Source organism: Amedibacillus sp. YH-ame6 (assembly GCF_053848845.1).
In genome coordinates, this window is record NZ_JBSPEZ010000001.1 from 57158 (window position 1) to 114828 (window position 57671).

The 57671-nt window shown below is 33.6% G+C and carries 55 protein-coding genes, 2 tRNA genes and 1 riboswitch (2 of these 58 running past the window's edge); of the genes, 16 read left to right on the forward strand and 41 right to left on the reverse strand.

Going from position 1 to position 57671, the window contains the following annotated elements; all coding sequences use genetic code 11:
- Nucleotides 1-400: the 5' portion of a thioredoxin gene (locus ACWG0P_RS00345; protein WP_455799970.1), read on the reverse strand. It extends 38 nt beyond the left edge of the window; only the first 400 of its 438 coding nucleotides appear in the window; the start codon lies at nucleotides 398-400; the stop codon falls past the left edge of the window.
- A 126-nt stretch (nucleotides 401-526) separates the two neighbouring features.
- Between ACWG0P_RS00345 and ACWG0P_RS00350 the strand changes: the two genes are divergently transcribed.
- On the forward strand, nucleotides 527-1102 hold the full coding sequence (locus ACWG0P_RS00350; protein ID WP_455799971.1) for an NUDIX domain-containing protein: 576 nt from the start codon (nucleotides 527-529) through the stop codon (nucleotides 1100-1102).
- Between the two features lies 1 nt (nucleotide 1103).
- On the opposite strand, the gene ACWG0P_RS00355 is transcribed toward ACWG0P_RS00350, so the two are convergent.
- The 7 genes from ACWG0P_RS00355 to ACWG0P_RS00385 form a co-directional block, all read right to left on the reverse strand.
- Nucleotides 1104-2045, reverse strand: a complete 942-nt coding sequence (locus ACWG0P_RS00355; RefSeq protein ID WP_455799972.1) for a D-alanyl-D-alanine carboxypeptidase family protein — start codon at nucleotides 2043-2045, stop codon at nucleotides 1104-1106.
- Nucleotides 2046-2170: 125 nt separating this feature from the next.
- Nucleotides 2171-3280, reverse strand: a complete 1110-nt coding sequence (locus ACWG0P_RS00360; RefSeq protein WP_455799973.1) for a sensor histidine kinase — start codon at nucleotides 3278-3280, stop codon at nucleotides 2171-2173.
- A gap of 3 nt (nucleotides 3281-3283) precedes the next feature.
- Nucleotides 3284-3973 carry a response regulator transcription factor gene (locus tag ACWG0P_RS00365; RefSeq protein ID WP_455800197.1) on the reverse strand — a complete coding sequence of 230 codons (690 nt, stop codon included), beginning with the start codon at nucleotides 3971-3973 and terminating at the stop codon, nucleotides 3284-3286.
- A gap of 104 nt (nucleotides 3974-4077) precedes the next feature.
- Nucleotides 4078-4596, reverse strand: a complete 519-nt coding sequence (locus ACWG0P_RS00370; protein ID WP_455799974.1) for a GNAT family N-acetyltransferase — start codon at nucleotides 4594-4596, stop codon at nucleotides 4078-4080.
- 88 nt (nucleotides 4597-4684) lie between these two features.
- A complete protein-coding gene (locus ACWG0P_RS00375) occupies nucleotides 4685-5407 on the reverse strand; it encodes a PD-(D/E)XK nuclease family transposase (RefSeq protein WP_455799975.1) in 723 nt (240 codons plus the stop codon).
- An 18-nt stretch (nucleotides 5408-5425) separates the two neighbouring features.
- Nucleotides 5426-5653: a hypothetical protein gene (locus ACWG0P_RS00380; protein ID WP_455799976.1), complete on the reverse strand. Its 228-nt coding sequence runs from the start codon at nucleotides 5651-5653 to the stop codon at nucleotides 5426-5428.
- Nucleotides 5654-5807: 154 nt separating this feature from the next.
- The gene (locus ACWG0P_RS00385) at nucleotides 5808-6365 is read right to left on the reverse strand and encodes a DUF308 domain-containing protein (protein ID WP_455792427.1); all 558 of its coding nucleotides are present in this window, start codon (nucleotides 6363-6365) and stop codon (nucleotides 5808-5810) included.
- Nucleotides 6366-6570: 205 nt separating this feature from the next.
- Here ACWG0P_RS00385 and ACWG0P_RS00390 point away from each other — a divergent pair.
- From ACWG0P_RS00390 to ACWG0P_RS00410, 5 genes are all read left to right on the forward strand, one after another.
- A tRNA-Arg gene (locus tag ACWG0P_RS00390) sits at nucleotides 6571-6645 on the forward strand.
- Nucleotides 6646-6935: 290 nt separating this feature from the next.
- Entirely contained in the window at nucleotides 6936-7631 is a 696-nt protein-coding gene (locus ACWG0P_RS00395) for a DUF969 domain-containing protein (protein WP_455799977.1), read from the forward strand.
- Complete coding sequence (locus ACWG0P_RS00400; protein ID WP_455799978.1) at nucleotides 7615-8544, forward strand: DUF979 domain-containing protein; 930 nt, start codon at nucleotides 7615-7617, stop codon at nucleotides 8542-8544. Before ACWG0P_RS00395 ends, ACWG0P_RS00400 begins: the two co-directional genes overlap by 17 nt.
- 17 nt (nucleotides 8545-8561) lie before the next feature.
- Entirely contained in the window at nucleotides 8562-9203 is a 642-nt protein-coding gene (pcp, locus tag ACWG0P_RS00405) for a pyroglutamyl-peptidase I (RefSeq protein WP_455800198.1), read from the forward strand.
- A complete protein-coding gene (locus tag ACWG0P_RS00410; protein ID WP_455800199.1) occupies nucleotides 9203-9604 on the forward strand; it encodes a gamma-glutamylcyclotransferase family protein in 402 nt (133 codons plus the stop codon). The genes pcp and ACWG0P_RS00410 overlap by 1 nt, the downstream gene beginning before the upstream one ends.
- Nucleotides 9605-9656: 52 nt before the next feature.
- On the opposite strand, the gene thiD is transcribed toward ACWG0P_RS00410, so the two are convergent.
- The 6 genes from thiD to ACWG0P_RS00440 all read right to left on the reverse strand — a co-directional run bounded on the left by thiD (nucleotide 9657) and on the right by ACWG0P_RS00440 (nucleotide 14337).
- Nucleotides 9657-10436 (reverse strand): bifunctional hydroxymethylpyrimidine kinase/phosphomethylpyrimidine kinase, encoded by a 780-nt coding sequence (thiD, locus tag ACWG0P_RS00415; protein ID WP_455799979.1) that lies wholly within the window; start codon nucleotides 10434-10436, stop codon nucleotides 9657-9659.
- Complete coding sequence (locus ACWG0P_RS00420) at nucleotides 10433-11077, reverse strand: HAD family hydrolase (protein ID WP_455799980.1); 645 nt, start codon at nucleotides 11075-11077, stop codon at nucleotides 10433-10435. Before ACWG0P_RS00420 ends, thiD begins: the two co-directional genes overlap by 4 nt.
- Complete coding sequence (thiE, locus tag ACWG0P_RS00425; RefSeq protein ID WP_455799981.1) at nucleotides 11071-11724, reverse strand: thiamine phosphate synthase; 654 nt, start codon at nucleotides 11722-11724, stop codon at nucleotides 11071-11073. The genes ACWG0P_RS00420 and thiE overlap by 7 nt, the downstream gene beginning before the upstream one ends.
- The gene (gene thiM / locus ACWG0P_RS00430; RefSeq protein WP_455799982.1) at nucleotides 11711-12535 is read right to left on the reverse strand and encodes a hydroxyethylthiazole kinase; all 825 of its coding nucleotides are present in this window, start codon (nucleotides 12533-12535) and stop codon (nucleotides 11711-11713) included. The genes thiE and thiM overlap by 14 nt, the downstream gene beginning before the upstream one ends.
- A gap of 8 nt (nucleotides 12536-12543) precedes the next feature.
- Nucleotides 12544-13206: a thiaminase II/PqqC family protein gene (locus ACWG0P_RS00435; protein WP_455799983.1), complete on the reverse strand. Its 663-nt coding sequence runs from the start codon at nucleotides 13204-13206 to the stop codon at nucleotides 12544-12546.
- 48 nt (nucleotides 13207-13254) lie between these two features.
- A riboswitch (TPP riboswitch) is annotated at nucleotides 13255-13358 on the reverse strand.
- Nucleotides 13359-13413: 55 nt separating this feature from the next.
- Nucleotides 13414-14337 carry a tetratricopeptide repeat protein gene (locus ACWG0P_RS00440; protein WP_455799984.1) on the reverse strand — a complete coding sequence of 308 codons (924 nt, stop codon included), beginning with the start codon at nucleotides 14335-14337 and terminating at the stop codon, nucleotides 13414-13416.
- Nucleotides 14338-14471: 134 nt separating this feature from the next.
- On the opposite strand from ACWG0P_RS00440, the gene ACWG0P_RS00445 reads away from it, so the two are divergent.
- Nucleotides 14472-15968 carry a carboxypeptidase M32 gene (locus ACWG0P_RS00445; protein WP_455799985.1) on the forward strand — a complete coding sequence of 499 codons (1497 nt, stop codon included), beginning with the start codon at nucleotides 14472-14474 and terminating at the stop codon, nucleotides 15966-15968.
- Between the two features lie 88 nt (nucleotides 15969-16056).
- Here ACWG0P_RS00445 and ACWG0P_RS00450 read toward each other — a convergent pair whose 3' ends face one another.
- The 13 genes from ACWG0P_RS00450 to ACWG0P_RS00510 all read right to left on the reverse strand — a co-directional run bounded on the left by ACWG0P_RS00450 (nucleotide 16057) and on the right by ACWG0P_RS00510 (nucleotide 35913).
- Nucleotides 16057-22296: an alpha-N-acetylglucosaminidase TIM-barrel domain-containing protein gene (locus ACWG0P_RS00450; protein ID WP_455799986.1), complete on the reverse strand. Its 6240-nt coding sequence runs from the start codon at nucleotides 22294-22296 to the stop codon at nucleotides 16057-16059.
- 116 nt (nucleotides 22297-22412) lie between these two features.
- Nucleotides 22413-23903, reverse strand: coding sequence for a response regulator transcription factor (locus tag ACWG0P_RS00455; protein WP_455799987.1), 1491 nt, complete (start codon nucleotides 23901-23903; stop codon nucleotides 22413-22415).
- Between the two features lie 17 nt (nucleotides 23904-23920).
- On the reverse strand, nucleotides 23921-25330 hold the full coding sequence (locus ACWG0P_RS00460) for a sensor histidine kinase (protein ID WP_455799988.1): 1410 nt from the start codon (nucleotides 25328-25330) through the stop codon (nucleotides 23921-23923).
- A gap of 55 nt (nucleotides 25331-25385) precedes the next feature.
- On the reverse strand, nucleotides 25386-26312 hold the full coding sequence (locus ACWG0P_RS00465; protein ID WP_455799989.1) for a sugar ABC transporter substrate-binding protein: 927 nt from the start codon (nucleotides 26310-26312) through the stop codon (nucleotides 25386-25388).
- A gap of 63 nt (nucleotides 26313-26375) precedes the next feature.
- Nucleotides 26376-26717, reverse strand: a complete 342-nt coding sequence (locus ACWG0P_RS00470; RefSeq protein ID WP_455799990.1) for a hypothetical protein — start codon at nucleotides 26715-26717, stop codon at nucleotides 26376-26378.
- 403 nt (nucleotides 26718-27120) lie between these two features.
- Nucleotides 27121-27942 carry a CHAP domain-containing protein gene (locus tag ACWG0P_RS00475; protein ID WP_455799991.1) on the reverse strand — a complete coding sequence of 274 codons (822 nt, stop codon included), beginning with the start codon at nucleotides 27940-27942 and terminating at the stop codon, nucleotides 27121-27123.
- Between the two features lie 176 nt (nucleotides 27943-28118).
- Nucleotides 28119-28195 (reverse strand) — tRNA-Arg (locus tag ACWG0P_RS00480).
- Nucleotides 28196-28275: 80 nt separating this feature from the next.
- Nucleotides 28276-28839 carry an FUSC family protein gene (locus tag ACWG0P_RS00485; protein WP_455799992.1) on the reverse strand — a complete coding sequence of 188 codons (564 nt, stop codon included), beginning with the start codon at nucleotides 28837-28839 and terminating at the stop codon, nucleotides 28276-28278.
- A 123-nt stretch (nucleotides 28840-28962) separates the two neighbouring features.
- Entirely contained in the window at nucleotides 28963-31551 is a 2589-nt protein-coding gene (locus ACWG0P_RS00490) for a PRD domain-containing protein (RefSeq protein ID WP_455799993.1), read from the reverse strand.
- Nucleotides 31552-32318: 767 nt separating this feature from the next.
- Complete coding sequence (locus ACWG0P_RS00495) at nucleotides 32319-33749, reverse strand: glycoside hydrolase family 1 protein (protein WP_455799994.1); 1431 nt, start codon at nucleotides 33747-33749, stop codon at nucleotides 32319-32321.
- Between the two features lie 227 nt (nucleotides 33750-33976).
- Nucleotides 33977-35284: a PTS sugar transporter subunit IIC gene (locus ACWG0P_RS00500; protein ID WP_455799995.1), complete on the reverse strand. Its 1308-nt coding sequence runs from the start codon at nucleotides 35282-35284 to the stop codon at nucleotides 33977-33979.
- Nucleotides 35285-35287: 3 nt separating this feature from the next.
- Nucleotides 35288-35593, reverse strand: a complete 306-nt coding sequence (locus ACWG0P_RS00505; RefSeq protein WP_455799996.1) for a PTS sugar transporter subunit IIB — start codon at nucleotides 35591-35593, stop codon at nucleotides 35288-35290.
- Nucleotides 35590-35913 (reverse strand): PTS lactose/cellobiose transporter subunit IIA, encoded by a 324-nt coding sequence (locus tag ACWG0P_RS00510; protein ID WP_455799997.1) that lies wholly within the window; start codon nucleotides 35911-35913, stop codon nucleotides 35590-35592. The genes ACWG0P_RS00505 and ACWG0P_RS00510 overlap by 4 nt, the downstream gene beginning before the upstream one ends.
- Before the next feature lie 907 nt (nucleotides 35914-36820).
- Here ACWG0P_RS00510 and ACWG0P_RS00515 point away from each other — a divergent pair.
- Complete coding sequence (locus tag ACWG0P_RS00515; protein ID WP_455799998.1) at nucleotides 36821-37021, forward strand: hypothetical protein; 201 nt, start codon at nucleotides 36821-36823, stop codon at nucleotides 37019-37021.
- Between the two features lie 167 nt (nucleotides 37022-37188).
- On the opposite strand, the gene ACWG0P_RS00520 is transcribed toward ACWG0P_RS00515, so the two are convergent.
- The 3 genes from ACWG0P_RS00520 to ACWG0P_RS00530 are packed head-to-tail and all read right to left on the reverse strand — an operon-like array spanning nucleotide 37189 to nucleotide 41629.
- Entirely contained in the window at nucleotides 37189-37650 is a 462-nt protein-coding gene (locus tag ACWG0P_RS00520) for a methylated-DNA--[protein]-cysteine S-methyltransferase (protein ID WP_455799999.1), read from the reverse strand.
- Nucleotides 37651-37658: 8 nt separating this feature from the next.
- Complete coding sequence (locus ACWG0P_RS00525; protein ID WP_455800000.1) at nucleotides 37659-40907, reverse strand: FtsX-like permease family protein; 3249 nt, start codon at nucleotides 40905-40907, stop codon at nucleotides 37659-37661.
- Between the two features lie 17 nt (nucleotides 40908-40924).
- The gene (locus ACWG0P_RS00530) at nucleotides 40925-41629 is read right to left on the reverse strand and encodes an ABC transporter ATP-binding protein (RefSeq protein ID WP_455800001.1); all 705 of its coding nucleotides are present in this window, start codon (nucleotides 41627-41629) and stop codon (nucleotides 40925-40927) included.
- 177 nt (nucleotides 41630-41806) lie between these two features.
- On the opposite strand from ACWG0P_RS00530, the gene ACWG0P_RS00535 reads away from it, so the two are divergent.
- The 5 genes from ACWG0P_RS00535 (at nucleotide 41807) to ACWG0P_RS00555 (ending at nucleotide 45874) form a co-directional block, all read left to right on the forward strand.
- Complete coding sequence (locus tag ACWG0P_RS00535) at nucleotides 41807-42136, forward strand: PadR family transcriptional regulator (RefSeq protein WP_455800002.1); 330 nt, start codon at nucleotides 41807-41809, stop codon at nucleotides 42134-42136.
- Nucleotides 42129-42848 carry a hypothetical protein gene (locus ACWG0P_RS00540; protein WP_455800003.1) on the forward strand — a complete coding sequence of 240 codons (720 nt, stop codon included), beginning with the start codon at nucleotides 42129-42131 and terminating at the stop codon, nucleotides 42846-42848. The genes ACWG0P_RS00535 and ACWG0P_RS00540 overlap by 8 nt, the downstream gene beginning before the upstream one ends.
- A gap of 35 nt (nucleotides 42849-42883) precedes the next feature.
- The gene (locus ACWG0P_RS00545; RefSeq protein ID WP_455800004.1) at nucleotides 42884-43600 is read left to right on the forward strand and encodes a hypothetical protein; all 717 of its coding nucleotides are present in this window, start codon (nucleotides 42884-42886) and stop codon (nucleotides 43598-43600) included.
- A 76-nt stretch (nucleotides 43601-43676) separates the two neighbouring features.
- Entirely contained in the window at nucleotides 43677-44051 is a 375-nt protein-coding gene (locus tag ACWG0P_RS00550) for a VOC family protein (protein ID WP_455800005.1), read from the forward strand.
- A gap of 92 nt (nucleotides 44052-44143) precedes the next feature.
- The gene (locus ACWG0P_RS00555) at nucleotides 44144-45874 is read left to right on the forward strand and encodes a GNAT family N-acetyltransferase (protein WP_455800006.1); all 1731 of its coding nucleotides are present in this window, start codon (nucleotides 44144-44146) and stop codon (nucleotides 45872-45874) included.
- A gap of 26 nt (nucleotides 45875-45900) precedes the next feature.
- On the opposite strand, the gene ACWG0P_RS00560 is transcribed toward ACWG0P_RS00555, so the two are convergent.
- Complete coding sequence (locus ACWG0P_RS00560) at nucleotides 45901-46584, reverse strand: flavodoxin (RefSeq protein WP_455800007.1); 684 nt, start codon at nucleotides 46582-46584, stop codon at nucleotides 45901-45903.
- A 1-nt stretch (nucleotide 46585) separates the two neighbouring features.
- Nucleotides 46586-47446 (reverse strand): aldo/keto reductase, encoded by an 861-nt coding sequence (locus ACWG0P_RS00565; RefSeq protein ID WP_455800008.1) that lies wholly within the window; start codon nucleotides 47444-47446, stop codon nucleotides 46586-46588.
- A 107-nt stretch (nucleotides 47447-47553) separates the two neighbouring features.
- Here ACWG0P_RS00565 and ACWG0P_RS00570 point away from each other — a divergent pair, with 107 nt between their 5' ends.
- Complete coding sequence (locus tag ACWG0P_RS00570) at nucleotides 47554-47958, forward strand: MerR family transcriptional regulator (protein WP_455800009.1); 405 nt, start codon at nucleotides 47554-47556, stop codon at nucleotides 47956-47958.
- 19 nt (nucleotides 47959-47977) lie between these two features.
- On the opposite strand, the gene ACWG0P_RS00575 is transcribed toward ACWG0P_RS00570, so the two are convergent.
- The 9 genes from ACWG0P_RS00575 to ACWG0P_RS00615 all read right to left on the reverse strand — a co-directional run bounded on the left by ACWG0P_RS00575 (nucleotide 47978) and on the right by ACWG0P_RS00615 (nucleotide 55519).
- A complete protein-coding gene (locus ACWG0P_RS00575; RefSeq protein ID WP_455800010.1) occupies nucleotides 47978-48421 on the reverse strand; it encodes a nucleoside 2-deoxyribosyltransferase in 444 nt (147 codons plus the stop codon).
- 66 nt (nucleotides 48422-48487) lie between these two features.
- Entirely contained in the window at nucleotides 48488-49018 is a 531-nt protein-coding gene (locus ACWG0P_RS00580; RefSeq protein WP_455800011.1) for a dihydrofolate reductase family protein, read from the reverse strand.
- A gap of 132 nt (nucleotides 49019-49150) precedes the next feature.
- Complete coding sequence (locus ACWG0P_RS00585) at nucleotides 49151-51409, reverse strand: ABC transporter permease (protein ID WP_455800012.1); 2259 nt, start codon at nucleotides 51407-51409, stop codon at nucleotides 49151-49153.
- Complete coding sequence (locus ACWG0P_RS00590; protein ID WP_455800013.1) at nucleotides 51409-52113, reverse strand: ABC transporter ATP-binding protein; 705 nt, start codon at nucleotides 52111-52113, stop codon at nucleotides 51409-51411. The genes ACWG0P_RS00585 and ACWG0P_RS00590 overlap by 1 nt, the downstream gene beginning before the upstream one ends.
- A 92-nt stretch (nucleotides 52114-52205) precedes the next feature.
- On the reverse strand, nucleotides 52206-52820 hold the full coding sequence (locus ACWG0P_RS00595) for a TetR/AcrR family transcriptional regulator (protein WP_455800014.1): 615 nt from the start codon (nucleotides 52818-52820) through the stop codon (nucleotides 52206-52208).
- Nucleotides 52821-52948: 128 nt separating this feature from the next.
- Entirely contained in the window at nucleotides 52949-53932 is a 984-nt protein-coding gene (locus ACWG0P_RS00600; RefSeq protein ID WP_455800015.1) for a YHYH domain-containing protein, read from the reverse strand.
- A gap of 63 nt (nucleotides 53933-53995) precedes the next feature.
- Nucleotides 53996-54247, reverse strand: a complete 252-nt coding sequence (locus ACWG0P_RS00605; protein ID WP_455800016.1) for a kinase to dihydroxyacetone kinase — start codon at nucleotides 54245-54247, stop codon at nucleotides 53996-53998.
- A gap of 30 nt (nucleotides 54248-54277) precedes the next feature.
- Nucleotides 54278-55123 carry a DegV family protein gene (locus ACWG0P_RS00610; protein WP_455800017.1) on the reverse strand — a complete coding sequence of 282 codons (846 nt, stop codon included), beginning with the start codon at nucleotides 55121-55123 and terminating at the stop codon, nucleotides 54278-54280.
- A 93-nt stretch (nucleotides 55124-55216) separates the two neighbouring features.
- Entirely contained in the window at nucleotides 55217-55519 is a 303-nt protein-coding gene (locus ACWG0P_RS00615) for a hypothetical protein (protein ID WP_455800018.1), read from the reverse strand.
- Between the two features lie 120 nt (nucleotides 55520-55639).
- On the opposite strand from ACWG0P_RS00615, the gene ACWG0P_RS00620 reads away from it, so the two are divergent.
- Together ACWG0P_RS00620 and ACWG0P_RS00625 are read left to right on the forward strand one after the other, a co-directional pair.
- Complete coding sequence (locus ACWG0P_RS00620) at nucleotides 55640-56548, forward strand: helix-turn-helix transcriptional regulator (RefSeq protein ID WP_455800019.1); 909 nt, start codon at nucleotides 55640-55642, stop codon at nucleotides 56546-56548.
- Between the two features lie 3 nt (nucleotides 56549-56551).
- Nucleotides 56552-57671, forward strand: the 5' portion of a protein-coding gene (locus tag ACWG0P_RS00625) for a radical SAM protein (RefSeq protein WP_455800020.1). 275 nt of this gene lie beyond the right edge of the window; the window shows 1120 of its 1395 coding nt (coding positions 1-1120); the start codon lies at nucleotides 56552-56554; its stop codon lies off the right edge, out of view.

Consider the following 57671-nt stretch of genomic DNA (forward strand, 5'->3'; position numbering starts at 1 on the left):
AGTCAAAATTGTCTTTTTTTACTTCCAGTGTTTCATCATCAACTTTACCTTCTTTTACATAATACAAAGTTGGCGTATTATCCAAACCAACGAATGTCTTACGGATTTGTTTAAGTATAGCTGCACGATCTTGATCGGATGTATCATTTAATACTACTTCATACAATAAGATATTGTGATCTAGAATATAACTATCTAACATAATGTGCATTTCCTCACAATACTCACATGATGGTTGTGTAAATACAACAGCAAATGATTCTTCTTGATCTATCATTTTCTGTAGTTCATCCACAGTGATAGTGCGTACTTCACCAGGGTTTTCATCTCGTTCATAAGAAGAACACCCAGTTAACGTAAGGGTACATAAACATATTAGAACACATAGAATTTTTTTCATGGTTTACCTCCAAATAGACAATAGAAAACTTTTATCATTTTCTATTGTTTTATTATAACGAAAAGCACAAGATAAGAAAAGAGAATTTCTTCATTAAGTGATATAATGTGATTATGAGGTGATAATATGAAACAACATTTACTTGATGATAAAGGTCGTAGCGAAGAAGAATATCTTGCGAGCTATAAACCTAGAGATTATGAGAAACCATCAATTACTGTGGATATGGTACTTCTTACAAAAACAACACCTATACAAGTACTACTTATCAAACGTAAACATCATCCGTTCATAGAACAATGGGCTTTCCCTGGTGGATTTGTAAATATGGATGAAGATTTAGATCAAGCTGCCCATCGTGAGTTAAAGGAAGAAACATCAGTTGATGCGATTTCATTAACACAACTACACACATATGGAAACGTACATAGAGATCCAAGGATGCGTGTCATATCCGTTGCCTATTTAGCCATATTACCACAACAAATTCATACACAAGCGAATGATGACGCAAAAGAAGCCCTTTGGTTTGACATTATAGAAAGTGATACACATATCGAATTGATAAATTCTAAAGCGCATATTCGTTATGAACGAAAAAACAATGAAATAAAATCAATGGACAATTATGACTCCCTAGCCTTTGATCACATACAAATCTTAATAGATGCCTTAGACTACTATGCAAAGTCATTTGAATAAACTATTTAGAATGTTGTAAATTTACTTCTTGATATGCTTTAATCGCATCCATAATATGAAATGGTTGCGTTTCGTGATCTCCAGCAGCATTCGCACTAATAAATAGATATTCATGTTGTGCTACACTTCCAAGAGAAGCCATACACAATCCTGCTTCTGGTGTATACCCTGTTTTAGCTCCTTGAATATAATCATTTTTAATATTGAATTTTGTCATACTTGTGAACAATGTACTTGTCAATGAAATGCCCTCTGGATGAATACTACTAGGATCTGTTTGATAAGATTGTGTAGACCATATGGAACGAAAGGTTTCATCTTTCATTGCTTCTTCGAGAAGGTACATTAGATCTTTTACCGTGGAATAATGTTGTTCATCATGAAGTCCAGTTACATTTGTAAAATTTGTTTGATGCATACCTAAACGCTTCGCTGTTTCATTCATTTTTTCAACGAATACTTCTTGCGTTCCTCCAATATACTGTGCAAGAGTTACACAAGCATCCGCACCACTTGGCAACATGGCTCCATATAATAAATCTATAATACTGACTTCTTCAAATGGTTCAAACCCAGCCATACTTGCATTCAATGTATGTAACGCTTGTATCTCATCTTTTGGAACTTGTATTTTCATTTCTAAATTATCGATTTGTTTCAACGCAATATAGACTGTCATGATTTTTGTCAAAGATGCTGGATACATTTTATCCTCACTTCTTTTCTGCAAAAGTATTTCTCCTGTTTGTACATCCATTAATAACGCATTATGACTTTCTAATTCTTTATTCAAATAAGATAATTTTGAATCATCTACCATAGAACTTTGAATTTCTTGTACCTCATGTAATAAAGAATCTCCGCCATAGAACGTAAAACCTGCTAAACAACATACCCCTAAGAAAAGTGCAGGTATTTTTTTTATCTTTCGTTTTCTTTTCATAATATAAGCTCCCTTCTTATGTAATTAAACCATGTACATAAGAAATGAGTTTGAACATATACTTAGTCTCAACTTAATATTTACTTAATTCTATCCAAACATCTTCATATAGACAAAAACAAGCCCTATAAGACTTGTTCCTGTTTTCTATTCATAGGCAAAATCACTTCAAACACAGTTTCTTCAAAACTACTTTGAGCGCTTATACTTCCACCATGTGCATTCATAATTTCTTTTGCTATCGCAAGACCTAAGCCAGAACCTCCAGCATGTGTGGAACGTGCTGCATCCAATCGATAAAATTTTTCAAATATTGTCTGTAATTTTTGTTGTGGAATCTCATCTCCTTGATTATGGAATGTAATATGTACATTATCTATATCACACACAGCTTTCACAACAATTTTACTATTTTCATAACTATAGGAAATTGCATTTTTGAGTATATTATTAAATGCTCTTGCAAGTTTGTCCGCATCCGCATAAAGGACTAAATTATCCTCCATTTGAATATCAATTTCTTTTCCCTGTTTCATCAGAATTGGATAAAACTGTTCACAAAGTTGCTGAAACATAAAGTTCAATTGAATCTTATTTTGAGAAAGTACAATATCATGTAAATTAAATCTTGTGATATCAAAAAATTCATCGATTAGGAACTCTAAACGGTTTGCTTTATCTAGTGTAATTTCCACATAATGCTCTTTTTGTTCTTGAGGAATATCCTTAACATCATCTAATAAACTAAGATACCCAATGACAGATGCTAACGGTGTCTTCATATCATGTGCCAAATAGGAAATGAGATCATTTTTCTGTCTTGTTTCTAATTCTAACATTCGCATTTGATGAACTTGTTGGTTTTGTATCTCCATCAATGTCTTTTCTATATTTGCATAATCTTTATGAAGTTCTTGCATTGGTCTATGATCACGAAATGCAGCAAGTATTTTTTCGTGTTGTAGAATCATCATTTTCTTATCATATTTTCTATTTCTTTCGATGTATAAGTAGCATACGCTAACACACAGTATAATAATTACTAATACTAGAAGTTTCAGGATATCCAACCTTGGTTGTGTATTAATATAAACAATTCCATTTTCCGCTGTGTATTCATATGTAGTAAACAAGATATTATAAATCATATCCAAAAAACCACTTGTGAATGTGTCTATCAAATATACAGAAACTGTGATGATAACTAGAATAAAAATCAATTTTTTATATTTCATACTCTATTCCCCAACCTTATATCCAACACCCCATACATTACGAATATATTTGGGATGATCAACATTATCTTTCATCTTTTCTCTTGCATGACGAATATGAACCATTAAGGTATTATTACTGGAACTAAGATACTCTTCTTTCCAAATAGATTCATATAACTCCTTTACACTAACTACACGACCCTTATTCATACAAAGGTAAGAAAGAATAGAAAATTCAATTGGAGTCAAATTAATAATTTTCTCATTTACTTTACATATATGACGAATCATATCCAAATAAAGTCCAGCATAGGTAAAGATATGATTTTCTTGCTTTACATTATAGCGTTTGTATCTTCTAAGTTGCGCCTTTACTCTAGCTACAATTTCCAATGGCTGAAAAGGCTTTGTAACATAATCATCGGCACCTATCGATAGACCTGCAATCTTGTCTATCTCTTGCTCTTTTGCAGTTAACATAATAATCGGATATGTATACTTTTCTCGTATTTTACAACAGATTTGAAAACCATCTATATCTGGAAGCATAACATCTAACAATGCCAAATCAAATTCCATTTGTGATATTTGTTCTAAAGCACTTTTCCCATCATAACACACAACAATTTCATACCCTTCATTCGCTAGATATATTTGCATTAGGTTTGCTATTTCTTTTTCATCATCTACAATCAATACACGCATGAACATCCATCCCATCTTTCTTCTTATTATATCAAAGATATACGATTACAATTTCTTAATATTCACTTAATCTTACTTTTTATAGCTACAAAAAAACCAGAACCCTGGTTTTATTTGTTAACATGATAAACATCTAAATAGAGATTTATGATTTTCTGTTTCATTACATCATCTTCCATTTTGTTTGGATAACTCATCAAGTGTAATGGTAATGGTTCACATCCTTCATGAAAGGATGGTTGAAGATAGATAATATTTGGATATAAAACACATCCCATACGTTCATAGAATGCAATTCTTCGCTTCGCAATAGTCGTCCGTGGCAATTCTACTTCGAATATAATATCTTTATGAAAGCTATTAAAAACTTCCAACATAAGTTTTCTACCTACACCACTTCCTCTTGTCGTATGATGTGTCGCCAAATGTTCAAAGAACATAAAGTCTTCCATCTCATAATATGTAATAAATGCTTGTACTCGGCCATCTTTTACAATCCCACATACATGATAATCTTCTCTATTTAACAACTCTTTTTGACCTTCATAGGTTCTTCTTTCTTCGATTGGGAAAGCTTCTTCCATGATTTCGTAAACCTGATCGAAGTAAGCTACACCTAGTTCTAACACAATAAAACCTCCGTTTTCTTATAAATAGTATACCATATACGAGAAAAAAAGACACGAACGTGCCTTTTGACCAAATAGTTTGAGTTCTTTAAATTGCATTTTGTATTTCCTCGAATGTTTCAGCGTTCATTAGTAATTGTGATACTTGTTGTAGTTGTTCCATGGTTAAAGTTGATAGCCATGAAGATGCATCTACATCAAACTTAGCCTGAATGAGTTGATTCAAAAGCTTATTATAACCTTCTACTTTTCCTTCTGCTTTTCCTTCTGCTTTTCCTTTTTCCTCTCCTATTTTTAGTCCTTTTTCTTCGCCTATTTTTATTCCTTCATCATAGTATCCTTGTTGAATAGCTTTTTGTTGTGCTTCTGCCATCTGGATTTGTTCTGCGAGTGTCCATATTTGTTCATTATCGCTCATTCGTTCATGTTTTTCCATAAGCTTTCTCACCACGCTTTCCTTTGTCTTTATTATATCATCGTCTTCATTGTTTTTAAAGAGATAACACATTTGTTCAAAAGCTGTTAATCCTGCTGTCTTTTTTTTCTTTACAATGTCGTTTATCACTGGTAAATGTATGTACGTTCTATGTATTAAGGCATGTGTACTTTCTTCCTTTCCTTCTTCATTTCTCATTTGATACTTCATAATCAGTTTCCCTTTATCTTCTGAATAGTTATCCATAAAGATAATTTGATACACTGGTTTTAAATCTAAATAATCCTCTCCTTCTTTTAGTTGTTTCTCTAAAATCTTTGCGCCATAATACTCAAATCGATTCGTTAGATTTGTGAGTAATCCTTCAACTTGCATACCATAAAAACGTAACCGTCACCCATGGATGTCTTTTACGTGTACATCCAATATGATTTTCTTACCTGCAAGTGCTTTTGGATCCATTTCAGGGTTTACCACAATACTATCTACTGGATCAATCCCTGTAATCTCCTTAATCATAAAGTGACGAATCATTTTGGAGTCTTCATCTTGTGAAGATAGGGCGAATTTGAAGAACACATCATTTTTATAGCTTACTTTTGCTACATCTTTTGTAGCCATATATATCATCTCCTTTTTTGTCCTTACACTTTACATATACGAGATGAATTTTAAAATTCCTAAAAAATCAACAAACTTTATAATAAATATGCAAAAGTAAACAGAAAGGGTAGTAAAGAAAAGACTCTCCACATTATCCTTGAGAGTCTCTATATTATATTCCCATATCTGCAATTGCCATCTCTTCAAGACGTAACCACATCCAAATATCACATGCACCATTCAACAACATATTACAAGATGTAAACATATAGATGGTGTCTTTATCGTGCCAAAAGATCAACAACAAAGAAAATCCAATAGAGATTGTTGTGAAGATTGCGGCAATCCACCATTTATCATAATGTAACAAACGTAAACGATAAGATATTAAAATATCTTCTATACCATGTATAAAGGTAATAAATGCCAAAATCAAATACATCGATTCTACTGCATCTGCAGTACTAGTAAGTGCCCATACCCCAGTAAAACAAGCACAAATACAATGGATTAAACTTAACACTGAGAACTTAAATCGTTCATCTTCTTGAATGAATAGAAACAATTGTCCAACTCCTTGAATCATTAAGAGAAACCCTGCAATGTAGGTGACAGCTAAAGGAGCATGTGGAAATACCACCAACATTGATCCACCTAATATCAACCAAAGCATAGACTGCATTAGTCCGTTCCATTTGATTTTACTTAAATACGCCTTTGTAAATAGCATAGCATGTTCCTCCATCATACAACTTTCATTACATTATAGTAGCATTTCCATTTTAAGAAAGGAAGTCTTTTTTATGATATCTGCTATTTATTGGAAATCTACTCTTTTTACATACACTTTTTACAACATTATCGCAATAAAACTTGTTCAATACCCTTTAAATAAAAATCGATTATGGTATAATAAAAAGGCACTATTCAACCATACCCTCATAGTAAAATGGATATTACGGGTTCCTCCTAAGAATCAATTGCAGGTTCGATTCCTGCTGAGGGTGCCATAAATAAAAATAGAACACACTAACTAGCAAGTGTGTTTTTATTTTGTAGATCACACCAAACAATGCACACAGATTAAGAAGTTTAATCATATAGAATATCATAAGTTTCATTTCATTATATAACTTAGTAATGAGTAGACCATTATGCTTTTAATGCTCTATATTTCATACATATAAAGGGATAAATTGGATATCATAAGCTAGAACACATAGTACAAAAAACTTGATATCATTTGAAACGTTTCGCAAAATTTGATAAAATGCTACAGTTAGAAAAGGAGTGTTGTATCTTGGAATATATAAAATTAATTGGTGTAGTCATCATCGTTTTAGGATTTATGATGAAATTTGATGTACTTGCCACGGTGTTGATTTCTGGTCTAGTGACTGGTCTTGTATCTGGATTAAGCTTTACAGAAATACTAGCTATTATGGGGCAATCTTTTGTTAACAATCGACTTATGTCAGTATGGTTAATTATTTTTCCAGTGATTGCTATTATCGAACGTTATGGTCTAAAAGAAAGAGCATCTCATTTAATTGGTAAAATTAGAAATGCATCTGCTGGTAAAGTTTTATGCTTGTACATGATGATTCGTAGTGCCGCAAGTGGAGCAAATATACGTATTGGTGGACAGGTTGAATTTGTTAGACCTTTGATTCTACCAATGTCGGAAGCTGCTGCTGAAAAAGCGAAGGGTTCACAACTAAGTGAAAAAGAAGAAGATTCCTTAAAGGGATTAGCTGCAGCAACAGATAACTATGGGAACTTTTTTGCTCAAAATGTATTTCCTGTAACAAGTGGAGTATTGTTGATTCAGGGTACATTAGCAGAAGCTGGGTATGGTAGTGCAACTATTTACTCTGTTGCACAAGCAAGTTATCCAATCTGTATCATAGCTATCATTTTAACGTTTGTTCAAGTACTTCGTTATGATAGAAAGATTAAGAAAGCGAGGATGAATACAAATGGAAACGATATTTAATAATGCTTCTGAATTTATATTTATTCTTTGTGGATTTGTTAGTTTCAATGCAGCTTATCAAGCATTAGGGAATGAAAGAGCTCGTATAGGAACTGTTGCATTTTGGACTTTATTAGGAGTCATCTTCATTTTTGGAAAAGTTATTCCTTATGAAGTTACAGGCGGATTGTTGCTAGTTATGGGATGTTTGACCATGTGCAAACAGGTTGAAATTGGAAAATTTAAAGCTCCTGATATAGAAAAAAGAAAAGCATCAAGTGAAGAAATTAAGAACCTTATTTTTCTTCCAGCGATTCTTGTCGCGATGGTTGCGCTTATTTTATCTCGTGTAAAAATTGATGGACTTCCATTGCCTGGTGCAGTGATGGTAGGCGCAGGATGTATTCTTGCCTTGATCTTTGCCATGTTATTATGTAGACCTAAGTTTACAGAAACACGTACAGATACCGCAAGGTTATTGATGCAGGTCGGTAGTGCATCTTTATTACCACAGTTGTTAGGTGCTTTGGGTCAAGTATTTACAAAAGCTGGAGTTGGTGATGTAATATCGGGGATTATCTCAGGACTTCTACCAGAAGGAAATATTTTATTTGGGGTTGTCATTTATTGTCTAGGTATGGTAATCTTTACAATGATTATGGGGAATGCATTTGCTGCATTCTCTGTCATAACGGTTGGTATTGGTATTCCATTTGTGATTGCACAAGGTGGAAATCCTAGCGTTGTTGGAGCGTTGGGAATGACTGCTGGATATTGTGGTACACTTATGACACCAATGGCCGCTAATTTCAATATAGTCCCTACCGCCGTATTGGAAACCAAAGATAAATGGACGGTTGTAAAAGCACAAGCGCCTATGGCATTAACGTTAATCGTTATTCATATCGTATTGATGCTTGTACTTGCATTTTAGAAAGAAGGTTATACATGATGAAAATATTAGTGACAGGATTTGATCCATTTGGTGGCGAATCCATTAATCCTGCGATTGAAAGTGTGAAACGTCTACCAGACACAATTTTAGGCGCTGAAATAATTAAATTAGAAATACCTACTGTTGTACACAAATCTTTGGCAGTTATCAAAGAAGCAATTGATACTTACCAACCTGATATGGTATTGTCCATTGGACAAGCAGGGGGACGTAGTGATATTACTGTAGAGCGAGTTGGTATCAATATAGATGATTGTCGTATCAAGGACAATGAAGGAAATCAGCCAATTGATGAACCAATTTATGCGGATGGACCAGATGCTTATTTCGTTAATTTACCAATTAAGGCAATGGTAGAACATATTCGTAAGAGTGGAGTTCCTGCATCCATTTCAAACTCTGCTGGAACCTTTGTATGTAATCATGTCACTTATGGTGTCCGTTATCTATTAGAGAAACAAGGCAAAGGCGCAAAGAGTGGATTCATACATATTCCCTACTTACCTTCCCAAGTCATTGATAAAGCAAACCAAGCATGTATGTCATTACAAGATATCGTAACTGGATTATGTTCTGCGATGGAAGCTATGGTACAAAATGATCAAGATATTAAGAAAGCAGAAGGAACGATTTGTTAATGCAGAAGATTTTTGTATATGGTTCTTTACGTGAAGGAATGTACAATTATGATAAATACCTGAAAGGGAATAGTATATTTCTAGGGTATGGATATGTAAAAGGAAGCTTATATTCTTTAAAAGGAGTATCCTATCCTGCTATACTTGAAGGAAAGGAAAATATTCTTGGTGAAGTTTATGAGATTGATGATGAACTACTGAAAGAAATTGATGCCTTAGAAGAATATGTACCAGGTGATCCAAATAATGACTATAATCGTATCCTCACTACGATATATATGCAAGATGGAACCACTGTACTATTACCCGTATATTTCTTTAACCTAACAAAGAAGGAAAATATGGAACGATTAGATCAAGTAATCACTAAGAACGATTATGTGGCTTATATGAATCAATAGAAAAAACCTTGTGTAGACTATCCAATTTATGGGAGTTCATCACAAGGTTTTTTTACATATTCCAACAATGGTTTAAAGGTCCACTTCCTTTACCTAAATCTAAACCATCACGTAGTGCACCACCAATAAATCCTTTGGCTAAGGCAACGCTTTTATGTACGTTGTAACCTAATGCTAAATTAGAGGCAATGGCACTAGATAAGGTACAACCAGTTCCATGAGAGTTAGGATTATCAATTCGTTCACTCGGTAACCAGAAAGCATTTCCATTATGATATAAAAGGTCATCTGCGCGATCTTCAAAGTGTCCGCCTTTGATTAAGATATAACCATCAAAGAAGGTCGCAATCACTTTCGCCGCTGAAATCATATCATCTTTTGAGTGAATCGAAAGATCACTGAGTACTTCTGCTTCTGGAATATTAGGAGTAATGATTACTGCTAAGGGAAGAAGTTCTTCCTTTAAAGCCCTCAATGCACGATCAGCTAATAACCTAGATCCACTTGTTGATACCATTACAGGATCAACTACAATGTTTTGTGCGTTGTATTGTTGTAATTTCTCTACAATTTTATGAATAAGTTCTGGTTCTGACACCATTCCAATCTTTATCGCATCTGGTTCGATATCTTCAAATACACAGTCGAATTGTTCTTCTAAAAACTTTGGTGTTACATTCATAATATCACGTACACCTAGTGTATTCTGAGCTACAAGAGCAGTGATAATGCTCATTCCATATACTTTATGTGCCATGAATGTTTTAAGGTCTGCTTGTGCTCCTGCACCTCCTGTTGGGTCTGTTCCAGCTATCGTTAATACTTTTCTCATATCAATCCTTTCCAATCAGTTAATGCAAATACTGCTTGATTACTGATTTCACATATCTGATTCCAATCTTTATCATTCGCTTCATCATATACTGCCACTACTTGATACCCATTTGTTTTCATACATTCAATGGCATATAATGCATCATCAATAAATACACACTCTTCTTTTTTTATGCCTAATTTCTCTATAGTTTTTTGATAAATACGTACATCCGTTTTTGGACAATTGGCTTCTTCGCAAGTCATAATGAATTCGAAATGATGTAAAATACCACATCGGCGAAATGCGCTTTGCGCCATTTCTAAGCTACTTGCAGTTAACACACATAAACGTAAGTTCTCTTTCACGCAGCGTTCTATACATTCCTTTACGCCATTCTTTAAGGGAATATCTTCTTTATAATGTTTCATGACTTGTGCTTCAATTCCCTGTTGTATTTTTTCTATAGTATCTTCTAATTGATAAGTTTTTTTTAGATACATCGCAGATTGAGAAAGTGACATCGGTGTTATAATTTCTTGTAATCCCTCTTCTGCATGTATTTGTAAAGTTGCTAAATAATCTTCTCCTATATGATCCCATACATGCATAGAATCTAATAGTGTCCCATCCATATCAAAAACAACAGCTTTTAACATTTTACTAGTTCCTGCGTTTTCTTTTTTAAAATCTTGCTAGCTTCAAATATATTCTCTTTCGCCATAATAGCGGATACAATAGCTACTCCATCAATGCCACTTCCCTTTAGCTCTAAAAGATTATGTTCATCGATTCCACCAATTGCTATTACTGGAATATGCACTGCCTCTACGATTGCTTTTAAGGTAGCAAAGCTTACATCATCCGCATCTTTCTTTGTCTTTGTAGAAAACATTGCACCTACTCCAAGATAATCTGCACCTTCTTCTTGTGCGCGCAAAGCATCTTCAACACTCTGTGCAGATACACCAACAATTTTGTCTTCTCCTAGAATCTTACGTACTTCTATGGCTGGCATATCACCTTGTCCAACATGTATACCATCTGCATCCACTGCCTTAGCAACTTCAACACTATCGTTTACAACGAAAGGAATTTCATGTCGTTCACATAGTTCCTTTATTTTCTTAGCCTCTTCTATGAATTCTTCTGAAGGTAGTTCTTTTTCTCGTATTTGAACAAAACTGACACCACCCTCAATCGCTTTTTCAATATCACTTTGTAATTCTCTTCCCGCTAACCAAAAACGATCACTTACTAAATAAAGCTCTAAATGTTTCTTAAGTTTCTTTCTATCGAACTTCAATTTTAAGACCTCCATTCAATAGAGAAGGTGTCATATTACTAAGCGCATCGATGATATAGATATGTAAGGAACCACTTCCCTTTTTCTCTTGTAAAACACGCTCTTGAGCAAGCTCTCCACTATATCCCATGTGAGCAACTCCACATGCGCATGCATCTAGTAAGTTTTCAGGATTTGCGCCCGCATAGGCTCCAAGGATTGCGGATAACATACATCCAGTCCCTGTAATGCGTGACATTTCTTTATGTCCATTAAAAATCACATACGCCTTATCTGTATTACAAATGATATCGATAGCCCCAGTAATCGCAATTACTGCACCTGTCTTCTTACTCAACTCTTTTGCGAATGCAATTGTTTCATCCAAATTCTCTTTTGTGACTACATCACTCACATCTGCATCTACACCTTTCGTAGATCCACTTCCGGCATATACTGTTTTGATTTCTGAAATATTTCCTCGTATAATGCTAAATTTTGCTTCTTTTAGTAAATCAAATGTTGTTTGTGTACGTAGGGTACTCGCTCCTGCACCAACTGGATCTAAGACGACTGGATGCCCTACTTCATTAGCTTTCTTACCCGCTTTAATCATAGAAGCAATCGTACGTTTATTTAATGTACCAATGTTTATCACAAGGGCATTACAGATGGATGTAATCTCTTCAACCTCTGCTTCATCATCCGCCATAATCGGACTTCCATGTACCGCCAATACTGCATTTGCACAATCATTCACCGTTACATAATTGGTGATACAGTGTACAAGTGGTGCTTTTGTTACTACATTTTCTATTTCTCTTTCAAACATATACTTACCTATCCTTTCGTTTGATAACTCATATTCCAAAACTTTAGTTCATGTACACTCGCTTCACGAAACAATTCTTGAAGGTGCTCTTTTTCATTCTCTTTTAAATGCTGGCTCGTTTCATTCGCAAAGTTCATCCATGTTTTACACTTTTCCAAATATTCCGTACAACAATACTCCTGTATCCAATCACCATATACACTTTCTTTGATTAAAGCCGCATTCTCTTCTAACAAGCATTTTCCAATGTACGCATATGAAAGCATACAAGGAAGAGTCGCATATAAAATCTCGATGTTGCCTTCATTTTTCGCAACTTCGTGTAAGAAATTTGTATAATTTCTACAAGCTTCTTGTTTTGGTTCTACTTCTAGTTGCTTAACATCATACCCCAATGCTTTTAACATACGAATACGTGTAGCACTTTCATTAGATTCTACAAACTTTAACATCTCATAAAAAAGGCAAATTTCATCCATGGTTTCACTCTTAAATATCCCCATTCCAAAACAACGTGCATACTCTTTCAGATATTTTGTATCTTCAATCAAGTACTGTATAAACATTTCTTGTTTCATGGTATGGTTTCGTATATCTTTTAGGAATGGATGATCCACATATTGACTCCAAATATCCAAACTTTTTTGTATGGTTTCTTCTATAAATGTCATATTTTCTCCTCCCCATAAACAAAGGGATATGCCAACGAGCATATCCCTTATATGTTACGGTTATGTTCCCTACGTTGGCATTATCCAAATCAGGTACGGTCGAAGTTCTCAACTTCCTCTCAGCCTGTTTACAAGCTCCCTTTATGTACTTTAAAATAGTAGCATGATTCTTACACTACGTCAATTTATAAATTGTCATCTAATTCATTAATGTAAAATTTCTTTTTTCTTTTTTTTACTAGTTGTTGCCTTAACGAGATGCTTCACAAAGAAGTCCATGATTGTTTCCATGTTTTCCATTAGTAGACAAATGTTTTGACTTAAAGCAATATAAATCTCTTCTTCACTAAATGGTGCATACATTTGTGCTTCTACACTGGCTTCTAATTGCTCAATATCGATTCCTTTTTTCTTAAATACTTTCTTACAGTTTTTGTTATAGCTTTGAAATTCCTCATAACACTGTATTGCTTCTTCTCTTTTATTCATTTGATAATTCAAGATAATCATTGGGATATACATAAATGCAGAAGGTTCATCCCATTGTTCAAAAAAGTTTTTAGCTTCTTCATATTGTTGAAGACGTGCATAGATTGTTATGAGTGAATAGCGAACTCCTAAATTATCATGTTCACATAGACGCATCATATTTTTTGCCTCTTCTAAGGCAAGCATAAACTTTCCATGTTCCATCAAATATTCAAGATATGCTTTTTTGATACGCATAAAAGGACGAGTTTCAATGATGCCCCAATAATGTCCGATGCTATCTTCATCACAATACCCTTTTTCCTTCATTTTCTTTTCCCCTAGTCTCACTAGGTTCTCATATTGCTCATCTGCATCATCATCCCAAACATTTAAACTTAAAAATAATGCATCAAGATTTTCAGGGTCCAGTTTTAAAATCTTTTCTAGCAGTGCTATATATTCCTTCTCACTTTGACAATCATCCAATTCATATACCAATTCCTGTGCTTGTTCTACTTTGCTAAGGTTTCTTTCTGGTAAGTTGCGACTGTTATAAAGCTCCATAAATTCATGTCCAATTTCTTCTAAATCTCTTTCATCTTCACAATGATCTTGTATATACTTTTCTAATTCTCTCATCATCTTTTCATTGCTTTTCATAGAATCACCTCTTTTATAAGTATAGTATACTTCATAGTTGGTTACATATATAGTCTTTTCAAACATTTGTTATATCTATTTATTCGAATATTTCCTCATGGATGTGATACAATGATAGATAAGGAGTGGTTTCTATGAAAAAAAATCAAACATTATTATTTAAAGAGTACAAAGAAAAGTCAAATGCATATAACCTTGCATTGAACACTTTATACTTTGACATCGCTACAATCGCACCTAAAGATGGTTTATCTTATCGCAATCAAATGCTATCTATTTTATCAGGAGAATCTTTTTCTCATGAAACCTCGCCTGAGCATGTGGCTTTGATTGAAGAGATGGCAAAAAACAAAGATAATACAAAAGAGTTACAAAAAGAATTAGATTTGATATTACGCAATTTATCCGATATTCGAGTACTTCCAAAAGAAGTCTATGTCTCCTTCACTCAACTAAAAGCAGAGAGTCAAAATGCATGGGAGAAGGCGAAAGAAGCTAATGATTATCAAATTTTCAAACCATACTTAATCCAGATTATCGAAAAACAAAAGGAAATACTAACCTTTGTAAATAAAACATATAGTGATTATGATTATCTTTTGGATCGTTATCAAATTGGATTGAATATTGAAACCTATGATATGTTCTTCGATAAGATTAAAGAAGAATTATTACCATTTATGAAACGTATTTTAACAGAAGGAAAACATATTGACCAAGGTAGATTACAACTATCGTACTCAGTTGAAAAACAAAGAACATTTATGGATATCTTAATGACATACCTTCAGACAGATTCTAAGAAATGTTATATTACAACTAGTGAACATCCATTTACACAATTCTTTTCTACTAATGAGACAAGAATTACGACTCATTATCATGAAGACAATATAATGTCCGCAATATTCTCTACCATTCATGAATATGGACATGCAAATTATGGTTTACATGTAAATCAAGAGTATGAAGGTACTACTCTTGAAACTGAGATAGGGTATGCAATGCATGAATCTCAGTCACGCTTCTTAGAGAATCATATAGGTAGAAACCCACACTTTTGGATGCCTTTATATCCAAAATTACAAGCTCATTTCCCAGAACATTTAAACGATGTATCCTTTGATGATTTCATGGAAATGATCAATGTATCTGAACCATCTTTCATTCGCACAGAAGCAGATGAACTGACCTATCCAATTCACATTCTCATTCGCTATGAATTAGAGAAAGCTATCTTTGATGGAGAAGTGGATTATGAACAACTAGATACTATGTGGAATGATAAGTATGAAGAATATCTTGGGATATGTCCAAGCAACGATACTGAAGGTATCTTACAAGATATGCATTGGGGTGCTTCCAATTTTGGTTACTTCCCTACTTATGCATTAGGAAGCGCATATGCTAGCCAGTTCTATCATCAGATGGAAAAAGAATTAGACGTAAATCACATCCTTGAACATGGTGAGTTTGAAAAGATCTATTCATGGCTTGCGAACAATATTCATCAATATGGAGCATCGAAAAGTGCAGAAGAAATTATGATGGATACTACTAAAGAAGCCTTTGATCCGATGTATTACATTGATTATTTAAAAGAAAAATACGCAGCTATTTATGATATATAATAAGAAAAAAGATGGAGATTTTATGGTTTATAGGCCATATCATCATTCCATCTTTTTCTTTTGTCTTACTAAAATATTATTTACGTTTTTATTTCTTTTTTTGTGCGTGCTGACGTTTTCTCAGATAGATAGCACCTACCCCAAGAATCGCAGACATACCTAATAAGATAATATTATTATTCATATTAGTTTTATCACCTGTGACAGTTCCATTTCCGCCTGGTTTAACTGGTTTGATGTTACCACCACCCTGATTTGGTTGATCAGGAGTCACTGGTGTATCAGGTGTGTCTGGTGTGTCTGGTGTGTCTGGTGTGTCTGGTGTGTCTGGTGTGTCTGGAGTATCAGGTTGTATTGGTTTATTCACCAACGCATCCTTAGCTGCTTTTAACTTCGTATGCATATCATCAATTTGTGCTTGCGTTAATTCATCAAGTGCATATAGAGTATTAGCTTCATCATATACTTCCATTAACGCCTTCCATGAATCTGTTGTGTAGAGATTTTCTTGATACTGAGAAACAGTATCTAGCAGTTGACGTAAATTGCCTTTTTCCAATCGTACTAGATTAACTTGTTCTGTTTCAATATTAAGAACTGCTTGATCTACTTCAGCTTGTGATACAGCATCTGTTTCGTATACTGTTTTACTTGCAGCAACTACTACATTGAATGCTGTCCATGTATCAAAATCATATTCTGCTTTATTTAATGCAGTTGCACTATCAAGAATAGCTAATAGATTTGTTTTATCTACAACCACGATGCCTGCTTTAAATTCATCAATCTTAGGATCTAACTCATTAAGAACAGTTAATTTATCAACCAAATTACTTGCGTAATCTGCCTGTGCCTTATTCAAGGCTGCTTGCAATGCATCATAAACTGATTGAGATACATAACCATGCTTATCACCAATGGATGTGTTAGCCAATAAATCTTTTGCAAGTTGTTCTTTTACTGTAAATTTACCTTCAACATCCATGGTTGTATATACTGCATTGATACCAGTTTCTAATTCAGTGTTTAAAGTATTAATCGCAGTTTGTGATGCACTATATGTTTTATAAAGTGTTTCTGCTGCTGCAATCTTTTCTTTTAATGAAGCCACTTCTGTATCTAGAGATCTAGTCCTTTGCTCTGCTTTAGCAACTACTACTTTAGCATAGTTGATATTAGATAAAAGCATAGAACGATCCACATAGATAATACCATTCTTATTAAATTCTTTTACTGCTGCTTTAATTGTTGCAATTTCTGTTTCTACTTCTGTAGAACTCATTCCATTTGCAATTTTTGCTTCAGCTGCAGTTATTGTTGCTTCCACTGCTGCTTTTGCTTCTGGTTTATAGCTTCCGTTGTTGTCTTCATATCTTTTTGAAGCTAATAAATCTCTTACTTCTTTAATATATGCAACCAGAGGTTGTGTTACATCTACTTTGTAAACTTTAAATTCATTTATCGTCAATTGTGAAGCAAGAGCTGTTAAACGAATTTTATTAGTATATACGGATTTATCCAACACAATAATGTATTCACTTTGTGGATCTACATCCCTACCATCATAAATTGTTACCCATTCATTTTTGATCAAGTCATAGGCTTCAACTTTGAAAGTATCCACAGATTTTGATGCTGATCCACTTAAATGAATAATATTTATATCGGTTGCTTTTACAAATTCAAAGTTAAGAACATCAGAATTGCTCATTACATAAGAAGTCGATAAATCTCCATCATTCACATTTCCTGCATCAGATTTGTCAATCGTACTATCTTTTATAACATCTTCTGGAGTCCCCATATAAACAGCTATTTCATGAAGTCTAGGCTCAGCAAGATAAGCAGGACCATCCCCATTATTTCCAAGATGCTTGAAAATAATCTTCTTCGCATTTCTATTAACTTTAACACTTATAGTTCTGTTTCCTAGTGTTCCAGTCGCATTTGATGCATCATTGACAAGTGTTCTTACACCATCTTTATCTTCTGAGTATACTACATAAAGTAAACCTAACTCTGCTTTTTCAAATGATAAATCAACTCTATCGACATAATACTCTGTGCCCAAGTCAAAGACCATCTCTTTATCTTTGATTCCTGAAACATAAGTTTCAAGGTTTCCATCAATTGCATTTTTATTAGCATCATCCGTTTTAATTCCTGTAATTTGACCTTCTCCAAATACAAATTCAGGTGTTTTTGCTTGAATACCGATTGCCTCAAGTTCTACAATATCAAACCAACCTCCGGATCCTTCTTTTTTACCTTTGAAATCAACTCCAACTTTTGTAATTTCTAAGTTTACAGGTACATTGTATTTTACTTCATTCTTTTGCGCGTCATCTACAGATTTTACGATTTTCTTTTGACCGTTTACATCAACAACATAAATATCAAATATATAGAATTTATCATATCCTTCTGCATTGAATTGTAAATTTACTTCGTCAATTTGATATCTTCCTTGTAAATCAATTTCAACATTTGGTGTCTTATCACTTGAATAACCATCAAAGTTCCATGATGTAGTAGTGTTTCCATCATTCAAATGTTTTGCATCTTTACTAGCTTGCGTAGAAGATGCTTTTACTGGCTTATTTAATGCTTGATTACCTTTTGTAACTACTTCTTTTTGTGGAGATAAAGATAATACTTTTAGTTCTGTCATTGCAGGAGAAGCTCCACTCCAGGTTCCTTTGCCTGTAGTACCTTCATAAACCACTTTTACTTTGGCAATTTTTTCATTTACACTTACCTTAAATACTTTTTCAGTTAGTGTTTCTGTGATGCCCGATTTATCTAATACAAGTTTCTCATTTCCATCAGCATCTACTGTATAAATTTTGAATTTGAATGAAAGTCCAATATTTTCTAAGTATAATTCTATGCTAGATACAACATAAATATTTTTCAAGTCTAGTGTAACTGTTGTAGGATACATTTCACTACTACTTCCCCATTTGGTTTTCCAAAGACTATTAACATCATCATCTGTAATATATTCAATCTTTGAGTTTTCTGTTGGTTTTGTACTCTCCGCGATTAACCCCTTAGCCACATTATAATAGGTAGGTACATTCAATGCTTTCCCCATGACTCTAAGTTCTGTAATTAATAGAGGACGTGCAGCAGCATCTCTAGTCTTCATTGTAATTCGTACTTGTGTTGCTTCCTTATTGGCATCCTTACTTAATGTAACGATTGTTTTTCTGGACATTGTTTCTTCTCCAGAATTCGCCTCGATTACTTGCCATTCATTTGTTGCTGCATTTAGTATTTCAACCTTATAGTTATATTCAAAACTTACAGCTAAATTTTGCAAATATATTTCTATAGAGTTTACTTCATATGTTCCTTCTAGGTCTAATGTAAATGCATATTCGTTAGCATCATTAACTTTCCATCCGGCACTTTCATCTTCTCCGTCTGTAAGTTTTTTTCTTAATTCCTCACTTGTGTCAGGATTTGTAGTAAATAGTTTTCCTTCGGAAATGTTTATATCTTCTTCAACAGAGCTTGATCCGAAATCTTTTAAACTAGTTGTTGAGAATTCTTTTAATGCGGTTGTTGCATTCTCCTTTAAATTTGAATAATCTGGAGTTGTTGCTAAAGCGAATCCATCATCAGATTTACGATTTGCCCATTGCCATTCCCATAAGAACCAGTTGCTTTCAGCGTTTGCTGCGACAGGATCTTTTGATGTTTTATCTAACTCAGCTTGGCGATTACTTATCCACATTTCCCATCGTTTTTGATAGAATTCTTCAGTTAAGCCTGCCCACTTACGATTAGAGTAGTCTTTTAACTGTCCACTACGTTGTCCACCCCAAGTTGTGATTAAGGCTCTTGCGTTGAACTCAAATAAATCTTTCGTCCAATCATCTGCCCCATCTAGCATATCTCTTGCATCATTCACCCAAGTTCCAGCCATGAATTCATCTGTTGAACCTAAGATTTTATCACTTAATGAAATCAATTTTATAAAGTGATCTGATACTCGTTTGAATTCTGTACTATCTCCTGCATTATACGCAGCTACCATTAATTTGTGGTATTCTATTGCAGCATTACATAATACTTGTTCAGCGACATCAGCAATATCATAACGATAAGCAGGCGAATTTTTGAATTCATCATAATTATCAATCAATAGCTGTAATGCTTTATCCAATTCTGTTTTTTCATAAGATATTGTAGAATGTCCCCATGTAGAAGCACTTGTAAAATTCATTCCAGGTCTTGCGTTGATGACAGTTTCTGCAGCCCCTTGGAATTTACCATTTTGATTATACGCAGTTTCTCTTAAAATATCCCATGCTTCTTGTAGTTTATCAGTAGTACCACCTGCACGACGTTCGGCATATTTTTCAACCCACTTCGTTAGATTGATAGGATCTCTTTCCCAAGTCATATCAAATAATAATTCATACATAATTGGGCTATTTTCTAGTGCTTCTGGTGTAATACCTATTCCCACCATTTGAGAAGCACTATCACTAACCATGGTTTCGGCAGGATTAGTTGCGATTGTCTCTAAATCTCCATCTAACCCCATTCTTCCACCGAAGTTATGTAGCATGTTCCAAACCCAAGGTACACTATATTTTTCCATGACACCATGTTCTGGATTTTTGTTCGCATGTAAATCTAATGCTAATGCTTGTTCCGGTTTTACTAATCCTTTTAAATTGTTGTCATTTAGATTTCCTTGCCATTGCTGTAACACCCAAATTGCATCTTCGTTGTTATTAATCATTTCTGTTTGTACAGTAGAGAAGATATTAGCAATATCTAATCCTGCTGCGTTTCCACCCTCATGGAATGGATCAGCGGCATAATAATCTGAAACATCACCGAATACATTTTTTTGTGCATCATAGAATACTTTTGCCATATCCTTGAAGTAATCTTTTTTGCCTTGAGCAACTTCTTCATCAGATAAATATGTCTTAATAATCGCAGGTCTTGTATAACTTGGCCATTGATCAATCGGCGTTAACACTGCACCGTCGTTTTTATCATCAAAGCTCAATGGAACTTGTCCAGAGAATCCTTGAATTACTGGATCAATACCAAAGGCTTGCATACGATCATGCATTTTTCTTCCTAATTCAACACGTTGTTCAAACCAGTTATCTGGAAGTGGTCCTCCAAAGCTATAAAGGTTTTGCATATAGAACCATGCAAAATAACCAGGTCCTGCAATATATTCTTTAATTTCATCATCTGTGAAATTATATTGTTTTAATGTTTGACGCAATACTTCTTCTTGACCAACAATATCAAGAACTACATTGACACCATTCATCGCGGCCCAATCTAAAAATTCTTGGTATTCATCCCAACCCCAGAAAGCCATTGTATAAGAATAAGTACAGAAGTTCAAAGCATAACGAACATCATACTCTGTTTCTTTTACAATTTTCTTATCTACTTTTACCAATTTTTTCATGTTAGTATTACTATCAAATAATGGATTGTAGTCAACACTTGCATAGTTCTTCAAATAATAATTGAAACCAGACGCAAGAGAAACTCCATCATTACCACGGATGATAATGACTCCATTTCCATTTTCAATTTCAAATACATCATTTCCATTCATGTCATTTCTAATCTCAAATTGGAATTTAGAAATCCATTCTTGACCAATTACACGGCCTACAAGATTTTTCATCTCTTGAATAGTTTTACTATTTGCATAAGAAGCATCACTCTCAAACTTATCCCATTCTTTTTGATAACTGCTTCCTTCCCAAGATGAAACCTTAATTTCAGCAGGTTTTTTGACATCCTCTGATACCTTCGTACCAAACAGTTCAATCTCTGCAAGATTAGTTTCATAGGAAGCAGAATTATATGCCATATTCAAACGTATATAAGATGCTCTCTTGCTAACAGAAAATGACTTTCCACCTTCGGTTGCAACACTTCCATCGATTTTAGAAACAATCTTATCAAAATTTGTTCCATCTTCAGAAGCATAAATATAATAATTGTTCGCGGAATCTTTGTTGTTGTAAACCGTAATCTTATCAAGATCATATACTCCATCCAACTTGATGTTGATATAGCGATTATGATCGTTCATTCTTGTCTCTAATTTTTGTGCTTCTGTAGCTCCATAACCATTTTGTGGTACAGACTTCCAGTATGTAGTAGTGTCACCATCGATAATGTTTTTAATCGGATACTCTGGATTATTGTAACCGCTAATTTGATCATCTCTTACAATAATCTTTTCACCCTGTGCCATAACAGAGGAAATTGTAAAGAAACTGACCAATAAACATGTGGCTGTTGCTAGTTTTATGACTTTTTTCATATATACACTCCCTTTTTCTTCTTCGATATCATAGCAATAATGAATTTGTAATATTTTGTCTATATTAGAAATTTATTGCTAATTAAAAAAAGGAGCACTTTTTACATGCTCGCTTTCTATGGGAAAAGTTTTCTATATTCTGTTGGTGATAAGCCAACCATTTTCTTAAACATTTTTGTGAAATAACTTTGACTTCCAAAACCTACTTGATATGCAACCTCTTTAAAAGAGAGATCTTTACGAATTAACTTCTTAGCTTTTCTAATGCGTATCTCATTCACAACATCTGTGAAATTATGCCCTAACTCTTTTCCAAATAATTTGCTGATATAGAAGGGTGAGACACCCAATTCATCTGCTAATGTATTTAGACTGATTTGTTTGGCATAATTCTTTTCAATAAAAGCCATTGATTTTTTTATGATAGAACTATTGTTATGATACTTAATGCTTTTTAATGGATTTAAAATTTTATGCAATGTTTGACTAACTATAATCGCAAGATTTTGATGGTTATCATATTTAAGTTCTTCAAAAGGAACATCTGCTTCTTTAATTTCAATTTGGTATTTTTGCTTAATTTCAATCACTAACTCTGAAATAATACATTTCATAACGTAATTTACTTTTTTATAATCATAATATAAGAATTGTTGACAGAGCTCATGTATTAAATTTTGTATGTCATCATGATTCTCTTCCATAAACCGCATTGCCCACTCTTTTGCTAAAATGCCAAATTCATCATTCGTAATTTCTTCGCTCATCTTAGAATCTTGATGTTCATCGTTGTTTAAATTATATTTCGCATCTTCATAAGATTGGTAAAATAATGCTAATTCATTTTGAATGCTGCCAATAGAATAACGATAAACTTGTAGCCATTCCTTCTTTAATATTTCTAAGAATATGGTTTCATCAGTTGTATCCATCTTATGATTTGACATAATAAATAAGATATGTTGTTGATGAATATTTCCTTGTACACACATATATCCCATATCTTCTAACTCACTGCGCAATTGAAATATATGAGAGGATTGATTCTCTACCTCTTCAAACACTATACAAGTACATGAAGTAACAGAATAATTGGCCATTCTGAAAGTTTCCAGTAATCTAAATTCATCTTGCTTCGTTAAAATTGCATAAAAACATTCACTTTCTAAGATAGCTTTCATTTCATTCATCTTTTTCACAAGAGAACTTGTTTGATGAAAAGTATTTTTATCCTTTGTAAGTTTTTCTATTGCTTGCGTTAAACTTTTTCTTAATAATTCTTTATCTGCTGGTTTCAAAACGAAGTCTTCTACATTTAAACGAATCGCTTTTTGTGCATAGGAGAAATAGTCATAAGAAGTTAAGACAATACACATTACACTACTATCTTTCTTTCGAATGGTTTTGATCATATCCAAACCACCCATGACTGGCATATTGATATCTGCTAATATGATATCTGGACGATGTTCATAATAAAGGAGAAGTCCTTCTTCACCATTTTCAGCCGTCAAAACTTCATCAATTGGTAAATCAAAGTTTTTTATAATAGATTGTAATGATTCACGCTCTATTTTTTCATCTTCCACTATTAACAATTTGTACATAATGCCTAACCTCCTTTCTAATGCTTTGGTAGTCTTATATTGATCATGATTTCAAATCCACAATCACAATTGCTATTGATACTAATCGTAACTGCATCTTGGTAGTACATCTGTAATCGTTTCACAACATTGTACAATCCAAGATGATTTTCATCTTCCTTCTGATAATCATTTAATATGAACTGTTCCAATTCATTACTATCCATACCGCTACCATTATCACTCACAACTAAATTAGCTTGTTGTTCATCACCAGAAACAATGACTTCAATGACTCCATCTTTCATACAATCCTTTAATCCGTGTTTGATTGCATTTTCAACCAAAGGTTGTAAAATCATTCCAGGAATAGGTATATTTCCTATCACATCGCCATTTTCAAACTGCAAATCAAATAGAACTCTATTTCCTAAACGAATGGTTTGTATCTCTATATAATTCTTCAGCATCTCTACTTCGCTCTTTATATCACTAAGACGATTTTGTTTATCTAAGCCATACCGTAATAAGTGACTAGTTTTGATTAAGATGTCCGCTGCGTTCTCTGCACCTTCCTGTATTGTCAATTTATATATCATATTTAATGTATTAAATAGAAAATGAGGATTTATTTGATTTTGCAACATCTTAAGTTCACTTTGGACGAGCAATTCTTCTTTTTTCAATGTTTCGTTCTTCCACTCTAACACTAACTTTTCTAACTGTGCTTTTTCTTTTGTAGTTTCTATGTTACGTTGTATAGCATATGCCATTTCCGTTAATGCATCACAAAGTTCTTCCATTTCAAGACTTGTTCCAGATACTTGTGATAAATCATACTCTCCTTCTTTTACTCGCTGTATATTCTTTAGTAAAAGCTCGATTGGACGCGTAAAGGAAGTTGTTATCTGTCTAGAATGATGAAGAAGCCAAAATAACAATAATCCTAAGAGTAAAAAAGATGTAACAATCGATGTTTTCTTGATTAATTTGAGATTATCTAGTTGAGCATTCACTGCTTTCGTTATAAGATTGTAGTAATCTCCAGATGTTTTTTCGATCAAAACTTCAGTTCTTAAGAACTCATTGTATAAATTTGTATAGTTCTCTTTATCCTTACCATAGGATGCAACTAGTTTTTGTTGTATCGCTTGATAATTATCAAGCATATTTTCCAGCATAATAATTCTAAAGTAATCATCTGATAATGCTGCTTTCTTTAATACTTGCATATCTTCTTTTGCCTTTACGATATGTTTTTCATACTTACTTAGTGTATCCTTATTTTCTGTATAAAGAAAATCCTTCACATAGGAGTTTGCTGTATCAACATTCTCATAAAATGAACTTAGGCTTTTTAGTGATACAACCGTTTCATTATACTTATCGACTGATATCGTGTTGATTACATTAAATAACACGATACAGCAAACGATAACCATAATCATGATCGTATTAGATTTATGTATTCTTTCCTTAAAGGTTCTGTTTTTCCTTATCTTGCTATTTATCATAATCATCTATATTATCCTTTGTAACCATTGTTAAAGTTGGTGATAAGGTTTTCTGTGAAGGTTCTGTGCCTTCTCTAAGATATTTCATTAACATTTGAACACTTTGAAATCCATAATCATAAAAGGAAGTGGCAATGGTACCATCTATTTTATTATTGCGTATCATCGCAAGCGTAGACTCCATGTCATCTACTCCGAAAATCATCATTTTCTCTTTACGCCCCTTTGCTTGTGCCATATCCGCACAAGATTCAGCTGATTCAGCAGCAAAGTTAATTGCGACATTAATTTCAGGATTTTTTTGTAGTACCCTTTCCCATTCTGATTTGGCTCTCACTTGATCAGATTTCGATTCACTGATATTGATAATTTCATATCCTCCTGGATGCAAAGCAAATACCTTTTCAACTTCCTCTATTTGCTGTTGTGCTATATTAAAACTCTTTTCTGCTACTTGAATAGCAATCTTCAAAGGCTCATTTTTTGCGAACTTTTTTTCTACTTCGTTTAATAATAATTCTGCTTGTTTATGAAAGTCCTTCCCCATATAAGCAAATCTATTAGCATCTGGAATATCGCTATCTACAAGGAAAACTGGAATATTATTATTATGAGCTTGTTCCATTAATTCGGTAGAGATTACACCTTGTGTAACTATGGCATCAGCTTCTTGTAAAATCCCCGTTCCAATTACATTTTCCATTTCCTGTGTATCAATCACAGATGGACCAATCCAATCACACTTTGCATTATATATTTCACATGCTTCATCAAATCCTTTTTTTGCTTTTAACCAAATGGTATGTTCCTTAAGTGGAGTCGCAAAAAGTATGTATGTGAAATCATTATTTTCTTCTTTTTCCATGCCACATCCACATAGGAATAGCAAACAACAAAGTATCCATATTTTTTTCATACATTACCTCCACTTAACAATCATATTCTTTAAAAAGGAAGAGACACCCTTCCCTTAATTGCCTTAACTTCTAATACCATACTTCTCTAGATTTCCCTTAAAGAAGGAAAACTCTCTTTTTTTCGTTTCAACTAACACATAAACTCCAACATGTTTCGTAGATATGTGAATCTTATTTTGCTTCTTACTATATCTGCACTTAGACAAATTACCTTTACCATCTGCGTAGAATATGGATATGTTTTTATTTTTCATATCTTCTGTAAGCTCATACTCTATAGGTATAGGCTTCTTTGTCTGTGAAAAAACTATTTCTATTGCCTTATACTCTTCGTTTTCAAATTTAGGAAAGTAAAGCTTCGCTACTGACCAGTGTTTTGGCAGCTCTCTTATAATATATTGCATAGTAAACCTCCATTTATACCATGCATTATAAAATTAAACCATTAGCAATATTTTAAACTTTTTTGTATTATTTCATCTTCTATACTCATGTTTTATGTACAAATGTATACGTTTTGATACGTAGACAAAAAACCAGTTTTATACATTTACAAAAGCAAAAAGAAATAAAAAAAGACAAATTGCAAAAAAAACAAAATGTCTAAATAGCTATAATTTTACATACACTTTGATGTTTAGAAAAAGGATTCTTTTTCGCTCGATTGAAATGGATGAAAAAAAGACATATCCCCCAAAATATAATATGTCTAAATCACCATACAATCGTATGGCACAAGTATAGCAGATTTTATTTTGATTAGCAATCAAGTATGCTTGACTTGCATATTTATTTCTAAACCGGAACTTACTTTGTCACTTTACCTTTATTTCTAAACAATGCGTTGATTTTTTCTTGAATAAGATTCGGATCATAGCCTGCATTTTTTAACTTCGCAATACGTTCTTGCCCATTCCCCCAATTTCCAATCCCTCTAAAAATTTCTAACGCAATTTGATCTGTTGATTTTTTTTGTCCTCCAGGAATATGCGGATCACTATCAATCCCAGTATCATTGGTCCAACCAGTTCCATTGTTCAACAAATAAGGATACTTCGCGCCTTCTTCAACTCTTGTAATTCTTCCTTCCCAATCTCCTTTATATACTCTTCCCCCCATACTAGAAGTGGAAAGAGTATTCGTACATACATACGTACCAATCTTGTATTTTGTCTTTGTTGGTTTCGTATATAAGTCTTTATATATGTTTGGTCGGAAAGCGCCTAACATTCCACTATAAGAGAAGGTTGCTTCATTAAATGCTCCCGCAAATCCTCCTTGATTCTGTCCTAAAAAAACTCCTGTACCATCTCCATTATCTGCCATAAATATAGCGATATGACTATAAGGAGTTTTGGGTGCTTCTTTAAACACCACAATATCCCCTTTTTGTAGTGTTGTCACAACATCACAAGATGTTAACATACCGTTGATATTACGATTGTTCCAAATATCTTTTACATACCCAGTGGATGTACAAAAAGAATAGGGATAACCTAACCACTTCATATAATATGCATACCCATCCCAACATTGTGCACCATAAAATCCATCCATATCTTTTCGCACACCTAGCACTTCTTTTTTAAAATCTGTTGGAGTCTTCATCAAATCTTCCTTTCCTAACACGTTCTATCTCTTACATTACAATATGTATAAAACTCATATCCTTGTAGTATAAACACATAGAATGAACATAGGAGTGAGGCGTAATTCATCTTTTTCTAAACTATGGTGATATTTCAATTTAATTGAAGTTAATTAATCATATAAAAAAGCCCCACATCAGGGCTTCTATAATATTCTGGCGCACCCGACAGGAGTTGAACCTGCAACCGTCAGAATCGGAATCTGATACTCTATCCAATTGAGCTACGGGCACATGCACGAACATTATAACATATCCAACATGTGCTCGCTATATGCATTTCATAATTTATCGAACTCAAATTTATTTACAACTTAATCCACTTGTTTTTTATGATACAAGTTTTTAACATGCAACCAATTTATGAGAATGGACATACTTACTCCGAAGGCTGTATCGATGATACGGTTAATCGCATATGAGAAGAACTGATCTTCTGGTGTATTTAACATAACGATAAAAAAGACAACGGAGCCTGCTTGTATTGCATTGGAACATTTCAATAATTGGCTCATATTGATCAAAAATATAATTCCAATGAAAATGAGTATTATATGGGTAATATGATGATACGATAACAGTAAGCTAAGACTATAAAACAACATACCAATAACACCACCAATGACTGTGCCTATTAAACGATTCCCTCCAGTTCTAAGGGAAGATGGGACAGAGTTATCCATTCCAAAGACAGCCCCTATACAAGCGAAGGTAGCGTTACGACCAATACATTCATAAATGATAGCGCATAAGGTTGCGGAAATTGCCGTTTTGATATTTCTCATACCGATACCAAATATTTTCGTAGTTGATATTTGTTCTTTTGAAATCGTTGTTATAGTTTCTTCCATTTGTTTGTTTTCATTTTGAGAATCCATTCTACACCTCTTTCAGTACGTTTTATTATAACAAATTTCTTATAAATTGTAAAAAACTGCCAACTTACTCTTTTGAGTTTGTCGACAGTCTAAAGACATACGATGATGCCTTTTCGATATTCATTATATCTTCATTATTATCTCTAAAATGAAGGCAATTTCATTATCTTGAATAATAATCTCAAACTGTTTCTCAATAATCCTCATTTTTTTGGCAATATCCTTATAAATATCTTGATAACACTTCTGATATGTTGCAGTTTTAAGATTAATTGCAGATGGCTCGCCCTTTAAGAGACGGTTAATCATTGATGCAAAATGCACCATCAAACCGATCTTCGTACTATAATCGATATGATAACTCTTATCAATTTCTTCGAGAATTGTTGGTACTGTATTCCGAATTTTTTTTATCGAAGTTTCAGTTAATTGTGTTTCTAGGAAGTCATAGATATCATTATAATCATCCTCCAAGTTAACTGCCTTTTTAAAGCGCAACACATCATCAATTCTTTCTTTAGCACAATTCATAATATCTGAAAGAGCAATAAATGGAATACCTAATAACTTCGGATCATAAGTACCCACAAAAGTATAAATGTTCTTATCCAACTCGATATCATTGAGTTCCTGTACTAACTGGCTACGATCACTGATGGCCAATGGAATCGTCTCATAGTGCAACTTACTATATTTATCTATATAATTCTTCAACTGAATGGCACCACCTTCACCAGTGCGGCATAATGTCACTATAACATTCGGCCGATAAGTTTGCTTCATATAGTCTTTGACACTACAAATTAATGAATGATACACTTCTTCGATATCATTAGACATGATACACTTGTGAGCACCATCAATAGCAACCATTGTAAAAGGAAAATTCAACAGACGAATTTGAATATTTGTTTCTCGCTGTAAATGTTCAAACATTGTTCTGAATGAGCCCATATCATATAACACAATAATTCCTTTACCATTATCTATTCGAATAATCAATTCCTTAAGTTCTTGATAAGCTATGGCAATATCTTTATTCAAAGATAAATCGTAACTATATACTTGTTCATTATTACTTAATGCTACAACTACATTTTTAATTGAATCTGCCGAACTATCACCATGCATACAGATTAATAAACGTGGACGACTAAATATAACTCTTTCATCATAATTGATAATAAAAAAGACAAGAATAGCTATTTCATTTTCTGTAATACTAATCTTAAATTTATCCTTGATTTCACCAGCCAATTTCTGAGCTACTAAATGCTCTTGATGATATTGCTTAACTATTGTTTGTAAATCTGCATCATTAACTCTAATATTCGTGTTCTGTCGTAATATCAATGAATGGATATGCAAACACAAACCATAGAACACATTTTTAGAATACTTCTTCTTGAATTTATGCTCACAATCCATAATAAACTGATCAACCAATTCGATAATTTTAGGGTTGATTGTTTTTTCTAAATTAGCTCGTTCAATTTTTATTGGAAGTTGATATTGGTTTTGATAATCACTCAGCAAATCATCAAGCATCTGTTGTATTTCCTTAGATTCAAGTTCTCTGGATTGTAGTGGTTGTTCTTTGGACTGCAAATCAACATAGATACTGTCACTTGATGGGTTCAAACCTACATCATCATGATGATAAATCATTGCTTGTTGCTGATTAACTATATTCTTTAATTCACTTGCATTCTTTTTATAATTTAATAAGCCTTTACGAACATCGTTACCAAAATCCGACATAATAACCTGAGTAATTGTACAGATTTGACTTTTTTCATTCGTTAGATTACGGACATATGATGAGGCACAGGCAGCCGTGATATCGTTATTTAGTTGACGAATATTTAAAGGACAATCATACAACAATAAAGCTGTAATTATCTCCGAATTCACAACTATATCGATTTGTGATTGCTTAGCTTCTATTTGAAAAAAACTATTAATCAAAGCAAATCTTTCATTAAGAGGACGATTATTCAAATTAGGTATTTCCATTTGAATTGGCGTATGCAAATAGAATCGAGCCAATTGTTCTTCATTGCACCCCTTTGTAACACCAAAAACCATCAAAATTCGTGATAAATCCAACAATTCATTATTTTCGATTGACTCTAATAGTAAATCTAAATCGGCTCCAGGTAATAGATTCGCATTATCAATAAACACAACTCCATCATTACTGTTAAGAAAAATGTTCTCTTTTTTGTTCGTGGTAAAAAGTTGGTGATGAACTATTTCGAGATTATCTAAATAATTAGCGATATCGATACGTTGCAATTTGGCTTCTGGTTTAATCATTTGTGATTCCATTGCAAAACGATACATCATTCTAACAAATAAAGTTGTACCGGCACCGATGGGAGCAACAATTAACGTCGGTAACATCTTCGCTGGATATAATATTGCTGCTTTAGCCAACTGAACAATATTTTTTAAACTTCCATCATGGCCAATCATTTCTTGAAAACAAGATTCTTCTTGTTTTTGTTGGTTATTCAATGAATAAATGACTGGTCGAGTTTTAGTTTTTTCTAGCAATCCCTGAACTGTCAATTGGTTAAGTATCGTACTAGCATTACTTCGCTTGATCGCAAATTTTTTTGCTATTTCTTCTGTTTGAAAGCCTTGTTCTAAGCCTAACAAACTGTTCTTTTGAATATACTCATATATTTGCTCTTTGGCTGTTTTCATATCAAACATTCCTTTCCGCAAGACAATTTCAAGCCACATATAGAAATAAAGTGAGTTATCATGTAAAATCATTAACTTCTAGACAAGTAAGTTACCGACATCATTATAAATTCACCTATCTATTTATATTCTAATTTGCAAGTGTACAATTTGATTTAGATGAGTATTTTCAAATTAGTCTTAAGTTAGTATTTTGATGTGGGCAACCATTTTAAACTTCTTTTTTTAAGATTTCGTAACTTATAATCAGTATATATGTTTTAAACACAATATGCAAATACGATAAAACGGAAATAATTACCAATGAAATAATATAGGTTAAAAGTTGTAACCTGTGAGTCATAGCAAGGACTTCATAAACAAGGTCCGCTTTAGTAAAACACCTTCCAATTCAAGTTCTCAAATCGTTTTTACAAAAAATGGTTTGAGAATGATTTTCAGAATATCCAAATTATTATAAGACCAAATACTTGCTAAGCTCTTAACTTTTGTAGGGTCAATATTCCCCTTTTTCTTTGATTTTAAAAAACAAAAGCATTTTCATATATTATCTTCTTGGTAGATGTATTGTAAGAAAAGTAGTAATTTCCCGAAATTTAGATTCCTATAGTATCAATTAGCAAAAAAGGTACTTCCTCCATAAGTGGAAAACAGTACCCGTTTTTATAAAACCACAGTAATTTAGAGTGTCAATTTCTTAAATTGTTTTTCTATTACTTGTCACAATTCTCAGTAACATATATTTGCGATTTAATTTATCAATTTAATTAGTCTACATATTCTCCATTAGTCTCTATTACTTTTTTATACCAATAGAATGAATCTTTTCGATAGCGTTTCCTTGTTCCATTCCCTTTATCATCTAAATCAACATAGATAAATCCGTAACGTTTCTTCATTTCACCAGTAGTATCAGAGAGACAATCAATTCCACCCCAAGTTAAGTAGCCCATGACATCAACTCCATCCTCAATAGCTTCCCCGATTTGCTTAATGTGTTCTCTTAAATAATCAATACGGTATGGATCATGGACAGAACCATCAATTTCTAGAGTATCGTCAGCACCTAAACCATTTTCAACTACCCAAATAGGCTTATGATATTGCGAATACAAGCGATTCAATAAAATTCTAAGACCAATCGCGTCTATCTGCCAATTCCAAGCGCTTGTTTGTAAATAAGGGTTTAGATATCCACCAAAAAAACTTGGTGTACTAATCTTGATGATTTCAGGATCTGTGGTAATACATGAAGACGCGTAATATGGGAAAGCTATAAAATCACATGTACCGTCCTTTAAAACTTCCTTGTCTTCATCAGAGATATTCATCGTTATATTATGTTCTCTCCAATAGCGAGAAGCAAATGCTGGATACTCTCCATTAACCATAACATTTAATGAGTACTCATTATCAATTTGATCAACTTTCATTGCCTCAAGATTGTCTTCTGGATTTGCACTCATAGGATAAGTAATGCTACCACACATACCACCTACTTGTATATCGCCTATCTCATGAGCAATTTTCACTACTCTGGCCGAAGCGACTAACCAATGGTGTAAGACATTGAAGCATATTTCTTTCTTTTTACTACTATCTGCGATTTCTGACATATACATACCAAGTGATAGTTCTGTTGGAAAGTCCATTATGATTGATTCTGTCTCATTGAATGGAAGATAGTATTTGACCAAACCTTTGTATTCCTGCATTACAGTTTTACAATATCTAACATATGCATCAACTACATGTTGATCTAACCATGCTATTGGATATTTCTCTAGCAAAGATACAGGTGTTTCTAAATGATACAATGTAATTAATGGTTCAATACCAGCTTCTTTCAAAGCTGTAAACAATCTTCTATACCACGCTAAACCTTCTTGATTAGGTTCTTCGTCATCCCCGTTAGGATAGATTCTCGTCCAGTCAATCGATGTACGGAAAGATTTCCAACCCATCTCTTTAAACAAAGCAATATCATCAAGATAGTGATGATAAAAATCGATGGATTCACAAGCAGGGTAAAATACTCCTTCTTCAATAGTCTTTGTCATACGACGTGGGGTTGATATTGAACCAGCACTCATCAAATTGCGTGTGGATAACCCTTTACCACCAACATTCCAAGCTCCCTCAATCTGCTGAGCTGAGACTGCACTACCCCATAAAAAATTTTCTTTAAATCTGTTCATTGTTAATACCTCCTTTTTATTTTTTCTAAATTTTTATATTATCCTAAATCATTATCATTGGAAATTATTACTTTTTTATATTGGTAAACTAAAGAATCTATTGCTTCGGCAGTTATCACATCATAGTTTGCTAAACCTCTACCATCCATATCATAAGCTACTTCCTCTGATTAATAACTACAACGCCATCCTATAAAAATCCTTTTAGGAATGTCATAGATTCTTACCTACTTATGACTTATTGATGTTTCATTTAAGGCTTCTTCCCTTACCAATTTTGCTTCATATACCTTATAGAAAGGATACCAAATTAAATAGGCAACTGGGAAAATTAATAGTTCCATAATAACATTACGTTTATCAAAAGAACCAACATAACTAATAAGACCAATTGGCATACAAGTCATAATAAGATTATATGGTATACCAATCAATTCAAATTTATATGCTAACCAATAAAGCAAAGTTATAACGATTGGTGATATAGTAAATGGTATCAGTAACAACGGATTATACATAATTGGGAAACCAAAGGTTACTGGTTCATTAATATTAAATAATCCTGGAATTAACGCAGCTTTAGAAACAGCTTTTAACTGTTTGGATTTACTTTTTAAACTCATAACGATCAATGGCAAGGTATTACCAGTTCCGCCCATGAAAGATGATACTAGCAGTAAGATAACTGGATTGAAAACCATCTGTTGACCGGCGGCATGTAATTCGGCATTTGTAGCATAGGCCCCGATCATAATTGGCAACATTGCAGTCCACACTACCATTGCTCCTTGAATTCCAAAGAACCAACACAATGCCTGAATAACAATTAAGAAACAAATTCCAGGTATTGAAACTAGATACTGTAGTGGAATAGAAAGAAAATAGGTAATAAGCGAAGGCAATGATAAAGCGCCAGCTGTTAGAACGTTCACAGCAGTAGCGATACCATACCAAATTAAAATGCTAATACTTGCTGGAATTAAAATAGCAAATGATTCTGATACTCCAGATGGAACAGCATCTGGTAATTTTATATAAAGATTAAATTTTTTCACAAGTTCTGATATCTTAACAGTGGAAATAGCAATTATTATAGCTACGAACAAGCTTCCTGCTCCCAAATTAGACGCAAGAATTGTCGCCACAGATGAACCATCAGCGGATTGCAATTGAGTAATCGGAGCACATACTAAGAAAAAACAAATCATTGAAACAAATCCAGATTGTATTTGATTCAATTTCTTAGATTTAGAATAATTATAAGCAATAGCAAAATTAGCATACATTCCACAAAAGCCCATAGTTACTGTATAAATCATATAGATTGTTTGATATATTGAACTATCAGTACCGATTTTGAAGACTAAGTCTAAAGCAACACATACTATCTGAGCAAAAGCACCAATCAAAATCAAAGACATAATACAATTCATGCCGGATGTAATCGCTTGGAAAACATGGTTACTGACTAACTTATTAGACAATTTTTGCAAAATGTTTATAAATTTACTTTCAACTATTTTATTGACATCCATGTTTTATTCTCCTTTTTTGTTTAATGCATTATGTACTTGTTGCATAATGCTATCTGCATTGGAAATTGCATAATCCATTGCATTGATAGCTAAAACAGGTTTATCGATGTATTCACACAAACTGTCAATATGATAAGAAGCTTGTGGAGCTACCAAAACACAGTCGAATGGTTCTAGGTAGTTTTCCAAAGCCGTAATACCGACAGCTTTACAGTCGACATCTTCCCCATGTTCTTTTCCCCATTTCACTAATTTGTTCATTACAATACTGGATGAATAACCTCCCGCACATACGACAACTATATTCATATTTTCTCCTTTTCGTTCTTATATAGAACAATGAATTCCTTAATCAATTCATGAGCCAAATCACTACACATCAAATGATCTTGAGCATGCACGACTAGACTACTGTATACCTGTGTTTCTCCGTTTGCTTCCTTAACCAGCAACACTGTATGTTCCTGATGAGCTACCAATAAAACTTTTTTAGCTTGATCCATCAATTTTTCCGTTTCCGTAAAATCACCCTTTTTGACAGCTTCTAAAGCTCGAAATGAAAGAGCTCGGGCTTCACCGGAATTGGAAATGATTTTCATGGATATTGTTTCATTATCATTATTGTCCATTTTTATCACTACCTCCTATTATATGTTCTAGCAAATGACGATCGCAAATCTATTGAACAATTGTATCCTAACAACTAAAAAAAACATTGTCAAACATAATTGAATGCGCTTTCAGTTTAAAATTTATACACAATATCGCTTTAACCCACCATACAAATTCTGCCGAATACTGCTACTAGTGTTTATGAGCTTTGTGTATAACTTTTTATCCAGTAATTTCTATTCTGTATAAATATTTCAATATTTTGTATGATTTGTAACAATATTATTTTTTTTAACGAAAATACTATATCTCATAAAGTCTGCATTAGATTTGCCTAATATTGAACATGATAATATTGCAATTTTTAAATTCTAAACGTGATGTTTTAATCTTGTCCGCATTCATCAATTACTCCTATATTTCTTCCAAATATTTGATCAAAAGATATGTTTTCTCACCACTATGCATATATAAAAAATTATGTTTTTAACCTCCTGGCTTCTCATATAAAAAAGCAGTCCGAATTTCATCAGAACAGTAAAATAGATGTCCTAGAGGACATTTCGAAAGATTAAATTTCATCTGTAGATATAGTATACTATCTATAGGTCATTTTTTTGATTAAAGATTCTTCAGTTTTCGCTAAAAAAGAACTTGCTTCTAAACTGATTCTTATCGTCCTAGTGAGAGTCATATTTCCATTGCTCATATCTTTTTTGAAAACCTACATAAGCTTACTCATTACTTTCATCTTTTCCTTGACTTAATTCGCTCTTCTGTTATGAAGGCTATTAACCCCGTTAACCTTTGTCATCAACACGAGCTCGTTCATCCTCTTTATGATTGTCCCTCTATTATGTAGTTGTGGTTGTGAGCTGAAATTTGTTGATTGTTATTTCTATCCATGAATACAGGAGAAAAATAATGAAAAATGGAAATTCCCAAAAATCGAATACGACTCACTTCAAGTGTACTAAATGTGGATTTGAATATCTGATGCCAGATTGGCTCATGGAAGAAGTCTTATCAGAAAAACGTTTTGTAATGAAGAAAGTTTATGTGAATGCTTGTATTAAATGTGATAGCGAAATGCTTCCTAAAGATTTTCTAGAAAATCAAAAGTAAAAACTTGTCGTGTCCTTTTTCGGCTCTTCTTAGAGCCTTTTCGTTATGCTTTTTTCGCCATCTCCCTTTTACACTTCAATTATGCAAGTTCCTAATAAATAAAAAGGCGATAATTAGAGGGTTTCTCCTTCCATCGCCTATACTTGATACATATCAATTTCGATTTTTTATTGTGTTTTCTTAATTCTTTCTTCTAACTCTAATAAGAAGATTTTCTTATCCAATCCTCCACCATATCCTACCATCTTACCACTTGCGCCAATAACGCGATGACAAGGGACGATAATAGAAATAGGATTACGATTATTTGCCATCCCTACTGCACGACTTGCTTTATCATTTCCGCATAACTTTGCGATATGATGATACGAACAAGTTTCTCCATAAGGAATGCTACATAATGCTTTCCAAACCTTTTCTTGAAAAGGTGTTCCTGTAGGTTGTAAAGGCAAGTCAAAGGTTGTACGTTTACCCTCAAAATACTCATCTAGCTGTTTACAACATTCACGAATACATGCATTAAGATTCTCTTGTTTTTGTTCATCTGAGAAGAGTACATGTGTAATCGCTTTTTCGTTTGCTCTAATTTCCAATATTCCTACTGGAGATTTGTAATATGCACAATACATATCGGCTCCTATTCTACTGATTTCAAAGATTCTACCATTGGAATCTTTTTCAGTTTATTGAACATCGCAAGATTTACAATAATTGCGAATGCTACAGTAATCAAGAAAGAATACATAAATGATGACATATCAATATTCCTTCCAAACATTACATTATCTAATTCTGCTAAATCCATAATGAGTCCATGTAATGCAATACCTAAGAATAATCCAACAAAACCACCAATGATTGTCAAGAATATGTTCTCACGATATACGTATGCACTTACTTCATTGTCATAAAATCCTAATACTTTAATTGTTGCAATTTCTCTTAATCGTTCGGATATATTTACATTTGTTAAATTGTATAACACAACAAATGCCAATAATCCGGCTGATATGATTAATACTACTACAACAAACGATAAGGAATCTACCGTTTTCTCAAAGCTAGAAGCAATGCTGGAATAGAAGGATACGGATTGAATCATATCATCTTGCATATACTTGTTTCCAATTTTACTTTCCTCTTTGAAATATGATTTTTTTATCTTGATAAGTTGTCCACTTGGTTTTGCGCTAACATGATACAATCCCTTATAATACGTATTGCTCATATAAATTGCATGTCCAACATAGTTTTCGCAAATCCCTGTAATCTTCACTTTCTTTTGAACACCATCTCCGTTGTTAATGGCAAGTGTATCTCCAACATCTACACCTTTTCGTTTTGCTAGTTTCTCTGTAATAACAGCCCCATCATCTTGGATAGGAACTTCTTCATGGCCAATGCGTGTTCTCACATCGATAAAATCTTTGAACTTCTCTTTGTCATTTACCACATAAATATCAACGCCTTGATCATCGCCTTTATCTCTAAATGTGCCATGAAGAATAGATACTTCCATATGATCTTTAAATGTAGAATCACTACTTAATTGTTTGTTCAATTCTTCTCTTTGTGTAAGTGTTGAATCCTCTTTGTAAGTTACACTCATATCAAAGGTAAAGATGTCTCCGTATTGTTTCGTAACAATTTCTCCAATAGAATCCTGAACACCAAATCCTGCCACTAATAAAGCAGTACAACCGCTTATACCAATTACTGTCATAAGGAATCTTTTCTTATAACGGAAGATATTTCGTGCAGTTACTTTATGAATGAAATTGAAATGTTTCCAAATGAAGTGAATACGTTCTAATAGAATCGTCTTTCCATTCTTTGGTGCCTTTGGACGCATAAGAAGGGATGGAGTTTCCATCAAATCTTTATAACATGCAAATACAGCCGCCGCAATAGTCACGAAGGACGCAATACCTATAGAGGTGAATGCCATCGCAACTTCAAAATGCAAGGTTACCGAAGGCATAAGATACATAATACCCCAAGCATTATAAATCACGGTTGGGAAAATCACAGTACCTACAATCGCTCCAAATAAACCTCCAAAGATACTCGCGATTCCAGCATATGCAATATACTTCATCGCAATATATGCATTAGAATACCCTAATGCTTTAAGCGTTCCAATCTCTTGACGTTGTTCATCCACCATACGTGTCATCGTTGTCAAACAAACAAGTGCTGCTACAAGATAGAAGAAGACTGGGAACACTTTTGCGATACCATCCATACGATCTGCTGCACTACCAAAATCCATATAGGAATAATGTGAATGTCGATCTAGTATGTACCACTTTGGTTCTTCTATTTCTGCTATATCTTTTTTACCTTTTTCAATTGTTTCATTTGCTTCTTCAAGTTTTGCAATGCCATCTCGTTCCTCATTGACAAGCTTTATTTTTTTGTCGTTAAGTTCTTGCTCATTTTTAGAAATTGTCGCTTGTGCTTTTTCAAATTCTTTTTGTGCACTCAACTTTCCATCCTTGATTTGTTGTTCTCCAGCATCAAGTTGTGTAGTATTTTTGGAAATAGCTTCCTTAAATTGTGTCAATTGTTGTTGTGCATCGTCCAACTGTTGTTGTCCATTATCAAGTTCGATACGTATCTTTAAAATTCCATTTGATAATTCTACTTGTTCTTTTATCAATTCTTCTCTTTGCTTAAGAAGTTCTGCTCTTTCTTCCTCGCTAAGTGCTGGATTTTGTAGGGCATTACTAAGTGCAATCAACTGATCATTGATGCCATCCAATTGTGTTTGTAACGCCGCTTGTTTACTTAACGCACTAGCTTTATCCTTTTCAAATTGCTGTTTATTGGACTCAAGTTGCGTAGATCCAGTTGTATATTGTTGTTGTAGTTCCACAACCTTTGCTCTACCATCTGCAATTTCTTGTTCTTTTTGTTTAAACGTAGTTTCTGTATTTTTTATGTTTGAAGATAAATCTGCTTTTCCTTTGTTTAACTGCTGTTCACCATCTGCTAATTTCACTTTAGCATCAGCTATTTCACGATCAAACTTCGCTTTGTTTTCCTCGTACTCTACAATACCTTCATCTAGTTTATCTTGTGCTGTTTTCTTAACTTCTTGTAGACGAACATCGCCACGTTCCTTAGATATTTCTTTGATAGCTTTTTCGATTGGTTTGATTTTATCGAAGTAATCATCATAATAAGAATTATAAGAAACAGCCCCATCCACTGTTACATAAATTTCACTATATACATCTGAAGTGAAGTTTGTATCTGGTATAGCGATATATCTAGCTACCTTTCCATCTCCAACAGTAGAACTTCCTTTTTCATAGGATAGATAGTAAGGTGTCATAACCTTTCCTACAACTGTATACGTGTCATTCTTTAAGGATTCTCCAAGCTTCTCAGATGTTCCTGAAGTAAGTGTAATTTTATCCCCTAATGCATATCCAGAAGGCGCAATTTTATCAGCTTCCATAATACATTCATTCTCATTTGTGGGCATTCTTCCCTCTACCAACTTGTATTGATTAATATAACTAGAATCCTTACTTTCCTTGTTCATTGAAAAGGACATCACGCGTACAACGTTTTGTTGTGAACCTTGCATCGTTAAAGTATCTAAGGTATGAGATGCATATACACCCTCTACTCCACTTATTTTTTCTATTGCGGTCGCATCATCCTTTGTTAGTCCTAAGGTTGATTGTACTTTAAAATCCATTAACCGATAGTCATCATAATATACATCGGCTGAACTCTTCATAATAGGAACACTCGCTTTGATTCCAGCATAAAAAGCCACTCCGATTCCCACGATTGCAAAGATGGAAATGAAGCGTCCAAAAGATTTTTTAATTTCTCGTGTTGTATCTTTTAGAAGTGCTTTTTTCTTCATAATGGATTCCTTTCGATTTAATATTCAATTTCATCTACAGGCAGTGGATGTTCATTTTGTACAATACTTTCAATACCTCCATTGCGTACTTTGATAACTTTATCTCCCATTGCGGTAAGTGCAAGATTATGCGTAATTACAACCACACTAATACCATGTGATTTACACATATCCTGTAAGAGTTTTAAAATCTGTTTTCCGGTGTTATAGTCTAATGCACCTGTTGGTTCATCACATAGCAACAATTTTGGATTCTTCGCAAGTGCTCGAGCAATCGCAACACGTTGTTGTTCACCACCAGATAATTGGGCTGGAAAATTAGAAGCTCTTTCTTCCAAACCAACCGCCTTAATAGTTTCATCGATATCCAACGGATGTTCACAGATTTGTGTAGCAAGTTCTACATTTTCTTTCACAGTAAGATTTTGTACGAGGTTATAAAACTGGAATACAAATCCAATATCATAACGACGATATGTTGTTAGTTCTTTGCGTTGAAACTTACTCACTTCTCTACCATCGACATAAATATCACCACTGCTACAGCTATCCATACCACCAAGGATATTTAAAATGGTACTCTTTCCAGCACCACTTGCTCCTGCTATTATCACAAACTCACCCTTATCAATTGAAAAATCAACACCTTTAAGTGCTTCAATTTCAACCTCTCCCATTTTATAAATCTTTTTTACATTTTTAAACTCTATATAGGCGCTCATGGACGTTCCCTCCATAATTATCTTATCTATATTATACTCGTTTTTCTTGATTTCGGCATTATAAATGTTACTTTTGTAACACTATCTTATATAAACTCTTGTTGACAACTCAGCTACCTTGCTTTACAATATAGTTGTAAGTAACTTGCATTGCAAGATAGCGAAAGGAGTAGACCTATGATTCCCTCTCAAATGTTAAAAGGTATTCTAGATAGTTGTATTTTACAAGTCATACAGCACAAAGAGACATATGGATATGAGATATCACTTCGATTGAAAGAATTTGGATTCGGAGAGATTTCAGAAGGAACTATTTATCCTTTACTTTTGCGTCTTGAAAAAAATGGACTCATAAAAGCAGTCTATCGTGAGTCTGCATTAGGCCCTAAAAGAAAGTATTTCTCCTTAACACCCTTAGGTGAACAAGAACTATTTAATTTCGTAACACAGTGGAATGAATTAAGGAATGCAGTAGATGCCCTAAATGGAGGATATCATCATGAATAAACTAAGAGCTTTACGAAAAACAAATCGACAATTATCAAAGAAATTAGATTATATCAATAAGCCTATTTACTTAGATATTAGTACGTATTTACTTGGGTCACGTTTGTATATTGAAAAAATTGAAGAAACAAAACAAGATATTTTATATATTATGTTAGAAGCGCAAGATCAAGGGGTAAGTTTCGATACAAAATTAGGTGTCAGTGTAAAAAACTTCTGCGATGAAATCATTCAAAGCTCTGTAAAGAAAACCATATTTGAAAGCATACTTGAATTTATACGAATGATTGCCATCTTTTCGTTCATACTTTTCATGGGTATTTTACTCCCTTTGCCTTCGAATCTTAATAACTATAACATGTTGTTTTCAGGACATTCCGTTATACTACAAATACCTCTCTCCGTTGTCACTTATGCTATTTCATATTCCTTTATCGTTTTCTTCGTAAATGTATATATCATCCGGCTCCTTTTGATCATCCTTCATACGCATCGTCATACTCGAATCCTCACAGGTGTTATTAGTCTATTTATTTATTTTATTTTCACAATAATATCTTTCCTTTTCTTTGATCAAAACATCACGTTCACAATCCAGATGATGCATGCCCTCACTATTTTCATTGTTTCTGTTTTGGCTATGGCAATCACTAGTCTTTGGATTTTCTACTTGCGTAAGCAACATATTGAACTTACTATCATGCAACAATAACAATCAACAATTACCGACAGGAGGTCTATACTACTATGAATAAATTAAAAGAATTACGTCTATCCAACAACAAGCTGGACAATGAACTTACAAGTGAAAACAGTATCATCATGGTCGATATTGTCTGTTATCTGCGATCTAGTGATATCTACGATGAACAAATTGAAGAAATACGCCATGATCTCTTAGCCATGTTCTTGGATGCGCAAAATCAAAACGTCGATATACATGAGCGGATCGGCGATGATTTTAAAGCATTCTGTGATGAGATCATTGCTAGCACACCAAAGAAAACAAAAGCTGTAAAGATCATTGAGCTTATCGAAATCGTATTTTATGAATTCGTGTTATTGAGTACGATTATGTTATTATTCAATATTGATTATACACAGCTATTTGAGAATGGAATTCTTCAAACATATCTTTCCGTTCCTATCCTTTCCCTTATCCTATTTTTTGTGTTGATGACCATACCTCTCGCAATCTATGAATATGTTACAAAAACAGCTTTTAAAAAAGAGAAAAAAAGATCAAAGACGCTTATAACTATACAATGCGTAGTGGCTGGCATTACTGCTGGAATATGCGCAACTATTTATGTCCAAGTAATAGGCTTTTCAAATGAAATTGAGATTCCTTTACTTACGATCATACTCATTATTCTTGCTGCATTTATATGCAAGATACTCTTAACCAAGTTCGTTCAATCCCTTCATAAAAAACATATACAAATGACAAAGACTCTTTCCTGAAGGATCTTTATTTTGAATCAAAGAATCCTAAGTCTTTTTGAAATTATGCTATACTATATGCAGGAGGTGTTACAAAATGGAATATCGTATAGCACATTGCAATATCAATATAACGGATCTACAAAAAAGCATTGCATTTTATAAAGAAGCTCTTGATTTGGATGTCATTCGTACAAAAGAAGCAAGTGATGGAAGCTTTGTATTATGCTACCTTGGAGATGGTATTTCTTCTTTTGAGTTAGAATTAACTTGGTTGAAAGATCATCCACAATCTTACGAATTAGGTGAAAATGAAAGTCATATTGCGTTCTGTGTGAAGGATTTTAATAAAGCCTATCAAAAACATAAAGAGATGGATTGCATCTGCTTTGAAAATACAAGTATGGGTATTTATTTCATCCATGACCCTGATGATTACTGGCTAGAAATCGTGCCTGAAAAAGATATCTAATACTATTTGGATATCTTTTCTTTTTTCAGGCAGAATACTTGTGAATCTTGTTATAGAGGTCTATAATAATTCCATAAGATTGAAGAGGTACTATGAAAAAACTAACATTAGAAAATAAAGATGAATTATCTCCTTATATAAAACAAGCTGATTACAATGAATATAATTCCAATATCATCACAATGTTGATGTGGTCTTCCATGTATGAAGTGTACTTTGAAACCTTCGAACATTATGCAATAGCTTATACTAAAATGCCAAATCATCCGACCATATGGATGATGCCATATTGCACGAAAGAATATCGTAAAAAAGCAATGCAAACCATTCAGGAATACTCTTCTACTTTAGGGATGGAGTTTGAAATTCATTCCATGACCCTTGAATTTAAGAATTGGCTACAAGAAAACTATCCGGATGAATTTTTAGTTTGGGATTGTTATAACGCAAGAGATTATATTTATGAGCGCAAACAACAAGAAACTCTTGTTGGAAAGAAAATGCAAAAAAGAAGAAATCATTATAATGCATTTTTAAAAGAATATGAAGGACGCTTTGTTTATAAAGCATTAGAAGAATGTGATATCCCAAACATTTATGAATTGTTAAAGGCATGGAAAGCAAACAAAGATCATGATGATAGCATCGATGCAGAGGAAGCAGGTATTCGTTTATTGCTAACGAATCTAAATACGTTGGAAATTCAGGGTGGTTGTATTTATATTGATGGGCAACTGCAAGCATTCAACATCACTTCACGTTTATCGAAAGATACTGTACAAATCCATGTAGAAAAAGCCAATCGATCTGTTCGTGGTTTATATATTGCGATTCTAAAATTATTCTTAGAAACACTTGATGAAGAAGTCCTATATTTAAATCGTGAAGATGATATGGGACATCCAGAACTTCGAAAAGCAAAAACAGATATGCAGCCAATTTCAAAAACACAGAAGTTTGGTAGTTGTCATCAAAAGATTGAAATCTCAAAAGCTAACGATACTTTCTTAGAATCTATCAAAGCCTTATGGACTGCACGTTTCGAGGATGAAACAAAGGAAAGTACAGAGTACTTCTTTACTCATATGTATCATGAAGAAGAATGTTATATTCTTTATAGTGAAGAAGAATTGATTGCGATGATGCAAACAAGGAAAATGAAAATCGTATTAGATGGCAAAGAGGAACAAGTCTCCTTTATTGTAGGTGTCGCAACAAACGATGAATATGAAGGCTGTGGGTATATGAAACGTCTTATGAACTATGTTCTAGAAGACTTGAAGAAAAGTGAGCGTTTCACTCTTTTACAGGCTTATGATTGGGATGTATATAAAGCATTTGGGTTTGAAGAAGTATATGCACTTTCTAAAATAAAATTGGACAAAGCAAGTTTTACAGACAAAACAGGAACACTATCTCCTTGTACTTCTCCTAATTTGTTACTAGAAAACTACCAGATATTCACGAAAGATAAAAATGGATATCGTGTTCGTGATACTGTATACTATGAACAAAAGATTGCCTATAGTGCCTTGTGGAAGTATAACATTTTGCTCCATGAAGTAAATGGAGTTATGGATGGATATAGTATTCTTGAAGAACTAGAAGATGCTCTTTATATTCATGAATGTATTTATCAAAGTGAAACAGCGCGAAATCAGATGTTATCCTTACTTTGTGAACATGATAAAAAAGTCTTTGTCATGTTGGAAGAAAATGAGGAACTTCCAGGAAGAAAGAAAGTTACAACACACATGATGGTGAAAGAATTAGGTAGTGATACATTCCCTAAGAAACCTTTATTTATCAATGAAGAATTATAAAAGCGAGCAAGTTTCTGCTCGCTTTTTTATGATTTCTTATGGAACGCATCCAACCATTCTATAATCATTTGTTTACTTTCTTCTACATCATCTCTTGAAATACTCAATCCATCTTGCACTACATGAGCATTAGGTTCTGCTTTTATAATGTTTTCTATTGTACCTGCAAACCCACTTCCACCGTGCGTATTAAAAGGAATTATGGTTTTATCAGATAAATCGTACATATCTAAAAAGGAATATACGATCATTGGTAAATCACTCCACCAAGTAGGATAACCAATATAAATCGTATCGTACTGTTCAATATTTTCTACTCCTTCTTTTAGTTGTGGACGTGCATGTTCTTCAAGTTCTTTATCCGCTAGTTCAATAAGAGCTTCATGATCTGTCGTATATGGAGTTTTAGGTTCTATGCGAAATATGTCTGCGCTAATATGTTCCTGAATCACTTTCGCAACATATTCTGTATTACCTAAAACTTCTCCATCCATAACTACTGTACTATTTTCTTGTTCTTTACTCATGTTTTCAGGAGAAGTAGTTTCTGGAACCGAGAAATATACGACCAGTGTTTTTCCTAAATCTTGTGTTTCCCCTGTGGTGCTTGTATCTTTTGGTTGACTTACTTGTGTTTCTTTTTCCTTTGAACACGCAGTTGCGTTAAACAATAGAACAAGTGCCATCATCGGTATCAATATTTTTTTCATGCTATACCTTGTCTTTCCGTTGTTTCACCATTTCTACAAAAAAATCTACTGTTTCAGGTGTTTGGTGTGAAAAGAACAAACTTTCTTTTTTATCTAGTTCTGATATCGTTTGCATATCTTTATCAGAAAGTTCAAAATTAAATATATCGATATTTTCTTTCATTCTATTCATATGAGTAGATTTTGCAAGTGCAACGATATCTCGTTGCATCAACCAACGTAGAATTACTTGAGCGACACTTTTTTGATATTTGTTGGCGATATTTTGAAGAACTTCATTTTCAAACATATTTTGTTTGCCTTCTCCAAAAGGTGCCCAAGCTTCCATTTGTACTTCTCTTTTTTTCATATTGTCTTGAGCCAGTATTTGTTGATGAAATGGATTCACTTCTACTTGATTTACATGTGGTGCAATCTTTTGAAAAGCAACCATATCTGCCAAACGATCTGGAGAAAAGTTGCTAACTCCAATTGCTTTGATTTTTCCTTCTTCATAGAAATCACAAAGGGCACGATATGCTCCATAATAATCGGAAAATGGTTGGTGTAACAACACCAAATCGATATAAGAAACCTTTAACTTCTCCATAGACTTAAGTAATGATTCTTTACAAGATTCATAACCATAATGATCAATCCACACTTTTGTAGTAATAAATAATTCTTCTCTAGGTATTCCACATTTTACAATAGCTTGTCCCACTTCTTCTTCATTAAAATAAGACTGTGCTGTATCAATATGACGATACCCTGCATCGATTGCTTCTAACACGCAACGTTTACAATCCTCTTTTGCTATTTGGAAAACTCCAAAGCCTAATTTTGGCATTTTCACACCATTTCGCAAAGTAACATATTCCATAAAGTATACCTCCTTGACTTATCGTCTCTTTTTGGATACAATCAAATCATACAAGACGGTAGTTACAACCGGTCAATGCTTTTTTTAAAATAAATGGAGGAAATTTTATGTATTCAATGAAAGAGGTTTGTCTCGAAACGCAGATGACATATGAAACGCTGAAATATTATTGTAATGAAGGTCTTATTCCTAATGTTAAAAGAGATTCACATAACTACCGTGTCTTTGATGATAAGGATGTTGCGTGGATTAAAAATTTATCATGTTTAAAGGATTGTGGTATGAGTATTGTAGAGATGAAAGAATATATAGAACTTTGTTTAGATGGTGAATCTTCAATTCCTGAAAGGAAACTTATTTTGGATTACAAAAAAGAACTTCTATTAGAAAAATTACAAGAAGTCCAAAATTGTATAGATTATATTGATACAAAACAACAATTTTACGATGATGTTTTAGCAAAAAAAATCCCATATATTAGTAATCTCATTAAGGATGAAAAAGACTCCTAAAGCTTCATCATAGATTGAATTAAGATATTACTTCTTTTAATTTTGCCATGGCTTCTTCAAAACTACGTACAAAGTATCCATGTTTTAATACTGCGCCTAAAACATAATGATTCATCCCATACGTTGGTACATCATAACGATTTGCACTTATCAAACGTATATCACTGTTAATACCGATGATAATTTTCGTATTACTTTTAATCGCAATCCCTAGCTCTACCATAACGCCAGCATCCTCATTCGTTACATCCGCAATAAAGACATCACACTCTTCTACTGCCTTCGTATCCGCATCATATATATCAATAGGTGTAGGAAGACTTTGTTTATTTTCATTAAATGGTTGGTCAATAGGATTAAATATATCAAGTTCAGGGAACATTTCTCGCATGATGTTTCCTTCTTTTTTACGTTGTGCTACTTCTGCTTCATTGAATAAAGAACCTGCTAAATAAACTTTCATAACTTACCTCTCTCTTTTTTAAAATTATACTATACCCATAAAAGAAAAACCAGTGATGAACCTACGCTATCTACGCTCATATATTAAATCCGTAATGCCATTATAGGATTGTGTCTTTACCAATTGTAACTTCATGCTTTGCTTTTGCTTTGAAAAGAGTCTTATGCCATCCCCTAGTAAAATAGGTAATACAGAGACATGAAAACGGTCGATCAAGTCTGCTTCTATAAGCTGTGAAACAATCGTTGCTCCTCCGCAAATCCAAATGGCTTTGCCATCCTGCTGTTTCAATTTGTGAAGAATTTCTTCTGGTGATTGCTTTGTAAATTCAATATTTTTCTTCGATGGTAAATCACGATGGGTTACAACATAGCTATAAAACTCTTCATAAAGCCATTGCTTAGGAGATAATTCATTTGCTATCTGGTTGTAGGTATTCCACCCCATTATCACAGTATCAACTTCTTTTATAAACTCTTCATAGCTTTGCATATCGTCATCACTTTGTGTTTGTCCACCCATCCATTCAACACCACCTTGTACATCCGCTATATAACCATCCAAACTCATACCAATAAATAGCACTGATTTTCTCATAGATTCTTATCTCCTTTTCAAAGTTCTTCAAAATCCTTAGATAAGTGTAACATATACTTGAAGAAAGATTCTATAAGAAACATAATTTACCAATCTCTTTGGGGATATGTCGAATCCTTCAATCATATAGAACTACTCCATCGCTTTTAAGGCAGATACCATATCGATCTTTCTTGTCTTTAGCGATACAATTTTAACCACCAAATAAGAAACAATCAAGGTTGCTAGACTACAACCTAAAATTGTAGAAGGCGCAATCATGATTTGCATATCCATTGAACTTCCCACCGTGGATAGAACGCTATAGATAAGTGTATATCCAAAAGGTAATCCCAACAAGATACCAACAATTGTTAACCATAGATTTTGTTGAGAAAGGAGTTTCTTTACTTTTTGATTACGGAATCCTAAAACTTTTAAGGTTGCCATTTCCCTAATTTTTTCGTAATAGGAAAATGTTCCGATATTATAAAGAACAACCAATCCAAGCACCACTGCCCCAAAGATTAAAATACCAATCAAAAGATTCATACCTTGCATCATCGTTTCCATACTATTTTCAATATCCCCCTTAAGGTATTGTATATTCAAAACTCCTTTGATTGATTTCACATTCGCACTTTTCCCAACAACTGCTGAGGGGATAAACTTCATACCAGCTTCATTGAATACTTCTTTTGACATCGTAATTCCCTGTGTTGAAGGTGTATGAATAATTTCTTTCACTTTGCTTTTTACCCATGTTTTATTCCCCATGATACGCCAAGAAATAAAATCCCCTCTTTTTATACCGTATTCTTTTGCGATATTATAAGACAATGCAATTCCATCTTTTGGTAACTCTACCTCTTTTAAATCCTCATCTTGCATTTTCATATATCGTGTATCTTCTTGAATCAATAGATTTCCTGTTTTCTTTTCATTCTTATACTTATATTCCATTGCCCCTTCTTGAATAAAAGACCCATTCATACGTTCTTTTACTTTCTCATGATCACCATCTTCTCCTAGTTGTACACGCATTTCATAGGTAGAAAGTTCATGAAACATCATATTCATCATATGATCCATACTATTTTGCATACCGAATGCACAAATCATTAACCCCATACAACCAGCCACACCAATGATAGCTATCAATGAACGAATCTTATTTCGAAAAATATCTCGTACGTTCCATTGTGCATAGAAATTCAACTTGTTCCATATACTTGAACTATGTTCTCTTTTCTTTTGATAGATGACAACTTTAAGACGTAATGCAGACGCAGGTTTTTCCTTTAGTAGTTTACGCGTAATGATAAAGGATACACTAAAGCATACAATGATACTAGCAAATACCATATATACACTACTATCTACTGGGTAGGGCTTTAATTCTGGAAGTACATAAACGCTACGCATCATCGGAAAAATCAATTCTGGAATAATAAGTGGTCCAATAACAAATCCTAGAATTGCCCCTACACTGGCGATTACCACTACGTGTGATAAATAATGAAAAGTTACCTTACGATTTTTAAAACCCAATGCCTTTAATATCCCAATTTGTAAACGCTGATTCATAATCATTTTACTTAACGTAGTCATGGTTGTTAGAACTGCGATTAATAAGAATACGGCTGGAAATACTTTAGAGAATGCTTGATGTTGTTCAATCTCTGCTTGTAGAGTCGCATAGCTCAACATATCTTCTCTTTCAATAAAGGTAAGATTACTTTTTTCTAAAGCATCACGAACGATCGAATACATGGTTGTAGGATTTTTTGTTTTTATAAGCAATTGGGTATAAGGAATATGATCATTAAAAGGAAGGTTATTTGATGAAACTAGCGCATATCCTTGATGTTTATGATCTGGAAGTATCGTGTCGTTTCCTTTTTGATATACCATTTCTGGATGGTATACAAATCCCTTAATTTCTTTTTCGATAGAAATTCCATTCATCTCTACTGCATATTTTTGTCCTATTTTCAGATTGTTTTCGCTCGCATAAGATTGATCAATCCAAATTCCATCCACGTCCTTTTGATAAGCTTCCCCCTTCATAACTTTCATTTGTGAAAGTTTATAATCTTCTACGATAAATAATGTAATCTTTTTCTTCTTGTTATCTTTTACATAGGTATCAAAAGAAGCTCTACGTTCTACTTCATCGATTCCCTTTTCCTTCTTCAATACTTCTACATCATCTTTCGAAAAGCCATTACCATATACCCATACATCCGCTAGTTTGCTTTCATCATAAAATGTTTCTGAGCTTACCTTCATTCCATTCCAATCACTATTCACACCCGCAAAAATGAAAACACCTAGAAAGATCATTAAGAAGATAGCGATGAACTGCGCTTTGTTCGCACATATATCGCGATACATTTTACGAAATAACATTACCAGTTCACCTCATTTATTTCACAAGGATGTTCGTGTGTCACAATGTTTTCCACTTCCCCATTCTTTACATAGATAACTTTATCCGCAGCCTTTTCTAACGCTGCATTGTGTGTGACAAGAATCGTCGTATGTCCATATTTCTTACACATATCTTTTAGTTGCGTTAAAACCGTGAGTCCTGTTGTAGAATCTAATGCGCCTGTAGGTTCATCACAAAGCAATAGAGCAGGATATTTACTAATAGCACGTGCAATAGATACACGCTGTTGTTCACCACCGGATAACTGTGAAGGAAACTTATGCAGATGCGCTTGCAATCCAACACGTGTAAGTGCATCTTTAGGATCCATGATATCCTTCTTCAACTCTTTCATAAGTGCTACATTTTCATATACCGTTAACGTTGGTATTAAATTATAAAATTGAAAAACAAAGCCAACTTTCTCTGCTCGATAATCTGCCAATTCTTTCTCTTTCATATTCTCAATCGCCATTTCTTCTATTTGAATATTCCCAGAGGTCGCCTCATCCATACCACCCAACAAATTCAAAATTGTACTCTTACCTGCACCACTTGGTCCAAGTATGACAACAAATTCGCCTTCATCAATAGAAAAGTTTACATTTCTTAAAGCATATACCATACTTTCCTTTTCCCCATATGTTTTACATACGTTTTTAAACTCAACAATTTTTTTCATAATACTCTTCCTCTCTTATTTGGGTATAAGAAAAACATGTAGCCTCTACATTTTTTTCTTTATACATTTTGATCATGATTACTACTATATTTCTATTCTGGAGATTCTTTGTTTTCTTCTGGTAAAGTTACACTACCTTGTACGGCGACACTTCTACATAAAATTTTGAACATATCGATAATATCTTCTTTTTTATCATGTACACATTCATTACAACGAACCATGTGTATAATACAATCTACCAACATCTTCGTAACGATAATCACAAAGTGATTACTTCCATCTTTAAAGTGCATATGTTTTGCGATGTGATGGCGAAATACTTGTAGTGTTTCTTCACGTATCGCTACATACTCAGGATCTTTTGTCTCCATAAAAATAACAAATTCCTTTGATAACAAAGCCTTCATTTCAGGTTCGTTAAAATCCACTTGTTCTAAGATAGCGTTGATTTGATCCATATCAAGTCTTGTATCTTCGATCTTAGAATGTTCTCTTACAAAGTTGCATACCTCTTGAACAACTGGCTTTATCAAGCTATCTAGAATTGCCTTTTTATTGGGAAAATAATGATAAATATTCCCTAGAGAAGTGTTCGCCTTCTTGGCAATCGTACGCATAGAAGCATCTTCATATCCATGATTCATAAACTCATCTCTAGCACATTCTAGAATCGTCATGCGAATATCTTCTTTTTTTGTTTGCATATCATCATCTCCCTTCTCCTATATGGTATATATTTTAAGCTTTTATGGCAAGTCTTTGTACAATTAAAAAATCATTAATTATCATGTGTTCATTATTATAAAGAAAAAAAGCATGATGGAGCCATGCTTTATCCGTTTGTATGTAAGGAACGACGATAACGTTTTGTTCTTTTCGTCGCAATCCTTATCGCAACAATCAACAACAATAACCAAATACCAAGTCCAATGATAATGACGAAAGGAGAAGTAGTTTCATTCTCATATGCTTGATCATATGCTTCCTTTGCCTCATCATAGAACTTTGTATTCTCATAAGACACTAAGAAATCGTAGTTTTTATCATTCGTTTCTTGTTTGTCTTCTATTCCTTTTTTCTTAGCCTCTTCTAATACTTCTTGTTTTTCTGTCTTATAATCTTCTTCGTACTTCTCAAAGGATTTCTTATAATGTTCTTTATATTTTTCTAACTCATAGCCCTGCATTGTCTCATTCTTTTGAATACCAAACACAGAGGCATAGGCATATTCTTTTGCAGTTGCGTCTAATTCACGTTTAATCCGTCCTACTTCTGTGTCGAATGCTGTTTTATAATTTGTTTCATATACGCTTTTCATATATTCATTCGAAACAGAATCGAGTTGATATGTATCATAGGAAGTCGCATCCTTAGTCCCTGCACTTATTGCGGCAGTTTTACTTGTTTGTTCAAGTTCTGCTTCTGCACTATGAAATGCTTCTTCAAAAGATGATTTGTAGCTCGCATCTTGATAGGTATAAGTTGCTTCTTCTAAAGTCGCATTGGGATGATCTTTCTTAAAAGCATATCCATCATTTTTACCAATGGCTTCATAATCTACACTCGGTTGTTCAACTTGTGGTTGTGGCGCAACATATGTATTATTATTTCCACTGCTTTGTGGTGTATCATTTGTAGAACCTCCATTGTGACAATGATATTCTCCATATTGTAATCCCCATTTTTCACAATTTGTTCGGCATGTATGACAGCCATTTCCGTCCGTTCTTCCTGGATGTGCTTCCATATTGCTTTGTGGAATATTCGCCAATAAAAACAATAAAACAAAACCTACTACTACTTTTAATTTACGCATAAAACCCTCCTGAAATTTAATTCATTTGTTTTCCCCATTTTACGCTTATAAATTATGAATCTTTTAACCTTTTAACCCATTGGATTGTCGTTCCATATCTTCAATCACGATATCATATATTTCTCCAATGGTAGAACAATACTTTAATACATCCCATGGTTCATTGGTATGAAAGTGAATCTTAATAAGTTCTTCATCTCCTACCGCTAACAAACAATCCCCTTTAAAATTCTCTGTAAAATATGCATTGATACTGTCTTCATTAAGATTCTTACCTTCGATTAATAATTGTGTATCATAACGAAACTCTAACATAAAAACTCCTCCTATTTCGTATAATTTAATCTATTTTTCAATGTATTGAATCGCAATACAATCCAATCCTGTATGGGCTGCGATAACCGCACAGATCGTATGAATATGAATTTCAAGTTGTGGATTTCTATCCTTGAGTTCTTTGCGAATTTCTTGCGCTTTCGCAAGATTATCCGAATGAATTACATACACGCATCCTTCTGACTCTTTCATCTGTTCACTTATATACTCTATTGCGACTAGTTGTGCCTTTTTTTCTGTACGTACTTTTGAAAAGACATCGATTTTCCCATTTGTAGATGGATCAATTTTTAGAATTGGTTTGATTTTTAAAAGACTTGCTGCAGCTGCAGCTAACGGTGTTAAACGACCACCTCGTTTTAAATGTTGAATATCATTTGGTAAAATCAAAGTACCACTACGTTGTATTTTATGTTCTAGTTTTTCTTTGATTTCTTTTGCATTTAATCCCTCATCTACATATTGCTTCGCCAACTGCACGGAATGATATTGCAAATCACACGTTGTATAATTTTCAATATGCGTGATTGTAATATTCGCATCTTGGGCTACCACACGGATAGAGTTAAACGTACTAGATAAACCTGAAGATAAAGGCAATGCGATAATCTCATCAAACCCCGCCTCTTTTATGTTATCAATTGTTTCTTTAATATCGCTTAGGATTGGTAAACTTGTCTTGGGCGTATGATTTTTACGTAATCGCTCGTACAAATCTTCCGTCGTAATTTCTACACTATCTCGAAATGTCTGATCCCCATCCACCACCTGCAAAGGTAGAATGTAAATTCCTTTTTCTAGTCCTTCTTTTGGTGATAAAGCACAACCACTATCTGTTAAAATAGCAATTTTCATATATATGCACCTCTTCCTTATTATCATATCGACAATTCTGATATCTAATTATCATAATTATATCATACATAATTGATATAAAGTAAGATAACGCTATAGATAAGTAAAACGATCGATGGATGACTCCTTCTTTTCTCCTTCTTCGAAAACATCCAGATAAGCTTCATATACTTGTTCACTGCTTGTGTAAATACCACTTTTCTTGAAGATATTACTAGGCATATCGCCTTCTAACACAAAGTATTCTTCCCCTGTATCACATTCTACCAACCAAACATTTGTAGTTCCATGTTCATCTGTAATGCTATCTTGCATGTTCGCATCTTCCACAAGACTTGGTTGTAACATATTCTCTGCATATTCTATGATTTTGTTTTTTATAATTGCTTCATTCATATTCATCATCCTTCTTTCCTATTTATGATAACACCAACCTTTATAAAAGAAAAGTGTTGTAATATGACATGTACTTGTCATATTAACTTTGATACAATAAAGACAACAGGAGGAATTCTTATGCAAATACAACGATTGTTTGAAATTACATACATCCTATTACAAAAGAAACGCGTTACTGCCAAAGAATTGGCAGAGCACTTTGAAGTAAGTACGCGTACCATCTATCGAGATCTTGATGCCTTATCCATGGCAGGAATCCCGTTATATACAAACAAAGGAAACAATGGCGGTATCTTTCTAATGGAAGATTATACCTTGTCCAAATCGTTATTAAACGATGAAGAACAGCAGCACCTTTTATCGGCTTTACAAAGCTATCATATGGCAGATCAAAGCGATGTATCTTCCCTTCTTACCAAACTATCTGCTCAATTTCAAAAAGAACAAGTCAGTTGGATTGATGTAGATTTTAGTGATTGGGGAGGCCTAACAAATAATAGTTCCTACTTTAAAATTTTAAAGGATGCAATCTTACAACGAAAAGTTGTGACATTCACCTACTATAATTCCTATGGAACATGCAAAGTGCGTGAAGTTGAACCCTTACGTTTAATGTTCAAAGGACAAAGTTGGTATCTTATTGCCTATTGTTTAGATAGCAATGATCAACGGATGTTTAAATTATTACGAATGGAAAACATAGAGAAATCTATGAAAGATTCTACCCATGAAATTATTGAAGAAGATGTTGAGGCGATGTATCATTATGATAAAAAAGACTATATCCACATTGTCGCAAAAGTAGATGCTTCTCTTTCCTATCGCATTTATGATGAATATACCCCTGAGCACTATACAAAACAAGAAGATGGTTCCTTACTCCTTAAAATTGCTTTTCCACCAGGTGAATGGGTGTATAGCTATTTTATGGGCTATGGATCAGGTATACAAATCATGGAACCCGCTTTCCTGAAAGAAGAATTGATACATCGTTATCGACAAGCCTTGGCGAATTACGAGGACTAGTTTATGGAAAATAGCTATGAAGTATGTTTTATCGATGATATTTTTGTTTTGACAAAAAGCGAAAAACTAACAACCTCTCTTGTGGAAAATGAAAAGATTGCGACTTCCTTTTGGCGTTCTTTCCAACAAGATATCAAAACTTATCACTTAACACAAGGGATGGAATTTGTGAAATATGGCATTACCCATCGAGAAGATGAACATCTACATTATGTATGTGGTATTCCATCAAAAGAAAACTATCCTATTACCTTTCGTTTATATCATATTCCAAGAGGACATTATTTAAAATATATTCATCGTGGGGATATGAAACATTTAAGTGAAAGTATTCGCATATTATTCGAAGATATTTTACCTAGTTCAAAACTAACACGAAAAATAGGTACTATTCAATACTATGAAAAGTATACAAGTGATTTTCACTTCAATCGAGAAGACTCTATTATCGAATTATATGTACCAATCCTAATTAAAGAGAAACCAGAGTTCCAATATATCAAATCCAAAAGTCTTCTACAAGGTGGGACCTCTATTCAAAATGGTTATCAAAAGTTCTCTTGGTTTGGAATGGATTTCAATATGAATTTATATAAAGGCTGTAACCATGGGTGTATCTACTGCGATTCTAGAAGTGCATGTTATCAAGTGGAAAACTTTGATATCGTACGAGGAAAAGAGAATGAACTAGAACTATTAGAAAAAGAACTTTCTCGAAAGCGCAGAAAAGGAACTATAGGTATTGGCGCAATGTCAGACACCTACAACTCTTTTGAAAAAGAGAAAGAGATCACACGAGGTGCTTTACAGCTGATTGATAAATATGGATTTGGTATTGGTATTGATACCAAGAGTACTTTAATATTACGCGATATTGATTTGATTGCCCATATTGCTAGACAATATCCTAGCATCATTAAAGTTACGATTACGTGTGCAGATGATGAGCTTGGTAAGATCATTGAACCCAATGCACCATTAAGTTCTGAGCGCTTTAAAATATTCGATGCGATGCATGAGCATGGAATATATGCAGGAATCCTATTTATGCCGCTTTTACCATTTATCAATGATACAGAAGAAAACATTCGTCAAATCGTATACCTAGCACACATTCATCATG

What these genes read in the sequence shown, in the direction of transcription:
- ACWG0P_RS00605 (WP_455800016.1), bottom strand. Translation starts at nt 54,247, where the DNA reads ATGTTAGAGTTTCGTTATGATACACAATTATTAATCGAAGGTAAGAAT.
- ACWG0P_RS00485 (WP_455799992.1), bottom strand. Translation starts at nt 28,839, where the DNA reads ATGGATTCTCAAAATGAAAACAAACAAATGGAAGAAACTATAACAACG.
- ACWG0P_RS00400 (WP_455799978.1), top strand. Translation starts at nt 7,615, where the DNA reads ATGGAAACGATATTTAATAATGCTTCTGAATTTATATTTATTCTTTGT.
- ACWG0P_RS00595 (WP_455800014.1), bottom strand. Translation starts at nt 52,820, where the DNA reads ATGCAAACAAAAAAAGAAGATATTCGCATGACGATTCTAGAATGTGCT.
- ACWG0P_RS00490 (WP_455799993.1), bottom strand. Translation starts at nt 31,551, where the DNA reads ATGAAAACAGCCAAAGAGCAAATATATGAGTATATTCAAAAGAACAGT.
- ACWG0P_RS00590 (WP_455800013.1), bottom strand. Translation starts at nt 52,113, where the DNA reads ATGAAAAAAATTGTTGAGTTTAAAAACGTATGTAAAACATATGGGGAA.
- ACWG0P_RS00360 (WP_455799973.1), bottom strand. Translation starts at nt 3,280, where the DNA reads ATGAAATATAAAAAATTGATTTTTATTCTAGTTATCATCACAGTTTCT.
- ACWG0P_RS00540 (WP_455800003.1), top strand. Translation starts at nt 42,129, where the DNA reads ATGAATAAACTAAGAGCTTTACGAAAAACAAATCGACAATTATCAAAG.
- ACWG0P_RS00570 (WP_455800009.1), top strand. Translation starts at nt 47,554, where the DNA reads ATGTATTCAATGAAAGAGGTTTGTCTCGAAACGCAGATGACATATGAA.
- ACWG0P_RS00620 (WP_455800019.1), top strand. Translation starts at nt 55,640, where the DNA reads ATGCAAATACAACGATTGTTTGAAATTACATACATCCTATTACAAAAG.
- ACWG0P_RS00610 (WP_455800017.1), bottom strand. Translation starts at nt 55,123, where the DNA reads ATGAAAATTGCTATTTTAACAGATAGTGGTTGTGCTTTATCACCAAAA.
- ACWG0P_RS00565 (WP_455800008.1), bottom strand. Translation starts at nt 47,446, where the DNA reads ATGGAATATGTTACTTTGCGAAATGGTGTGAAAATGCCAAAATTAGGC.
- ACWG0P_RS00600 (WP_455800015.1), bottom strand. Translation starts at nt 53,932, where the DNA reads ATGCGTAAATTAAAAGTAGTAGTAGGTTTTGTTTTATTGTTTTTATTG.
- ACWG0P_RS00550 (WP_455800005.1), top strand. Translation starts at nt 43,677, where the DNA reads ATGGAATATCGTATAGCACATTGCAATATCAATATAACGGATCTACAA.
- ACWG0P_RS00355 (WP_455799972.1), bottom strand. Translation starts at nt 2,045, where the DNA reads ATGAAAAGAAAACGAAAGATAAAAAAAATACCTGCACTTTTCTTAGGG.
- thiM (WP_455799982.1), bottom strand. Translation starts at nt 12,535, where the DNA reads ATGTTTGAAAGAGAAATAGAAAATGTAGTAACAAAAGCACCACTTGTA.
- ACWG0P_RS00435 (WP_455799983.1), bottom strand. Translation starts at nt 13,206, where the DNA reads ATGACATTTATAGAAGAAACCATACAAAAAAGTTTGGATATTTGGAGT.
- ACWG0P_RS00365 (WP_455800197.1), bottom strand. Translation starts at nt 3,973, where the DNA reads ATGTTCATGCGTGTATTGATTGTAGATGATGAAAAAGAAATAGCAAAC.
- ACWG0P_RS00440 (WP_455799984.1), bottom strand. Translation starts at nt 14,337, where the DNA reads ATGAAAAGCAATGAAAAGATGATGAGAGAATTAGAAAAGTATATACAA.
- ACWG0P_RS00455 (WP_455799987.1), bottom strand. Translation starts at nt 23,903, where the DNA reads ATGTACAAATTGTTAATAGTGGAAGATGAAAAAATAGAGCGTGAATCA.
- ACWG0P_RS00560 (WP_455800007.1), bottom strand. Translation starts at nt 46,584, where the DNA reads ATGAAAAAAATATTGATACCGATGATGGCACTTGTTCTATTGTTTAAC.
- ACWG0P_RS00495 (WP_455799994.1), bottom strand. Translation starts at nt 33,749, where the DNA reads ATGAACAGATTTAAAGAAAATTTTTTATGGGGTAGTGCAGTCTCAGCT.
- ACWG0P_RS00580 (WP_455800011.1), bottom strand. Translation starts at nt 49,018, where the DNA reads ATGAGAAAATCAGTGCTATTTATTGGTATGAGTTTGGATGGTTATATA.
- ACWG0P_RS00470 (WP_455799990.1), bottom strand. Translation starts at nt 26,717, where the DNA reads ATGCAATATATTATAAGAGAGCTGCCAAAACACTGGTCAGTAGCGAAG.
- ACWG0P_RS00450 (WP_455799986.1), bottom strand. Translation starts at nt 22,296, where the DNA reads ATGAAAAAAGTCATAAAACTAGCAACAGCCACATGTTTATTGGTCAGT.
- ACWG0P_RS00375 (WP_455799975.1), bottom strand. Translation starts at nt 5,407, where the DNA reads ATGCAAGTTGAAGGATTACTCACAAATCTAACGAATCGATTTGAGTAT.
- ACWG0P_RS00530 (WP_455800001.1), bottom strand. Translation starts at nt 41,629, where the DNA reads ATGAGCGCCTATATAGAGTTTAAAAATGTAAAAAAGATTTATAAAATG.
- ACWG0P_RS00555 (WP_455800006.1), top strand. Translation starts at nt 44,144, where the DNA reads ATGAAAAAACTAACATTAGAAAATAAAGATGAATTATCTCCTTATATA.
- ACWG0P_RS00535 (WP_455800002.1), top strand. Translation starts at nt 41,807, where the DNA reads ATGATTCCCTCTCAAATGTTAAAAGGTATTCTAGATAGTTGTATTTTA.
- ACWG0P_RS00510 (WP_455799997.1), bottom strand. Translation starts at nt 35,913, where the DNA reads ATGGACAATAATGATAATGAAACAATATCCATGAAAATCATTTCCAAT.
- ACWG0P_RS00465 (WP_455799989.1), bottom strand. Translation starts at nt 26,312, where the DNA reads ATGAAAAAAATATGGATACTTTGTTGTTTGCTATTCCTATGTGGATGT.
- ACWG0P_RS00420 (WP_455799980.1), bottom strand. Translation starts at nt 11,077, where the DNA reads ATGTTAAAAGCTGTTGTTTTTGATATGGATGGGACACTATTAGATTCT.
- ACWG0P_RS00350 (WP_455799971.1), top strand. Translation starts at nt 527, where the DNA reads ATGAAACAACATTTACTTGATGATAAAGGTCGTAGCGAAGAAGAATAT.
- ACWG0P_RS00575 (WP_455800010.1), bottom strand. Translation starts at nt 48,421, where the DNA reads ATGAAAGTTTATTTAGCAGGTTCTTTATTCAATGAAGCAGAAGTAGCA.
- ACWG0P_RS00520 (WP_455799999.1), bottom strand. Translation starts at nt 37,650, where the DNA reads ATGTATTGTGCATATTACAAATCTCCAGTAGGAATATTGGAAATTAGA.
- ACWG0P_RS00585 (WP_455800012.1), bottom strand. Translation starts at nt 51,409, where the DNA reads ATGTTATTTCGTAAAATGTATCGCGATATATGTGCGAACAAAGCGCAG.
- ACWG0P_RS00500 (WP_455799995.1), bottom strand. Translation starts at nt 35,284, where the DNA reads ATGGATGTCAATAAAATAGTTGAAAGTAAATTTATAAACATTTTGCAA.
- pcp (WP_455800198.1), top strand. Translation starts at nt 8,562, where the DNA reads ATGAAAATATTAGTGACAGGATTTGATCCATTTGGTGGCGAATCCATT.
- ACWG0P_RS00505 (WP_455799996.1), bottom strand. Translation starts at nt 35,593, where the DNA reads ATGAATATAGTTGTCGTATGTGCGGGAGGTTATTCATCCAGTATTGTA.
- ACWG0P_RS00615 (WP_455800018.1), bottom strand. Translation starts at nt 55,519, where the DNA reads ATGAATGAAGCAATTATAAAAAACAAAATCATAGAATATGCAGAGAAT.
- ACWG0P_RS00410 (WP_455800199.1), top strand. Translation starts at nt 9,203, where the DNA reads ATGCAGAAGATTTTTGTATATGGTTCTTTACGTGAAGGAATGTACAAT.
- ACWG0P_RS00515 (WP_455799998.1), top strand. Translation starts at nt 36,821, where the DNA reads ATGAAAAATGGAAATTCCCAAAAATCGAATACGACTCACTTCAAGTGT.
- ACWG0P_RS00445 (WP_455799985.1), top strand. Translation starts at nt 14,472, where the DNA reads ATGAAAAAAAATCAAACATTATTATTTAAAGAGTACAAAGAAAAGTCA.
- ACWG0P_RS00525 (WP_455800000.1), bottom strand. Translation starts at nt 40,907, where the DNA reads ATGAAGAAAAAAGCACTTCTAAAAGATACAACACGAGAAATTAAAAAA.
- ACWG0P_RS00385 (WP_455792427.1), bottom strand. Translation starts at nt 6,365, where the DNA reads ATGCTATTTACAAAGGCGTATTTAAGTAAAATCAAATGGAACGGACTA.
- ACWG0P_RS00380 (WP_455799976.1), bottom strand. Translation starts at nt 5,653, where the DNA reads ATGGCTACAAAAGATGTAGCAAAAGTAAGCTATAAAAATGATGTGTTC.
- ACWG0P_RS00545 (WP_455800004.1), top strand. Translation starts at nt 42,884, where the DNA reads ATGAATAAATTAAAAGAATTACGTCTATCCAACAACAAGCTGGACAAT.
- ACWG0P_RS00460 (WP_455799988.1), bottom strand. Translation starts at nt 25,330, where the DNA reads ATGATTATGGTTATCGTTTGCTGTATCGTGTTATTTAATGTAATCAAC.
- thiD (WP_455799979.1), bottom strand. Translation starts at nt 10,436, where the DNA reads ATGAGAAAAGTATTAACGATAGCTGGAACAGACCCAACAGGAGGTGCA.